At 69.9% G+C, this 55,110-nt stretch carries 61 protein-coding genes and 1 pseudogene (2 of these 62 only partly in view); 49 read left to right on the forward strand and 13 right to left on the reverse strand.

Features of this window, described 5'->3' with window-relative positions; translation table 11 throughout:
• The 5 genes from ACWCPY_RS01335 to tuf form a co-directional block, all read left to right on the forward strand.
• Positions 1-2,982 carry the 3' portion of a DNA-directed RNA polymerase subunit beta' gene (locus ACWCPY_RS01335; protein ID WP_362440686.1) on the forward strand. It extends 918 nt beyond the left edge of the window, so only the last 2,982 of its 3,900 coding nucleotides appear in the window; its start codon lies off the left edge, out of view; the stop codon is at positions 2,980-2,982.
• Positions 2,983-3,454: 472 nt separating this feature from the next.
• On the forward strand, positions 3,455-3,826 hold the full coding sequence (gene rpsL, locus ACWCPY_RS01340; RefSeq protein WP_003948652.1) for a 30S ribosomal protein S12: 372 nt from the start codon (positions 3,455-3,457) through the stop codon (positions 3,824-3,826).
• Between the two features lie 2 nt (positions 3,827-3,828).
• Positions 3,829-4,299: a 30S ribosomal protein S7 gene (gene rpsG / locus ACWCPY_RS01345; protein WP_072485550.1), complete on the forward strand. Its 471-nt coding sequence runs from the start codon at positions 3,829-3,831 to the stop codon at positions 4,297-4,299.
• 38 nt (positions 4,300-4,337) lie between these two features.
• Positions 4,338-6,464 carry an elongation factor G gene (gene fusA, locus ACWCPY_RS01350; protein WP_451262248.1) on the forward strand — a complete coding sequence of 709 codons (2,127 nt, stop codon included), beginning with the start codon at positions 4,338-4,340 and terminating at the stop codon, positions 6,462-6,464.
• A 160-nt stretch (positions 6,465-6,624) separates the two neighbouring features.
• Positions 6,625-7,818 (forward strand): elongation factor Tu, encoded by a 1,194-nt coding sequence (gene tuf / locus ACWCPY_RS01355; RefSeq protein WP_072485548.1) that lies wholly within the window; start codon positions 6,625-6,627, stop codon positions 7,816-7,818.
• Between the two features lie 124 nt (positions 7,819-7,942).
• Here tuf and ACWCPY_RS01360 read toward each other — a convergent pair whose 3' ends face one another.
• The 4 genes and pseudogenes from ACWCPY_RS01360 to ACWCPY_RS01375 all read right to left on the reverse strand — a co-directional run bounded on the left by ACWCPY_RS01360 (position 7,943) and on the right by ACWCPY_RS01375 (position 14,802).
• Complete coding sequence (locus ACWCPY_RS01360) at positions 7,943-10,009, reverse strand: PIG-L family deacetylase (protein WP_451262405.1); 2,067 nt, start codon at positions 10,007-10,009, stop codon at positions 7,943-7,945.
• Between the two features lie 205 nt (positions 10,010-10,214).
• Entirely contained in the window at positions 10,215-10,673 is a 459-nt protein-coding gene (locus ACWCPY_RS01365; RefSeq protein WP_451262249.1) for an N-acetyltransferase family protein, read from the reverse strand.
• A 23-nt stretch (positions 10,674-10,696) separates the two neighbouring features.
• A complete protein-coding gene (locus ACWCPY_RS01370) occupies positions 10,697-12,931 on the reverse strand; it encodes a poly(A) polymerase (RefSeq protein WP_451262250.1) in 2,235 nt (744 codons plus the stop codon).
• 200 nt (positions 12,932-13,131) lie between these two features.
• Positions 13,132-14,802: pseudogene (locus ACWCPY_RS01375) on the reverse strand (RNA ligase family protein).
• 510 nt (positions 14,803-15,312) lie between these two features.
• Here ACWCPY_RS01375 and rpsJ point away from each other — a divergent pair.
• The 31 genes from rpsJ to truA all read left to right on the forward strand — a co-directional run bounded on the left by rpsJ (position 15,313) and on the right by truA (position 32,644).
• The gene (gene rpsJ, locus ACWCPY_RS01380; protein WP_003948644.1) at positions 15,313-15,621 is read left to right on the forward strand and encodes a 30S ribosomal protein S10; all 309 of its coding nucleotides are present in this window, start codon (positions 15,313-15,315) and stop codon (positions 15,619-15,621) included.
• 13 nt (positions 15,622-15,634) lie between these two features.
• The gene (gene rplC / locus ACWCPY_RS01385) at positions 15,635-16,279 is read left to right on the forward strand and encodes a 50S ribosomal protein L3 (protein ID WP_072485542.1); all 645 of its coding nucleotides are present in this window, start codon (positions 15,635-15,637) and stop codon (positions 16,277-16,279) included.
• 7 nt (positions 16,280-16,286) lie between these two features.
• Entirely contained in the window at positions 16,287-16,937 is a 651-nt protein-coding gene (gene rplD, locus ACWCPY_RS01390; protein WP_451262251.1) for a 50S ribosomal protein L4, read from the forward strand.
• On the forward strand, positions 16,937-17,260 hold the full coding sequence (rplW, locus tag ACWCPY_RS01395; RefSeq protein ID WP_003966958.1) for a 50S ribosomal protein L23: 324 nt from the start codon (positions 16,937-16,939) through the stop codon (positions 17,258-17,260). Before rplD ends, rplW begins: the two co-directional genes overlap by 1 nt.
• A 39-nt stretch (positions 17,261-17,299) precedes the next feature.
• Positions 17,300-18,136: a 50S ribosomal protein L2 gene (gene rplB, locus ACWCPY_RS01400; protein WP_072485540.1), complete on the forward strand. Its 837-nt coding sequence runs from the start codon at positions 17,300-17,302 to the stop codon at positions 18,134-18,136.
• A gap of 12 nt (positions 18,137-18,148) precedes the next feature.
• The gene (rpsS, locus tag ACWCPY_RS01405) at positions 18,149-18,430 is read left to right on the forward strand and encodes a 30S ribosomal protein S19 (RefSeq protein ID WP_093540761.1); all 282 of its coding nucleotides are present in this window, start codon (positions 18,149-18,151) and stop codon (positions 18,428-18,430) included.
• 40 nt (positions 18,431-18,470) lie between these two features.
• The gene (gene rplV, locus ACWCPY_RS01410) at positions 18,471-18,818 is read left to right on the forward strand and encodes a 50S ribosomal protein L22 (protein ID WP_004571827.1); all 348 of its coding nucleotides are present in this window, start codon (positions 18,471-18,473) and stop codon (positions 18,816-18,818) included.
• The gene (gene rpsC, locus ACWCPY_RS01415; RefSeq protein ID WP_072485539.1) at positions 18,818-19,657 is read left to right on the forward strand and encodes a 30S ribosomal protein S3; all 840 of its coding nucleotides are present in this window, start codon (positions 18,818-18,820) and stop codon (positions 19,655-19,657) included. Before rplV ends, rpsC begins: the two co-directional genes overlap by 1 nt.
• Before the next feature lie 5 nt (positions 19,658-19,662).
• Entirely contained in the window at positions 19,663-20,082 is a 420-nt protein-coding gene (gene rplP, locus ACWCPY_RS01420) for a 50S ribosomal protein L16 (RefSeq protein ID WP_072485538.1), read from the forward strand.
• A complete protein-coding gene (gene rpmC, locus ACWCPY_RS01425) occupies positions 20,082-20,306 on the forward strand; it encodes a 50S ribosomal protein L29 (protein WP_014047786.1) in 225 nt (74 codons plus the stop codon). Before rplP ends, rpmC begins: the two co-directional genes overlap by 1 nt.
• Positions 20,306-20,590: a 30S ribosomal protein S17 gene (rpsQ, locus tag ACWCPY_RS01430; protein ID WP_030977953.1), complete on the forward strand. Its 285-nt coding sequence runs from the start codon at positions 20,306-20,308 to the stop codon at positions 20,588-20,590. The genes rpmC and rpsQ overlap by 1 nt, the downstream gene beginning before the upstream one ends.
• A gap of 107 nt (positions 20,591-20,697) precedes the next feature.
• A complete protein-coding gene (gene rplN, locus ACWCPY_RS01435) occupies positions 20,698-21,066 on the forward strand; it encodes a 50S ribosomal protein L14 (protein ID WP_003966950.1) in 369 nt (122 codons plus the stop codon).
• A gap of 2 nt (positions 21,067-21,068) precedes the next feature.
• Positions 21,069-21,392: a 50S ribosomal protein L24 gene (rplX, locus tag ACWCPY_RS01440; protein ID WP_003966949.1), complete on the forward strand. Its 324-nt coding sequence runs from the start codon at positions 21,069-21,071 to the stop codon at positions 21,390-21,392.
• Complete coding sequence (gene rplE / locus ACWCPY_RS01445; RefSeq protein WP_072485537.1) at positions 21,392-21,949, forward strand: 50S ribosomal protein L5; 558 nt, start codon at positions 21,392-21,394, stop codon at positions 21,947-21,949. Before rplX ends, rplE begins: the two co-directional genes overlap by 1 nt.
• A gap of 2 nt (positions 21,950-21,951) precedes the next feature.
• Positions 21,952-22,137 (forward strand): type Z 30S ribosomal protein S14, encoded by a 186-nt coding sequence (locus tag ACWCPY_RS01450; protein ID WP_003948630.1) that lies wholly within the window; start codon positions 21,952-21,954, stop codon positions 22,135-22,137.
• Positions 22,138-22,361: 224 nt separating this feature from the next.
• Complete coding sequence (gene rpsH, locus ACWCPY_RS01455) at positions 22,362-22,760, forward strand: 30S ribosomal protein S8 (RefSeq protein ID WP_037688013.1); 399 nt, start codon at positions 22,362-22,364, stop codon at positions 22,758-22,760.
• Between the two features lie 21 nt (positions 22,761-22,781).
• Positions 22,782-23,321 (forward strand): 50S ribosomal protein L6, encoded by a 540-nt coding sequence (gene rplF / locus ACWCPY_RS01460; protein ID WP_329818618.1) that lies wholly within the window; start codon positions 22,782-22,784, stop codon positions 23,319-23,321.
• Between the two features lie 2 nt (positions 23,322-23,323).
• Positions 23,324-23,707, forward strand: a complete 384-nt coding sequence (gene rplR, locus ACWCPY_RS01465; protein WP_072485534.1) for a 50S ribosomal protein L18 — start codon at positions 23,324-23,326, stop codon at positions 23,705-23,707.
• A 46-nt stretch (positions 23,708-23,753) separates the two neighbouring features.
• The gene (gene rpsE, locus ACWCPY_RS01470; RefSeq protein WP_072485533.1) at positions 23,754-24,359 is read left to right on the forward strand and encodes a 30S ribosomal protein S5; all 606 of its coding nucleotides are present in this window, start codon (positions 23,754-23,756) and stop codon (positions 24,357-24,359) included.
• Positions 24,359-24,541 carry a 50S ribosomal protein L30 gene (gene rpmD, locus ACWCPY_RS01475; RefSeq protein WP_018550611.1) on the forward strand — a complete coding sequence of 61 codons (183 nt, stop codon included), beginning with the start codon at positions 24,359-24,361 and terminating at the stop codon, positions 24,539-24,541. Before rpsE ends, rpmD begins: the two co-directional genes overlap by 1 nt.
• Before the next feature lies 1 nt (position 24,542).
• Positions 24,543-24,998, forward strand: a complete 456-nt coding sequence (gene rplO / locus ACWCPY_RS01480) for a 50S ribosomal protein L15 (RefSeq protein ID WP_329818619.1) — start codon at positions 24,543-24,545, stop codon at positions 24,996-24,998.
• 214 nt (positions 24,999-25,212) lie between these two features.
• Positions 25,213-26,532, forward strand: coding sequence for a preprotein translocase subunit SecY (secY, locus tag ACWCPY_RS01485; protein ID WP_329818620.1), 1,320 nt, complete (start codon positions 25,213-25,215; stop codon positions 26,530-26,532).
• Entirely contained in the window at positions 26,532-27,188 is a 657-nt protein-coding gene (locus ACWCPY_RS01490) for an adenylate kinase (protein WP_329818621.1), read from the forward strand. Before secY ends, ACWCPY_RS01490 begins: the two co-directional genes overlap by 1 nt.
• A gap of 137 nt (positions 27,189-27,325) precedes the next feature.
• A complete protein-coding gene (gene map, locus ACWCPY_RS01495) occupies positions 27,326-28,168 on the forward strand; it encodes a type I methionyl aminopeptidase (protein ID WP_451262254.1) in 843 nt (280 codons plus the stop codon).
• A gap of 204 nt (positions 28,169-28,372) precedes the next feature.
• Positions 28,373-28,594: a translation initiation factor IF-1 gene (infA, locus tag ACWCPY_RS01500; protein ID WP_003956442.1), complete on the forward strand. Its 222-nt coding sequence runs from the start codon at positions 28,373-28,375 to the stop codon at positions 28,592-28,594.
• A gap of 60 nt (positions 28,595-28,654) precedes the next feature.
• The gene (rpmJ, locus tag ACWCPY_RS01505; RefSeq protein WP_003956441.1) at positions 28,655-28,768 is read left to right on the forward strand and encodes a 50S ribosomal protein L36; all 114 of its coding nucleotides are present in this window, start codon (positions 28,655-28,657) and stop codon (positions 28,766-28,768) included.
• A 194-nt stretch (positions 28,769-28,962) separates the two neighbouring features.
• Positions 28,963-29,343: a 30S ribosomal protein S13 gene (gene rpsM / locus ACWCPY_RS01510; RefSeq protein WP_018519286.1), complete on the forward strand. Its 381-nt coding sequence runs from the start codon at positions 28,963-28,965 to the stop codon at positions 29,341-29,343.
• A gap of 105 nt (positions 29,344-29,448) precedes the next feature.
• Positions 29,449-29,853 (forward strand): 30S ribosomal protein S11, encoded by a 405-nt coding sequence (gene rpsK / locus ACWCPY_RS01515; RefSeq protein WP_003956432.1) that lies wholly within the window; start codon positions 29,449-29,451, stop codon positions 29,851-29,853.
• Positions 29,854-29,987: 134 nt separating this feature from the next.
• A complete protein-coding gene (locus tag ACWCPY_RS01520) occupies positions 29,988-31,010 on the forward strand; it encodes a DNA-directed RNA polymerase subunit alpha (protein ID WP_003966937.1) in 1,023 nt (340 codons plus the stop codon).
• Between the two features lie 181 nt (positions 31,011-31,191).
• On the forward strand, positions 31,192-31,692 hold the full coding sequence (rplQ, locus tag ACWCPY_RS01525) for a 50S ribosomal protein L17 (protein WP_072486706.1): 501 nt from the start codon (positions 31,192-31,194) through the stop codon (positions 31,690-31,692).
• Between the two features lie 97 nt (positions 31,693-31,789).
• Positions 31,790-32,644, forward strand: coding sequence for a tRNA pseudouridine(38-40) synthase TruA (gene truA, locus ACWCPY_RS01530; RefSeq protein WP_362440716.1), 855 nt, complete (start codon positions 31,790-31,792; stop codon positions 32,642-32,644).
• 5 nt (positions 32,645-32,649) lie between these two features.
• Here truA and ACWCPY_RS01535 read toward each other — a convergent pair whose 3' ends face one another.
• Both ACWCPY_RS01535 and ACWCPY_RS01540 read right to left on the reverse strand, forming a co-directional pair.
• Positions 32,650-34,530, reverse strand: a complete 1,881-nt coding sequence (locus ACWCPY_RS01535) for a hypothetical protein (protein WP_451262255.1) — start codon at positions 34,528-34,530, stop codon at positions 32,650-32,652.
• Positions 34,531-34,546: 16 nt separating this feature from the next.
• The gene (locus tag ACWCPY_RS01540) at positions 34,547-35,392 is read right to left on the reverse strand and encodes a hypothetical protein (protein ID WP_451262256.1); all 846 of its coding nucleotides are present in this window, start codon (positions 35,390-35,392) and stop codon (positions 34,547-34,549) included.
• A 66-nt stretch (positions 35,393-35,458) separates the two neighbouring features.
• Between ACWCPY_RS01540 and ACWCPY_RS01545 the strand changes: the two genes are divergently transcribed.
• The 4 genes from ACWCPY_RS01545 to glmM all read left to right on the forward strand — a co-directional run bounded on the left by ACWCPY_RS01545 (position 35,459) and on the right by glmM (position 39,874).
• Entirely contained in the window at positions 35,459-37,078 is a 1,620-nt protein-coding gene (locus tag ACWCPY_RS01545; protein ID WP_451262257.1) for an ABC-F family ATP-binding cassette domain-containing protein, read from the forward strand.
• Positions 37,079-37,327: 249 nt separating this feature from the next.
• Entirely contained in the window at positions 37,328-37,771 is a 444-nt protein-coding gene (gene rplM / locus ACWCPY_RS01550) for a 50S ribosomal protein L13 (RefSeq protein WP_072486702.1), read from the forward strand.
• Positions 37,772-37,815: 44 nt separating this feature from the next.
• Positions 37,816-38,343 carry a 30S ribosomal protein S9 gene (gene rpsI / locus ACWCPY_RS01555; protein WP_072486701.1) on the forward strand — a complete coding sequence of 176 codons (528 nt, stop codon included), beginning with the start codon at positions 37,816-37,818 and terminating at the stop codon, positions 38,341-38,343.
• A gap of 172 nt (positions 38,344-38,515) precedes the next feature.
• Complete coding sequence (gene glmM / locus ACWCPY_RS01560; RefSeq protein WP_451262258.1) at positions 38,516-39,874, forward strand: phosphoglucosamine mutase; 1,359 nt, start codon at positions 38,516-38,518, stop codon at positions 39,872-39,874.
• A gap of 10 nt (positions 39,875-39,884) precedes the next feature.
• On the opposite strand, the gene ACWCPY_RS01565 is transcribed toward glmM, so the two are convergent.
• The 6 genes from ACWCPY_RS01565 to ACWCPY_RS01590 all read right to left on the reverse strand — a co-directional run bounded on the left by ACWCPY_RS01565 (position 39,885) and on the right by ACWCPY_RS01590 (position 46,109).
• A complete protein-coding gene (locus tag ACWCPY_RS01565; RefSeq protein WP_451262259.1) occupies positions 39,885-40,841 on the reverse strand; it encodes a DUF389 domain-containing protein in 957 nt (318 codons plus the stop codon).
• Positions 40,842-40,878: 37 nt separating this feature from the next.
• On the reverse strand, positions 40,879-41,874 hold the full coding sequence (gene coaA / locus ACWCPY_RS01570) for a type I pantothenate kinase (RefSeq protein ID WP_362440732.1): 996 nt from the start codon (positions 41,872-41,874) through the stop codon (positions 40,879-40,881).
• An 86-nt stretch (positions 41,875-41,960) separates the two neighbouring features.
• On the reverse strand, positions 41,961-42,458 hold the full coding sequence (locus tag ACWCPY_RS01575) for a hypothetical protein (RefSeq protein ID WP_451262260.1): 498 nt from the start codon (positions 42,456-42,458) through the stop codon (positions 41,961-41,963).
• Positions 42,459-42,712: 254 nt separating this feature from the next.
• Complete coding sequence (locus ACWCPY_RS01580) at positions 42,713-43,696, reverse strand: CU044_5270 family protein (protein WP_451262261.1); 984 nt, start codon at positions 43,694-43,696, stop codon at positions 42,713-42,715.
• Complete coding sequence (locus tag ACWCPY_RS01585) at positions 43,684-44,289, reverse strand: RNA polymerase sigma factor (RefSeq protein WP_451262263.1); 606 nt, start codon at positions 44,287-44,289, stop codon at positions 43,684-43,686. The genes ACWCPY_RS01580 and ACWCPY_RS01585 overlap by 13 nt, the downstream gene beginning before the upstream one ends.
• Positions 44,290-44,381: 92 nt before the next feature.
• A complete protein-coding gene (locus ACWCPY_RS01590; protein WP_451262264.1) occupies positions 44,382-46,109 on the reverse strand; it encodes a hypothetical protein in 1,728 nt (575 codons plus the stop codon).
• Between the two features lie 207 nt (positions 46,110-46,316).
• On the opposite strand from ACWCPY_RS01590, the gene glmS reads away from it, so the two are divergent.
• The 8 genes from glmS to ACWCPY_RS01630 all read left to right on the forward strand — a co-directional run bounded on the left by glmS (position 46,317) and on the right by ACWCPY_RS01630 (position 53,886).
• Positions 46,317-48,164, forward strand: a complete 1,848-nt coding sequence (gene glmS / locus ACWCPY_RS01595; RefSeq protein ID WP_451262265.1) for a glutamine--fructose-6-phosphate transaminase (isomerizing) — start codon at positions 46,317-46,319, stop codon at positions 48,162-48,164.
• A 60-nt stretch (positions 48,165-48,224) separates the two neighbouring features.
• On the forward strand, positions 48,225-48,593 hold the full coding sequence (locus tag ACWCPY_RS01600) for a holo-ACP synthase (protein ID WP_403766405.1): 369 nt from the start codon (positions 48,225-48,227) through the stop codon (positions 48,591-48,593).
• A gap of 4 nt (positions 48,594-48,597) precedes the next feature.
• On the forward strand, positions 48,598-50,049 hold the full coding sequence (locus tag ACWCPY_RS01605) for an NAD(P)H-hydrate dehydratase (RefSeq protein WP_451262266.1): 1,452 nt from the start codon (positions 48,598-48,600) through the stop codon (positions 50,047-50,049).
• 50 nt (positions 50,050-50,099) lie between these two features.
• Complete coding sequence (locus ACWCPY_RS01610) at positions 50,100-50,486, forward strand: DUF488 domain-containing protein (protein WP_451262267.1); 387 nt, start codon at positions 50,100-50,102, stop codon at positions 50,484-50,486.
• A 62-nt stretch (positions 50,487-50,548) separates the two neighbouring features.
• Positions 50,549-51,703, forward strand: a complete 1,155-nt coding sequence (alr, locus tag ACWCPY_RS01615) for an alanine racemase (RefSeq protein WP_451262268.1) — start codon at positions 50,549-50,551, stop codon at positions 51,701-51,703.
• A gap of 93 nt (positions 51,704-51,796) precedes the next feature.
• Positions 51,797-53,053 carry an alpha/beta fold hydrolase gene (locus ACWCPY_RS01620; RefSeq protein WP_451262269.1) on the forward strand — a complete coding sequence of 419 codons (1,257 nt, stop codon included), beginning with the start codon at positions 51,797-51,799 and terminating at the stop codon, positions 53,051-53,053.
• Positions 53,022-53,552: a tRNA (adenosine(37)-N6)-threonylcarbamoyltransferase complex ATPase subunit type 1 TsaE gene (tsaE, locus tag ACWCPY_RS01625; protein WP_451262271.1), complete on the forward strand. Its 531-nt coding sequence runs from the start codon at positions 53,022-53,024 to the stop codon at positions 53,550-53,552. Before ACWCPY_RS01620 ends, tsaE begins: the two co-directional genes overlap by 32 nt.
• Before the next feature lie 130 nt (positions 53,553-53,682).
• A complete protein-coding gene (locus tag ACWCPY_RS01630; protein WP_451262272.1) occupies positions 53,683-53,886 on the forward strand; it encodes a hypothetical protein in 204 nt (67 codons plus the stop codon).
• A 27-nt stretch (positions 53,887-53,913) separates the two neighbouring features.
• Here the strand turns inward: ACWCPY_RS01630 and ACWCPY_RS01635 are convergent, their stop codons facing one another.
• A complete protein-coding gene (locus tag ACWCPY_RS01635; protein ID WP_451262273.1) occupies positions 53,914-54,471 on the reverse strand; it encodes a L,D-transpeptidase in 558 nt (185 codons plus the stop codon).
• A gap of 153 nt (positions 54,472-54,624) precedes the next feature.
• Between ACWCPY_RS01635 and tsaB the strand changes: the two genes are divergently transcribed.
• Positions 54,625-55,110, forward strand: partial view of a tRNA (adenosine(37)-N6)-threonylcarbamoyltransferase complex dimerization subunit type 1 TsaB gene (gene tsaB, locus ACWCPY_RS01640; RefSeq protein ID WP_451262274.1) — the 5' portion only. The gene runs 177 nt beyond the window's last position; the window shows 486 of its 663 coding nt (coding positions 1-486); the start codon lies at positions 54,625-54,627; its stop codon lies off the right edge, out of view.

Genomic DNA, 55,110 nt, shown 5'->3' on the forward strand with positions numbered 1-55,110 from the left:
AACAAGCCCAAGGGCATGGTGCTGGACTGCGTGCCGGTCATCCCGCCGGACCTGCGTCCGATGGTGCAGCTGGACGGTGGCCGCTTCGCGACCTCCGACCTGAACGACCTGTACCGCCGTGTGATCAACCGCAACAACCGCCTCAAGCGTCTCCTTGACCTCGGTGCCCCCGAGATCATCGTGAACAACGAGAAGCGGATGCTGCAGGAGGCCGTCGACGCGCTGTTCGACAACGGCCGCCGCGGTCGCCCGGTCACCGGTCCCGGCAACCGCCCGCTCAAGTCCCTCAGCGACATGCTGAAGGGCAAGCAGGGTCGATTCCGTCAGAACCTTCTCGGCAAGCGTGTGGACTACTCCGCGCGTTCCGTGATCGTCGTCGGCCCGCAGCTCAAGCTGCACCAGTGCGGTCTGCCGAAGGCCATGGCGCTGGAGCTCTTCAAGCCGTTCGTGATGAAGCGCCTGGTCGACCTGAACCACGCGCAGAACATCAAGTCGGCCAAGCGCATGGTCGAGCGCGGCCGCACCGTGGTGTACGACGTCCTCGAAGAGGTCATCGCCGAGCACCCGGTGCTGCTGAACCGTGCGCCGACCCTGCACCGCCTCGGCATCCAGGCCTTCGAGCCGCAGCTGGTCGAGGGCAAGGCCATCCAGATCCACCCGCTCGTCTGCACCGCGTTCAACGCGGACTTCGACGGTGACCAGATGGCCGTGCACCTGCCGCTCTCCGCGGAGGCGCAGGCCGAGGCCCGCATCCTGATGCTGTCCTCGAACAACATCCTGAAGCCGGCCGACGGTCGTCCCGTCACCATGCCGACCCAGGACATGGTGCTGGGCCTGTTCTTCCTCACCACGGACGAGGAGGAGCGCAAGGTCGTCGGCCAGGGCCGTTCCTTCGGCTCCACGGCCGAGGCGATCATGGCCTTCGACGCCCGCGAGCTGTCGCTCCAGGCGAAGGTCGACATCCGCTTCCCGGTGGGCACCATCCCGCCGCGTGGCTGGGTGCCGCCGGTCGCCGAGGAGGGCGAGCAGGAGTACCAGCAGGGCGACACGTTCCGGCTGCGTACGTCCCTGGGCCGCGCGCTCTTCAACGAGCTGCTGCCCGAGGACTACCCGTTCGTCGACTACTCGGTCGGCAAGAAGCAGCTCTCCGAGATCGTCAACGACCTCGCCGAGCGCTACCCCAAGGTCATCGTGGCGGCGACGCTCGACAACCTGAAGGCGGCGGGCTTCCACTGGGCGACCCGTTCCGGTGTCACCGTGGCCATCTCCGACGTCGTGGTCCCCGAGGCCAAGAAGGCGATCGTCGCGGGCTACGAGGCGCAGGACGAGAAGGTCCAGAAGCAGTACGAGCGCGGTCTGATCACCAAGGACGAGCGCACGCAGGAACTCATCGCGATCTGGACCAAGGCGACCAACGAGGTTGCCGAGGCGATGAACGCGAACTTCCCCAAGACGAACCCCATCTTCATGATGGTTGACTCGGGTGCCCGAGGAAACATGATGCAGATGCGTCAGATCGCCGGTATGCGTGGTCTGGTGTCCAACGCCAAGAACGAGACGATCCCGCGTCCCATCAAGGCGTCCTTCCGTGAGGGCCTCACCGTTCTGGAGTACTTCATCTCCACGCACGGTGCCCGTAAGGGTCTGGCGGACACCGCCCTGCGTACCGCCGACTCGGGTTACCTGACCCGTCGTCTGGTGGACGTCTCGCAGGACGTGATCATCCGCGAGGAGGACTGCGGCACCGACCGCGGCCTCAAGCTGAAGATCGCCGTCAAGGGTGCGGACGGTGTGCTCCGCAAGACGGAGGACGTCGAGACCTCGGTCTACGCCCGCATGCTCGCCGAGGACGTCGTCGTCGACGGCAAGGTCATCGCGCCTGCCAACGTCGACCTCGGTGACGTCCTGATCGACGCCCTGGTGGGCGCCGGCGTCGAGGAGGTCAAGACCCGTTCGGTCCTGACCTGTGAGTCCGCGGTCGGCACCTGTGCCTTCTGCTACGGACGCTCGCTCGCCACCGGCAAGCTGGTCGACATCGGTGAGGCGGTCGGCATCATCGCCGCCCAGTCCATCGGTGAGCCCGGTACCCAGCTGACGATGCGTACCTTCCACACCGGTGGTGTGGCCGGTGACGACATCACCCAGGGTCTGCCCCGAGTCGTCGAGCTCTTCGAAGCCCGTACGCCCAAGGGTGTCGCCCCGATCTCGGAGTCCGCCGGCCGGGTCCGGATCGAGGAGACCGAGAAGACCAAGAAGATCGTGGTCACGCCGGACGACGGCAGCGACGAGATCCCCTTCCCGATCTCGAAGCGCGCCCGTCTGCTCGTCGGCGAGGGCGACCACGTCGAGGTGGGCCAGAAGCTCACCGTGGGTGCCACCAACCCGCACGACGTGCTGCGCATCCTCGGCCAGCGCGCGGTCCAGGTCCACCTGGTCGGCGAGGTCCAGAAGGTCTACAACTCGCAGGGCGTGTCGATCCACGACAAGCACATCGAGATCATCATCCGGCAGATGCTGCGCCGCGTGACGATCATCGAGTCCGGCGACGCGGAGCTGCTGCCGGGCGAGCTCGTCGAGCGCTCGAAGTTCGAGACCGAGAACCGTCGTGTGGTCACCGAGGGCGGTCACCCCGCCTCCGGCCGTCCGCAGCTGATGGGTATCACCAAGGCCTCGCTGGCGACGGAGTCCTGGCTGTCGGCCGCCTCCTTCCAGGAGACGACCCGAGTCCTGACGGATGCGGCGATCAACGCCAAGTCCGACAGCCTCATCGGCCTCAAGGAGAACGTCATCATCGGTAAGCTCATCCCGGCCGGTACGGGTCTGTCCCGCTACCGCAACATCCGGGTCGAGCCGACCGAGGAGGCCAAGGCCGCGATGTACTCGGCCGTCGGCTACGACGACATCGACTACTCGCCGTTCGGCACGGGCTCCGGCCAGGCCGTTCCGCTGGAGGACTACGACTACGGTCCGTACAACCAGTAGGCGAGTCGTTCGACCGACCGGAGGGCGGTCACCCCGTTTCGTACGGGGTGGCCGCCCTCCGGCGTGTTTCGCGTCACTGCCGTGAGATGGTCCGTGGCCGGCCGACGGGGAGGCCCGGAGCCCGTCCCCGGACGGGCTCCGGGCCTCTGTGAGGGGCCGTACGGGCCCGTGCGGGGTGCGGAGGCTACGGGTACGGGTCGGGAGAAGCCGGACACTCGTCACGGCGTGTCGCGGTGGACCGCATTTGTTTTGACCGGAGTCGACGAGGTAGGTACGCTCAGACCTTGTGCCTGGGGTGTGCCTGGGCTCGTGTGCGTGTCCTCAACCGCACGGCGAGTCCGTCAGTGGTCACCGCAATCTGCGCTCCCTTCTGCCTTGCGGCAGAAGCCTGCAGTATTCGACACACCCGACCGCGTGGGTCGGTGACGTTCCAGGTTAGTTTCACGAACGGCACACAGAAACCGGAGAAGTAGTGCCTACGATCCAGCAGCTGGTCCGGAAGGGCCGGCAGGACAAGGTCGAGAAGAACAAGACGCCCGCGCTCGAGGGTTCGCCCCAGCGCCGCGGCGTCTGCACGCGTGTGTTCACGACCACCCCGAAGAAGCCGAACTCGGCACTCCGTAAGGTCGCGCGTGTGCGTCTGACCTCCGGTATCGAGGTCACGGCCTACATCCCGGGTGAGGGACACAACCTGCAGGAGCACTCCATCGTGCTCGTGCGTGGTGGCCGTGTGAAGGACCTGCCGGGTGTTCGTTACAAGATCATCCGCGGCTCGCTCGACACCCAGGGTGTCAAGAACCGCAAGCAGGCCCGCAGCCGCTACGGCGCCAAGAAGGAGAAGTAAGAATGCCTCGTAAGGGCCCCGCCCCGAAGCGCCCGGTCATCATCGACCCGGTCTACAACTCTCCTCTTGTCACCTCGCTGATCAACAAGATCCTGCTGGACGGCAAGCGTTCCACCGCCGAGCGGATCGTGTACGGCGCCATGGAGGGCCTCCGCGAGAAGACCGGCAACGACCCGGTCATCACGCTGAAGCGCGCGCTTGAGAACGTCAAGCCCTCGCTCGAGGTCAAGTCCCGCCGTGTCGGTGGCGCCACCTACCAGGTGCCGATCGAGGTCAAGCCCGGTCGCGCCTCCACCCTCGCGCTGCGCTGGCTCGTGGGTTACTCCCGCGCCCGCCGCGAGAAGACCATGACCGAGCGCCTCATGAACGAGCTGCTCGACGCCTCCAACGGTCTTGGCGCTGCCGTCAAGAAGCGCGAGGACACCCACAAGATGGCCGAGTCCAACAAGGCCTTCGCGCACTACCGCTGGTAGTCGCTACCCACATCGAGACCGAGAGAAGATTGAGCCTTATGGCCACCACTTCGCTTGACCTGGCCAAGGTCCGCAACATCGGGATCATGGCCCACATCGACGCGGGCAAGACGACCACCACTGAGCGGATCCTCTTCTACACCGGCGTTTCGTACAAGATCGGTGAAGTCCACGACGGCGCTGCCACGATGGACTGGATGGAGCAGGAGCAGGAGCGCGGCATCACGATCACGTCCGCCGCGACGACCTGCCACTGGCCGCTCAATGATGTTGACCACACCATCAACATCATCGACACCCCGGGTCACGTCGACTTCACCGTCGAGGTGGAGCGTTCGCTCCGCGTCCTCGACGGTGCCGTCACCGTGTTCGACGGTGTCGCCGGCGTCGAGCCGCAGTCCGAGACCGTCTGGCGTCAGGCGGACCGCTACGGCGTGCCGCGCATCTGCTTCGTCAACAAGCTCGACCGCACCGGTGCCGACTTCTTCCGCTGCGTCCAGATGATCACGGACCGCCTCGGCGCGACCCCGATCGTCATGCAGCTCCCGATCGGTGCCGAGGCCGACTTCACGGGTGTCGTCGACCTCGTGACGATGAAGGCGTTCGTCTACCCCGTGGAAGCCACCAAGGGCGAGGCGTACGACATCGTCGACATCCCCGCGAACCTCGCGGAGAAGGCCGAGGAGTACCGCGGCAAGCTCCTCGAAGCCGCCGCGGAGAACGACGAGGCGCTCATGGAGCTCTACCTGGAGGGCGAAGAGCCTTCCGTGGAGCAGCTCTACGAGGGCATCCGTCGCATCACCATCAACTCCGGCAAGGGCGGCGAGACGACCGTCACCCCGGTGTTCTGCGGCACCGCGTTCAAGAACAAGGGCGTTCAGCCCCTGCTCGACGCCGTTGTGCGCTACCTGCCCTCGCCCCTGGACGTCGAGGCCATCGAGGGCCAGGACGTCAAGGACCCCGAGGTCGTCGTCAAGCGCAAGCCGTCCGACGACGAGCCGCTCGCGGCGCTGGCGTTCAAGATCATGAGCGACCCGCACCTCGGCAAGCTCACCTTCGTCCGGGTCTACTCGGGCCGCCTGGAGTCCGGCACCTCGGTGCTGAACTCCGTCAAGGGCAAGAAGGAGCGCATCGGCAAGATCTACCGCATGCACGCGAACAAGCGTGAGGAGATCGAGTCGGTGGGCGCCGGCGACATCATCGCCGTCATGGGCCTGAAGCAGACCACCACCGGTGAGACGCTCTGTGACGACAAGGCGCCGGTGATCCTGGAGTCCATGGACTTCCCGGCACCGGTCATCCAGGTCGCCATCGAGCCCAAGTCCAAGGGCGACCAGGAGAAGCTGGGTGTCGCCATCCAGCGCCTCTCCGAAGAGGACCCGTCCTTCCAGGTGCACTCCGACGAGGAGACCGGCCAGACCATCATCGGTGGTATGGGCGAGCTGCACCTCGAAGTGCTCGTCGACCGCATGAAGCGCGAGTTCCGCGTCGAGGCGAACGTCGGCAAGCCGCAGGTCGCGTACCGCGAGACGATCCGCAAGGCCGTCGAGCGCGTCGACTACACCCACAAGAAGCAGACCGGTGGTACCGGTCAGTTCGCCAAGGTGCAGATCGCGATCGAGCCCATCGAGGGCGGCGAGGCCTCGTACGAGTTCGTCAACAAGGTCACCGGTGGCCGCATCCCCAGGGAGTACATCCCCTCGGTGGACGCGGGTGCTCAGGAAGCCATGCAGTTCGGCATCCTGGCCGGCTACGAGATGACCGGCGTCCGCGTCATTCTTCTCGACGGTGGCTACCACGAGGTCGACTCCTCCGAGCTGGCCTTCAAGATCGCCGGTTCGCAGGCCTTCAAGGAGGCCGCGCGGAAGGCGTCCCCGGTTCTCCTCGAGCCGATGATGGCCGTCGAGGTCACCACGCCCGAGGACTACATGGGCGATGTCATCGGCGACATCAACTCCCGCCGTGGCCAGATCCAGGCCATGGAGGAGCGCAGCGGCGCTCGCGTCGTGAAGGGCCTCGTGCCCCTCTCGGAGATGTTCGGCTACGTCGGAGACCTCCGCAGCAAGACCTCGGGTCGCGCAAGCTACTCGATGCAGTTCGACTCCTACGCCGAGGTTCCGCGGAACGTCGCCGAGGAGATCATCGCGAAGGCCAAGGGCGAGTAACTCTCCCGAGCTCACGCTTTAGGCTTGTCACCGGAGCCTGGTGGGGCATTCCTCGCAGAGCGAGAGCAATGCGTTGAATGCCCCCGGGCCCGGCATCCCAGCAAAGATCACCTGGCGCCGATGAAGCAAGGCGTACAGAACCACTCCACAGGAGGACCCAGTGGCGAAGGCGAAGTTCGAGCGGACTAAGCCGCACGTCAACATCGGCACCATCGGTCACATCGACCACGGTAAGACGACCCTCACGGCCGCCATTACCAAGGTGCTGCACGACGCGTACCCGGACCTGAACGAGGCCTCGGCCTTCGACCAGATCGACAAGGCTCCCGAGGAGCGCCAGCGCGGTATCACGATCTCGATCGCGCACGTCGAGTACCAGACGGAGTCGCGTCACTACGCGCACGTCGACTGCCCGGGTCACGCGGACTACATCAAGAACATGATCACGGGTGCCGCGCAGATGGACGGCGCCATCCTCGTGGTCGCCGCCACCGACGGCCCGATGCCGCAGACCAAGGAGCACGTGCTCCTGGCCCGCCAGGTCGGCGTTCCGTACATCGTCGTCGCCCTGAACAAGGCCGACATGGTGGACGACGAGGAGATCCTGGAGCTCGTCGAGCTCGAGGTCCGTGAGCTCCTCTCCGAGTACGAGTTCCCGGGCGACGACCTGCCGGTCGTCAAGGTCTCGGCGCTCAAGGCGCTCGAGGGCGACAAGGAGTGGGGCCAGACCGTCCTCGACCTGATGAAGGCCGTCGACGAGAACATCCCGCAGCCCGAGCGTGACGTCGACAAGCCGTTCCTGATGCCGATCGAGGACGTCTTCACGATCACCGGTCGTGGCACCGTCGTCACCGGTCGTATCGAGCGCGGTATCCTGAAGGTCAACGAGACCGTCGACATCGTCGGTATCAAGCAGGAGAAGACCACCACCACGGTCACCGGCATCGAGATGTTCCGCAAGCTGCTCGACGAGGGCCAGGCCGGTGAGAACGTCGGTCTGCTCCTCCGTGGCATCAAGCGCGAGGACGTCGAGCGCGGCCAGGTCATCATCAAGCCCGGTTCGGTCACGCCGCACACCGAGTTCGAGGCCCAGGCCTACATCCTGTCGAAGGACGAGGGTGGCCGTCACACCCCGTTCTTCAACAACTACCGCCCGCAGTTCTACTTCCGTACCACGGACGTGACGGGCGTTGTGACCCTTCCCGAGGGCACCGAGATGGTCATGCCGGGCGACAACACCGTCATGAGCGTCTCGCTGATCCAGCCCGTCGCCATGGAAGAGGGCCTGAAGTTCGCCATCCGTGAGGGTGGCCGGACCGTGGGCGCCGGCCAGGTCACCAAGATCGTCAAGTAATTACCTGACTGTCTGACCTGGTTGCTCCGCACAGAGCACCGAGAAGGGCCCCGGCCCGCCGCGTGAGCGGTGGACCGGGGCCCTTCTTCATGTCCCGGGCGGGATGCTCCGGGCGGGCTCTCGCTCAGGGGCGCCAGAGCCAGGGCAGGGCGTCGGGCCCCAGGGCCACCGCCGTCGGCCGCCCGTCCCTGCCGACGTGCAGGGACGGTCCGTCCAGCGCCACCGGCCCGCGCTCGCGTACGGAGATCCCCCGGGCGGTACGGAGCTGGATCAGGCCCTTCTCGGTGCGGCCGAGCAGCACCGGGGCGCCCGGCGACCCGGCGGCGGCCACCGGACCGTACCCGTCGAAGCCCGTCCGGTCCGGGATCCGGCGGCCGTAGCCGTCGATGCCGGTCTCGTCCGCCGTCTCCCCCGTCCGCAGGGTCGTCAGCGCGGCCTTCGCCGCCGCGCGGTAGAACAGATCGATGCTGCCGTCCGCCCCCGGCAGCGCGGCCGGGCCGTCCCCGGGCACCGGCATCCCGCTGATCTGGGTGCGCGCGGTGACCGGGTCGCCGGGCGCGTCCTGCGTCCAGTGGTGCACCGCGAACCGGCCCGCCGCGAAGACGTGGACGCACCCCTCGGCGTCCACCACGGCGCTCAGCCCGTCCTGGATCTCGCCGCCGCCCGTGTCCTGCCACCCGCTCCACCGGCCGTCCGTGTCCCGTACCCGGGTACTGACGCCCTTCTCCGCGTTCCGTACGAAGAGATGCACCCGCCCGTCGGGCGCGGCGACCGCGACCGGGATGCCGATCCGGCGCCCGCCGTCGTGGTCGTGCACCGGGTTGCCGAGCCCCTCCCAGGCACGGAAGGAGCCGCTGGGGGAGCGCTGCTCCAGCAGGACGATCTCGCGCTGGTTGTCCGCGCCGTGCCCGCCGAGCGCGGCGAAGCGAAGCCCGAAGAGCAACTGCCGCCCGTCCGGCAGGGTCGCGCAGCCCAGGACCGACGCGAGCGGGCCGCCGCCGAGGTCGTCCGGGGAGTCCCACGTCCCGCTGCCCGGCGCGCTCTCGCGCCAGCGCACCGCCCGCAGCCCCAGCACCCCGTACGCGACGAGCCGGCCGTCCGGATCGGTGGTGACGGTCGGGCGGGAGCCCGGGTAGCGGTAGTGGGTGGACCGTACCCAGCCCTTCCGGTTGGTCAGCGGCCGGTTGCCGCCGACGCCGTAGTCACCGCAGCCCGCGGAGTTGCCGCAGCGCCAGTCGGCCGACCCTCCGTACGCCACCAGGAGCGACGCCTTCTCCGCCAGCACCGCGGGCGGCAGATTCTTGGGCCAGTGCCGGTTGTAGTAGCCGCGGAACGCGGTGGTGGCGAAGCGCGGCACCCCGTCGCCGCTGCGGGTGGACATCGCCACCCAGCGGATCAGCGCCGTCCAGGTGAACTGCGCGGTCGCGGTGTGGTCGGGATGGTCGGAGTAGCCCTTCTGCTCGCTGTCCCGACGCCGGACGGGCTCACTGCTGTGCTGGATGTCGGGGTCCGGGTCCATGGTGTGCACGATGCTGGGCCGGTACCGGTCGAACAGCCCGACCAGGACGTCGATCAGCCCGTCGTACGTGTACGAGCCCGCCTGTTGCAGCGGCGAGTTGTCGGCGACGACGGTGGGCAGGACGAGGCGCCGGTCCTGCCAGAGGCTGGGCAGCCCGAGACGTCCGTACGTGGTGTGCATGGCGGTGTTGATGAAGATCAGCTCGACCTTGCGGCCGTCGTGGCCGAGGCGGTTGATCTCGGCCCGGTGGTTGCCGTTCAGGGTGATGACGGACTTCTGCCATTCCGTGAACCGGCCGAGTCCGAGCAGGGTCGCGTACGCCTGGCGGAGCCCCTGGTGACGGGAGGAGGAGTAGGCGGCCTTGTCGGGCGTGGGCAGGGGCCGGCCGGGCATGCGGTTGACGCCGGTGGCCTCGCCGCCGGTCAGATAGACGCAGACCAGCGGCGTCCCGCCGTGGAAGGCCTGCTGGGTGTCCGGGTTCATGAAGTACAGGTCGTCGTCGGGGTGGGCGAGGATCTGCATCATCAGGGCCGGGTGCGAGGTGCTGATCGGCAGTCCGGGCGTCGGGTCCGCGGCGGGGTCGCGGCGGCGGGGCGGCGAGGGCGCCGTGCAGGCGGTGAGGGCCGCCAGGCCGGTCGCACCGGCCGCCGTCAGCAGCGTGCGCCGCGGCACCCCGGGGCGGGATGCGCGCAGGGCGGGTCGATCCGTCACACCGTGGCTCCGTCCACTCCCCACGCGGCGGCGGGCGGCCGTGCGGCCCTGTGCCGCGTACCGAATCCATGCAGGTCGCGGCCAGGGCGAGCCGCTGCTGCGGGGGGATAGACGGAGATTCCCGGGGGCGGGTTGCCTGGATATCCGATGATGTGACCCGGGCGGCTCAAATCACGGGTGTACGCACCATGAACACATCGACCGGGTCCTGCCGCTCCTCGGTGAACCCGTGCCGTTCGTACAGCGCGCGGGCGGCGCTGCCCTGGAGCACATCCAGCCGTACGACCGCGCCCTCCTCGTCGGCCCGCGCGAGCAGCGACCGGAGCACCGCGGTGCCCGTGCCGCGCCCGTGGAGTGCGGGGGAGAGGTAGAAGTTCTCCAGCCGCAGTCCGTTGTCGACCGGGCGCAGGGTGACGCATCCGGCGAGCTCGCCGTCCACGACCACGACCGAGGTGTGCTCCGGTGCGTAGCCGTCCCGCAGCCGCTGTCGCACGCGGTGCTCGTCGTAACGCCCGAGCCGCTCCAGGTCGGGGCGCATCACGACGGCCCTGAGTTCGGCCAGCGCCTCGACGTCCTCGGGCAGGGCGGGGCGCAGGGTCCAGGTCGGGGTGGTGCTCGTTGTCATGGACGGATTCTCTCCGATCTTCGTCACCGCAGCTCGGGTGCCTCCCCGCGGTCCGCCCGGCGCAGTCCCGCCTCCGGGATGCCGCGCAGCAGCTCCGCGCCGATCTCCGCGAGCCGGGCACCGTCGGGCGGGGTGCGGCCCAGGCCGATGGCGTACTGGACGTGAGAGGTGTCGGCACCGTACGGACGGGGCCAGGCGTGCGCGTCCGGGGAGCCCGCTTCCGCGAGCGCGGCGAGCAGGGCCGGCAGCCGGCCACGGAAGCGCCCCTCGTCCGCGCCGGGCCGCACGGAGACGATCGCCCAGGCGGCGTGGCGCCGACGCAGCGGCGGCGGGGTGCGGAGCAGGGTGTGCGGTACGGGGCCGGAGTCGTCGGCGGACTCCAGGATCTCCCAGGCGCGGAAGAGTTCCTCGGTCAGGAGGTCGCGGCCGGCGGGGGAGACCTGCGTGGTGCAGGAGCGGACCGGGTGGGTCGGGGTCAGCACGGTGAGGGGATGTGTGCCGGTGCCGTCGGTGCCGACCGGGTGGTCCCAGTTCCAGGCGGCCCAGGTCGCGAAGAAGTGTCTGAGCAGGGGGAGCGGTGGCCGCTCGCCCGCCTCGTGGGCGGTACGGGCCGCGAGTACGGACCAGGCGAGGCCGGGCAGTCCGCCGCACGGGGCGGAGTCCAGACCGCGCGCCCGCGCCCAGGCCTTCACCTCGCGGGCGAGCCGGGTGAACGCCGCCCGGTGCGGGTCCGCCGCACCGAGCACGGCGTCCGCGTCGCTCACCGCGCTGAGCGCCGTGGCCGCCGCCTCGCCCAGCTCGGCGCGCCGGGCCACCGCCTCGGCCGGGGGGAGGGCGCCCGTCGCCACGGTCACCAGGTCCACCTTCAGCCCGCCGAGGGCGAAGCGCAGGCCCGGTACGCGGGCACCGGTCACCTCGCGCAGCCCCTCGGCGTCCGGCAGGGCCGCGGCCAGCCGCTCCCGTACCGCCGGCGGATCCACGGTGCCGGGCAGCGCCGCGACCAGGTCCAGGTCCGCGCCGGGCAGCGCGCAGCCCGTCCGCCGCGAGCCGGCCAGGTGGACGGCACCTCCGGGCAGGGCTGCGGCCACCCGGCGCACCGCGTCGGCGGCGAACGCCTCCTCCGCCGCGTCCGTACTGAGCTCCTCGGCCGCGTCGGCGGTCAGCTCGACCCGTACTCCGAAGTGGTCCGAGACGTACAGCCCGTCCGGCGCCGGGACATCGCCCAGCAGCACCGCCGAGACGGGCCGCAGCCGCTCCGAGCGGACCAGGACCCGGTCCAGCCGGGACGCCCGCCCGGACAGGGAGGAGACGGCGGCCAGCGGGTTGACCGACGGGTCGAAGGTGGGCGTCCGGTCGTCCGGGCCGTGCACCCGGTTCCAGGCGTCCGCCATCGCCAGCCGGTCCTGCGGGGTGTCCCCGCCGTCGTTGAAGTCGCCTAGCAGCGTCACATCACCCTGGACTGCCGCCAACCCCGTTGCCAGGTCGGTCAGTTCGGCGTCACGCCGGCCGGCACCGTTCGCCGAGTGGTCGCTGCTGAGATGGGTCGCGGCGACCGTGACCGGCCCTTCCGCGGTCTCCACGACGACGGCGGCGACCGCCTTGTGCGGGCCGAGGACATGCAGACCCGCTTCGCGCACCGGGACCCTGCTGAGCAGCAGCAGCCCGCAGTCGGCGACGTCCCGGCCGGCCGGATCGGCCCAGAGGGTGTAGCCGTCGCGAACCCAGGGCGCCACCAACAGCAGGGCGAGCAGGGCGGGTTCGGCCTCCTGGAGGGCGATGACATCGGCGTCCGCGCCACGCAGGGCGTCGAGCAGCAGCGGCCGGCGCCGGGCGGTGTCGATGCGGTCGCTGTCGTAGCGGTCCCAGAGGGTGTTCCAGGTCAGCAGTGTCAGGGGGCCGGGGGCCGGCGCGGGTGGCGGTGCGTCCTCGGGCACCGGCGTCCAGGCGGCCTGCGACGCGGAGTACGCGTGCGGGGTGCGGGAGACGAAGTACGGGGAGGGCAGCCGGCGCGGTGCGCGCACCCGCCCGGCCTCCGTCGCGTCGATCCGGTCCACGCCCGAGGACCGGTCCCACACCACCTCGCCGTCCGCCTCGAAGAACAGCACCCGGTGCCAGGGGATCTCCCCGCCCGGTGCGAAGCGGGGCAGCGGCACCCGCTTGGGCACCGTCCCGCGCTGCGCCACGCCCAGCACGAAGCGCGCCGGATCGAACCGGGAGTCCCAGCGGACCCGGTGGTATATCTCCTCGCTGGTACGCATTCAGGGCCTTCCGTCTGGATCATGCCGGGCTCGCGTGCCCCGGTGCCGCACCTCGCGGCGTTGTCGTCACTCGCGATGGCTCCTTCCCCGAGCTCTCGGCTGCGCTTGAGCAGGGGAGACCCCATCCGTTCCCTCCTCCGCCCTGCGATCCACGGCACCGGACCCCGCTCCCTGATCCGGCCTCATCCGGACGTAAGGCCCTACGCCCTGTCCTCCACGGTCCCGCTCGCGCCGATGTACCAGGTGCGGTGCGCCTGGCCCGGGTACGGGGGCACGAATCTGCGCAGCTGCGAGGTCAGCACCCCGTGCGGCACCGGATGGCTGCGGTGTTCGTTGCGGCGGATCAGCTCCGCCTCGTCGACCAGGGCCACGGCATGGGTGAGCAGCGCGTCCCTGCGCCGGGCGACCGCGTGCACCAGGGAGCGCTGGTGCGCGTTGAGCGAGGTGGCGTCCCAGACGACCGTGGAGCTGGCGGCGAGCGCGGCGTCCAGCCGGTCGAGCCCCTCGCGCAGCACCTCCCCGTTGTCCTTCTGGCCGGCGCGGGAGCCCCGGGCCAGGCGCAGGTCGTCGAGCGAGAGACGGGTGTCGACGCCGGGCAGGGTGCGCGCGAAGGTGCTCTTGCCGCTGCCGGAAGGGCCGACCAGCTGGACCAGGCGCGGGAAGTCCCCGGACCGCCAGCGCCAGGTCGCGGCGACGGCCTCCTCGGCGGTGGCGACCCGGCCCAGGGCGTACGCCTCCCGGGCCTACGCCCGGCAGCGGTCCGCGGCCTCGGGCTCCAGGGCGGCGAAGGCCTCCCGCAGCCCGGCCGGTTCCGCCAGGTCCTCCGCGTACAGCGCCGACCACTCCACCTGCTCGCGTGCCCCGGCGTTGTCCGCCACCGTGGCGGCCAGGGTGTGCAGCAGCGGGAGATCGGCGGCGAACGACATCCGGGCCAGTCCGGTGCGGCGCTCCTCGTCCGGGTACGGCCGGTGCAGCCCGGGGTACAGCCCGACGAGGTCCGCGACGCGGCGGGCGAGCGGCATCCCGAGCGCGGGGGCCAGCGCGGGCGCGAGCGCGGGGCGGCGGGATCGGTGCAGCAGCGCGGCCAGCACCCCGGTCAGCCGGTCCTCGCCCGTCCGGCCCAGCGCGTCGAGGGCGTCGCCCATCGCGCGGGCGGCCCCGGTGTCCCCCGCGTCCGTGCCCGCGGCGGCGGCCAGCGCCGCCGCGTCGACCGGTGCCCCGGACCGTACGGCCCACAGGGCGGCGGCCGGGCCGAGCCCGTTCTCCACGACGGCGGCGTGCATCCAGTGCGTATCGGTCCGTACGTGGCCGGGCCGCACCCACTTGGCCACCAGCCGCCCGAAGTCCGCCGCCCCGAAGGCGTCCGCGGGCCGTACGACGTACCCCTCCTGCCGCCCGGTGTCCGGCTTCAGCGCCCGCAGTGCCTTCTCGGCGCGGGCGTCGAGGATGCCGCGCCACAGCACGGGCGGCACCGGTATCCCCAGCCCCCGCAGGAACTCCACGGTCCGGTCCCAGTCCAGACAGCGCTCCCCGTCCCAGACGGAGAAGCCGTAGAAGAAGCTCTCCAGACCGTCGTACGGGATCGAGTGGCGGGCGAACATGTTCTCGCCGCAGACCCGCCACCCCTCGGGGATGCGCGCCCCGACCCGGCCCTGGAGCGCCTTCACCCAGCCCCGCGAGGGGTGGTGGGCGGAGTCGAGGGAGCGGGCGTGGAGCCCGTCGGCGTAGAGCGTGGTGTTCTCGCCGTCCAGCTTCTCGGTGACGACGACCTCGCGGCCGGCCAGCGCGGCGAGACCGGCGATCCGCACGTCGTCCGAGGTGGCGCCGGGGGACCAGGGCAGATGGGCGGTGCGTGGATAGTGCGTACGCATGATCGATGCCCCTGGTGACGACGGCCGGTCCGGCCGGTCACTGTAGGCACGGCGGTGCGCACCGCTCGACCCGATTTACGATGGGGGACGCCTGGCACTGCTCCCACTGCGCGCCCGCGTTTGACCGAGCGACCGCGGGGGGTAAGATCCTCCGCCCGATTGGCCAGGCTCACGCCCCGTATGGCACACTGACCAGGTTGCTCGGTTGAGTGTCAATGCTGCGCGCCTCCCGCCGGGAGGACCGGAAGCGAGTCCCACAGTACTCGTCGACCCCTCGCGGGTCGGACGTACGGGAATCTTCCGGGAAGCGTCAGTGGGGCACCGGCCAGGCACCCGGTGGGTGTTCCGCCCCCGGTCCTGCGGTCCTCGGGCCCGCACCCCCTTGGTTGGGAAATCCTTCGGGAGATCTGCGTAGAGGGGATGCGACACGCCCGACCGCGTGGGTCGGAGGGGGAGTCGTCAGAGCCCCCGGGTTCCAGAGCGTTACGAGAGACAGGACTACTAGTAGCCATGGCGGGACAGAAGATCCGCATCCGGCTCAAGGCCTACGACCACGAGGTCATCGACTCCTCGGCGAAGAAGATCGTCGAGACGGTGACCCGCACTGGTGCGTCGGTCGCGGGCCCGGTGCCGCTGCCCACTGAGAAGAACGTGTACTGCGTCATCAAGTCGCCGCACAAGTACAAGGACTCGCGCGAGCACTTCGAGATGCGCACGCACAAGCGCCTCATCGACATCCTCGACCCCACGCCGAAGACGGTTGACTCGCTGATGCGTCTCGACCTGCCGGCGGGCGTCGACATCGAGATCAAGCTCTGAGGTGACGCGCGAGATGGCTAAGAACATTAAGGGCGTCCTGGGCGAGAAGCTCGGCATGACCCAGGTCTGGGACGAGAACAACCGGGTCGTCCCGGTGACCGTCGTCAAGGCCGGGCCCTGCGTCGTCACCCAGGTCCGCACCAACGACAACGACGGCTACGAGGCAGTCCAGATCGCCTTCGGCGAGATCGACCCCCGCAAGGTGAACAAGCCCCTCAAGGGCCACTTCGCCAAGGCCGACGTGACCCCGCGCCGCCACCTGGTGGAGCTCCGCACCCCTGACGCCAGCGAGTACACGCTGGGCCAGGAAGTCACTGCCGAGGTGTTCGAGTCCGGCGTCAAGGTCGACGTCACGGGCAAGAGCAAGGGCAAGGGCTTCGCCGGTGTGATGAAGCGTCACAACTTCAAGGGTGGCAAGGCGTCCCACGGTGCCCACCGTGTGCACCGTATGCCCGGCTCCATCGGTGGCTGTGCCACCCCCGGCCGTGTCTTCAAGGGCATGCGCATGGCGGGTCGTATGGGCAACGAGCGGGTCACCACCCAGAACCTGACCATCCACGCGGTTGACGCGGAGAAGGGTCTGCTCCTCATCAAGGGCGCGGTCCCGGGTCCGAACGGCGGCCTCGTCCTGGTCCGCACCGCGGCCAAGGGGGCTTGAGGAACCGATGAGCACCATTGACATCCTTTCGCCGGCAGGCGACAAGGCCGGGACCGTCGAGCTCCCCGCGGAGATCTTCGACGCCAAGACCAGCGTTCCGCTGATCCACCAGGTCGTCGTCGCACAGCTGGCAGCTGCCCGTCAGGGCACGCACAAGACCAAGACCCGCGGCGAGGTCCGTGGTGGTGGGCGCAAGCCGTACCGCCAGAAGGGCACCGGCCGCGCGCGCCAGGGTTCGACCCGTGCGCCGCAGTTCGCCGGCGGTGGCGTCGTCCACGGCCCGCAGCCGCGTGACTACTCGCAGCGGACCCCGAAGAAGATGAAGGCCGCCGCCCTGCGCGGTGCCCTCTCGGACCGGGCCCGTCACTCCCGCATCCACGTCGTCACCGGCGTGGTCGAGGGTGCCGTCTCCACCAAGGCCGCCAAGACGCTGTTCGGCAAGATCTCGGAGCGCAAGAACCTGCTCCTGGTCGTCGACCGCTCCGACGAGGCCGCGTGGCTGTCCGCCCGCAACCTGCCCCAGGTGCACATCCTGGAGCCGGGCCAGCTGAACACGTACGACGTGATCGTCTCTGACGACGTGGTCTTCACCCAGGCCGCCCTCGAGTCCTTCGTGTCTGGCCCCCAGACCGCTGAGACCGAAGGGAGCGACGCCTGATGAGCGAGGCGACCGTTACCAGCAAGACCTACTCGGACCCGCGCGACGTTCTCGTCAAGCCGGTCGTGTCCGAGAAGAGCTACGCGCTGCTCGACGAGAACAAGTACACGTTCATCGTCGCGCCCGGCTCCAACAAGACCCAGATCAAGCAGGCCGTGGAAGCGGTCTTCTCGGTCAAGGTCACCGGGGTCAACACGATCAACCGGCAGGGCAAGCGCAAGCGCACCCGCACCGGTTTCGGCAAGCGCGCCGACACGAAGCGCGCCATCGTGACCCTCGCCGAGGGCGACCGTATCGACATCTTCGGCGGCCCGACCTCCTGACGGAGGTCGAGTCGTCCGGAATCGGACGAGGACTGAGAAATGGGTATCCGCAAGTACAAGCCGACGACCCCGGGCCGTCGTGGCTCCAGCGTCGCCGACTTTGTCGAGATCACGCGGTCCACGCCGGAGAAGTCGCTGGTCCGCCCCCTGCACAGCAAGGGCGGCCGTAACAACGCCGGTCGTGTGACCGTTCGCCACCAGGGCGGTGGCCACAAGCGCGCCTACCGAGTGATCGACTTCCGTCGTCACGACAAGGACGGCGTGCCGGCCAAGGTCGCGCACATCGAGTACGACCCCAACCGCACCGCGCGCATCGCGCTCCTGCACTACGCGGACGGCGAGAAGCGCTACATCATCGCGCCGCGTGGCCTGTCGCAGGGCGACCGTGTCGAGAACGGCCCCGCCGCCGACATCAAGCCCGGCAACAACCTGGCGCTGCGCAACATCCCGGTCGGTACGACCATCCACGCCATCGAGCTGCGGCCCGGCGGCGGCGCGAAGTTCGCCCGTTCCGCGGGTGCCTCCGTGCAGCTGCTGGCGAAGGAGGGCACCATGGCCCACCTTCGTATGCCGTCGGGTGAGATCCGCCTGGTCGACGCCCGCTGCCGCGCCACCATCGGCGAGGTCGGCAACGCCGAGCAGTCGAACATCAACTGGGGCAAGGCCGGCCGCATGCGCTGGAAGGGCGTTCGCCCGACCGTCCGCGGTGTCGCGATGAACCCGGTTGACCACCCGCACGGTGGTGGTGAGGGCAAGACCTCCGGTGGTCGCCACCCGGTCTCGCCGTGGGGTCAGAAGGAGGGTCGTACTCGTTCGCCGAAGAAGGCATCGAACAAGTACATCGTCCGCCGCCGCAAGACGAACAAGAAGCGCTAGGAGCGGGTTTAGATGCCGCGCAGTCTCAAGAAGGGGCCCTTCGTCGACGGCCACCTCATCAAGAAGGTGGAAGTTCAGAACGAGGCAGGCACCAAGAACGTCATCAAGACCTGGTCCCGTCGCTCGATGATCGTCCCGGCCATGCTGGGTCACACCATCGCGGTGCACAACGGCAAGATCCACGTCCCGGTGTTCGTCACCGAGTCGATGGTCGGCCACAAGCTCGGCGAGTTCTCGCCGACTCGCACCTTCCGCGGCCACGTCAAGGACGACCGGAAGTCGAAGCGCCGCTAACGCGGGGTGACTGACTATGACTTACACCGAAGGGACAACCATGGAAGCCAGGGCCCAGGCGCGGTACATCCGCGTCACGCCCATGAAGGCCCGCCGCGTGGTGGACCTCATCCGTGGCATGGATGCCACGGAGGCTCAGGCGGTCCTGCGTTTCGCCCCGCAGGCCGCGAGCGTGCCGGTTGGCAAGGTGCTGGACAGCGCCATTGCCAACGCCGCACACAACTACGACCACACCGACGCCTCTTCGCTGGTCATCAGCGAGGCGTACGTGGACGAGGGCCCGACCCTGAAGCGGTTCCGTCCGCGTGCTCAGGGCCGTGCCTACCGGATCCGTAAGCGGACCAGCCACATCACCGTGGTCGTCAGCAGCAAGGAAGGAACCCGGTAATGGGCCAGAAGGTAAACCCGCACGGGTTCCGGCTCGGCATCACCACGGACTTCAAGTCCCGTTGGTACGCCGACAAGCTGTACAAGGACTACGTCAAGGAAGACGTCGCCATTCGTCGCATGATGACGAAGGGCATGGAGCGGGCCGGCATCTCGAAGGTCGAGATCGAGCGCACCCGCGACCGCGTCCGCGTTGACATCCACACCGCCCGCCCGGGCATCGTCATCGGCCGCCGCGGCGCCGAGGCCGACCGCATCCGTGGCGAGCTGGAGAAGCTGACCGGCAAGCAGGTCCAGCTGAACATCCTCGAGGTCAAGAACCCCGAGGTGGACGCTCAGCTGGTGGCCCAGGCCGTCGCCGAGCAGCTCTCCTCCCGCGTCTCCTTCCGTCGGGCCATGCGCAAGAGCATGCAGAGCTCGATGAAGGCCGGCGCCAAGGGCATCAAGATCCAGTGCGGTGGCCGCCTCGGCGGCGCCGAGATGTCCCGCTCGGAGTTCTACCGCGAGGGCCGTGTGCCCCTGCACACGCTCCGCGCGAACGTCGACTACGGCTTCTTCGAGGCCAAGACGACCTTCGGCCGCATCGGCGTGAAGGTCTGGATCTACAAGGGCGACGTCAAGAACATCGCCGAGGTCCGCGCCGAGAACGCCGCTGCCCGCGCCGGCAACCGCCCGGCCCGTGGCGGCGCTGACCGCCCGGCCGGCCGTGGTGGCCGCGGTGGCGAGCGTGGCGGTCGCGGTCGCAAGCCGCAGCAGCAGTCGGCTCAGACCGAGGCCCCCAAGGCCGAGGCTCCCGCCGCTGCCGCTCCGGCTGCCGAGAGCACCGGAACGGAGGCCTGACCGAAATGCTGATCCCCCGTAGGGTCAAGCACCGCAAGCAGCACCACCCGAAGCGCAGCGGTATGTCCAAGGGTGGCACGCAGGTTGCGTTCGGCGAGTACGGCATCCAGGCGCTGACCCCGGCATACGTGACGAACCGTCAGATCGAGGCAGCTCGTATCGCGATGACCCGTCACATCAAGCGTGGCGGCAAGGTCTGGATCAACATCTACCCGGACCGTCCCCTGACGAAGAAGCCGGCCGAGACCCGCATGGGTTCCGGTAAGGGTTCTCCCGAGTGGTGGATCGCGAACGTCAAGCCGGGTCGCGTGATGTTCGAGCTGTCCTACCCGAACGAGAAGATTGCTCGTGAGGCGCTCACCCGCGCTGCTCACAAGCTTCCGATGAAGTGCCGCATCGTTCGGCGCGAGGCAGGTGAGGCGTGATGTCGGCCGGAACCAAGGCGTCCGAGCTGCGCGAGCTGGGCAACGAGGAGCTGCTCAACAAGCTCCGCGAGGCCAAGGAAGAGCTGTTCAACCTCCGCTTCCAGGCGGCGACCGGGCAGCTCGAGAACCACGGTCGGCTCAAGTCCGTCCGTAAGGACATCGCCCGGATCTACACCCTGATGCGCGAGCGCGAGCTGGGCATCGAGACGGTGGAGAGCGTCTGATGAGCGAGAAGACTGTGACTGAGACGAACACCGACCGCGGTTTCCGCAAGACCCGTGAGGGTCTGGTCGTCAGCGACAAGATGGACAAGACCGTCGTCGTCGCTGTCGAGGACCGTGTCAAGCACGCGCTGTACGGCAAGGTCATCCGCCGTACGAACAAGCTCAAGGCGCACGACGAGCAGAACGCCGCCGGCGTCGGCGACCGCGTCCTCCTGATGGAGACCCGGCCGCTGTCCGCCACGAAGCGGTGGCGCGTCGTCGAGATCCTCGAGAAGGCCAAGTAATTCCTGAGGGGCATTCCCCTCAGGCAAGTTCCGCCAGGCTCGGCGGGGGCCCGCTCCGGTGACGGAGCGGCCCCCGCCGGGAACCGGCAGACGATCAGGAGATAGACGTGATCCAGCAGGAGTCGCGACTTCGCGTCGCCGACAACACGGGTGCGAAGGAAATCCTCACCATCCGTGTTCTCGGTGGTTCGGGTCGCCGCTACGCGGGCATCGGTGACGTCATCGTCGCCACCGTCAAGGACGCGATCCCCGGTGGCAACGTGAAGAAGGGTGACGTCGTCAAGGCCGTCATCGTTCGCACCGTCAAGGAGCGTCGCCGTCAGGATGGCTCGTACATCCGCTTCGACGAGAACGCCGCCGTCATTCTGAAGAACGACGGTGACCCCCGCGGCACCCGCATCTTCGGCCCGGTGGGCCGGGAACTGCGCGAGAAGAAGTTCATGAAGATCATCTCGCTCGCGCCGGAGGTGCTGTAAGCATGAAGATCAAGAAGGGCGACCTGGTTCAGGTCATCACCGGTAAGGACAAGGGCAAGCAGGGCAAGGTCATCGTGGCCTACCCCGCTCAGGACCGCGTCCTCGTCGAGGGTGTCAACCGGGTCAAGAAGCACACCAAGGCCGGTCAGACCGCTCGCGGTTCGCAGACCGGTGGCATCGTCACGACCGAGGCCCCCATCCACGTGAGCAACGTTCAGCTCGTCGTGGAGAAGGACGGCAACAAGGTCGTCACGCGCGTCGGTTACCGCTTCGACGACGAAGGCAACAAGATCCGCGTTGCCAAGCGGACGGGTGAGGACATCTGATGGCTACCACCACCACTCCGCGTCTGAAGACGAAGTACCGCGAGGAAATCTCCGGCAAGCTGCGTGAGGAGTTCTCGTACGAGAACGTCATGCAGATCCCCGGTCTGGTCAAGATCGTGGTCAACATGGGTGTGGGCGACGCCGCCCGCGACTCCAAGCTGATCGACGGCGCCGTGCGCGACCTCACCACGATCACCGGTCAGAAGCCGGCCGTGACCAAGGCCCGCAAGTCCATCGCGCAGTTCAAGCTGCGCGAGGGTCAGCCGATCGGCTGCCACGTCACCCTCCGTGGTGACCGCATGTGGGAGTTCCTGGACCGTACGCTGTCGCTCGCGCTGCCGCGTATCCGTGACTTCCGTGGTCTGTCGCCGAAGCAGTTCGACGGCCGTGGCAACTACACGTTCGGTCTCACGGAGCAGGTCATGTTCCACGAGATCGACCAGGACAAGATCGACCGGGTCCGGGGCATGGACATCACCGTGGTCACCACGGCGACCAACGACGACGAGGGTCGTGCCCTGCTTCGTCACCTCGGCTTCCCGTTCAAGGAGAACTGACCGTGGCGAAGAAGGCTCTGATCGCTAAGGCCGCCCGTAAGCCGAAGTTCGGCGTTCGCGGGTACACCCGCTGCCAGCGCTGCGGCCGGCCCCACTCCGTCTACCGCAAGTTCGGCCTGTGCCGCGTGTGCCTTCGTGAGATGGCTCACCGTGGCGAGCTGCCGGGCGTGACCAAGAGCTCCTGGTAATTCTCCTTCGCCCTCTGGGCGTTGGGAATTGACGGAAGCTCTCGGTAAGCATCTGGTCGGCAGGAGCCCGCCCTCACATGCCGTAGGCTTGTGGGGTTGGGCGCCTGCCGCCCAAGACCGACTTACTACGCCGTAGGTCCCCGCACCGCACCCGTCCTGCCTCTGAGTGGGGAGAGGGATGGCGCATACAGGAAACCCCGGCGAGAGAGGCCGAAGGCCAATTCATGACCATGACTGATCCCATCGCAGACATGCTCACGCGTCTGCGTAACGCGAACTCGGCATACCACGACTCCGTCGTGATGCCGCACAGCAAGATCAAGTCGCACATCGCGGAGATCCTCCAGCAGGAGGGCTTCATCACCGGCTGGAAGGTCGAGGACGCCGAGGTCGGCAAGAACCTCGTCCTCGAGCTGAAGTTCGGCCCGAACCGCGAGCGTTCGATCGCCGGCATCAAGCGCATCTCGAAGCCGGGTCTGCGTGTTTACGCAAAGTCCACCAACCTGCCGAAGGTCCTCGGCGGCCTGGGCGTGGCGATCATCTCCACGTCCCACGGTCTCCTGACCGGCCAGCAGGCCAGCAAGAAGGGCGTAGGTGGGGAAGTCCTCGCCTACGTCTGGTAGTCGGGAACGGAGGAATAGCTCATGTCGCGAATCGGCAAGCTCCCCATCCAGGTTCCCGCCGGTGTGGACGTCACCATCGATGGCCGCACGGTCGCGGTGAAGGGGCCCAAGGGCACCCTCACGCACACCGTCGCGTCGCCGATCGAGGTCACCAAGGGTGAGGACGGCTTCCTCAGCGTCACCCGCCCGAACGACGAGCGTCAGAACAAGGCCCTTCACGGCCTGTCCCGCACGCTGGTGGCGAACATGATCACCGGTGTGACCCAGGGATACACCAAGGCGCTCGAGATCAGCGGTGTCGGTTACCGCGTCCAGGCGAAGGGCTCCAACCTGGAGTTCGCCCTGGGCTACAGCCACCCGATCGTCGTCGAGGCGCCGGAAGGCATCACCTTCAAGGTCGAGTCCCCGACCAAGCTGTCTGTCGAGGGAATCGACAAGCAGAAGGTCGGCGAAGTGGCGGCCAACATCCGCAAGCTGCGGAAGCCCGACCCGTACAAGGCGAAGGGCGTCAAGTACGCCGGCGAGGTCATCCGCCGCAAGGTCGGAAAGGCTGGTAAGTAGCCATGGCATACGGCGTGAAGATCGCCAAGGGCGACGCCTACAAGCGTGCCGCCCTCAAGCGTCGCCACATCCGCGTCCGCAAGCACATCTCCGGTTCGCCGGAGCGTCCGCGCTTGGTCGTGACGCGGTCCAACCGCCACATGGTCGCTCAGGTCATCGACGACATCGCGGGCCACACGCTCGCGTCGGCGTCGACCCTGGACGCCTCCATCCGTGGTGGCGAGGGCGACAAGAGCACCCAGGCCAAGCAGGTCGGCGCCCTGGTCGCTGAGCGTGCCAAGGCCGCAGGCGTCGAGGCCGTCGTGTTTGACCGCGGTGGTAACCAGTACGCCGGGCGGATTGCCGCTCTGGCTGACGCCGCCCGTGAAGCCGGTCTGAAGTTCTGAGCCCGGTTCCTACGCACAGCGGACGTAACAGAGAGAGGTAAATCCAATGGCTGGACCCCAGCGCCGCGGAAGCGGTGCCGGTGGCGGCGAGCGGCGGGACCGGAAGGGCCGTGACGGCGGCGCAGCTGCCGCCGAGAAGACCGCGTACGTTGAGCGCGTTGTCGCGATCAACCGCGTCGCCAAGGTTGTGAAGGGTGGTCGTCGCTTCAGCTTCACCGCGCTGGTCGTGGTGGGCGATGGTGACGGCACCGTCGGTGTCGGCTACGGCAAGGCCAAGGAAGTTCCCGCGGCCATCGCCAAGGGCGTGGAAGAGGCCAAGAAGAACTTCTTCAAGGTCCCGCGCATCCAGGGCACCATTCCTCACCCGATCCAGGGCGAGAAGGCTGCGGGCGTCGTCCTGCTGAAGCCTGCTTCCCCCGGTACCGGTGTTATCGCCGGTGGCCCGGTGCGCGCCGTTCTGGAGTGCGCCGGCGTTCACGACATCCTGTCGAAGTCGCTCGGCTCCGACAACGCGATCAACATCGTGCACGCGACCGTGGAGGCCCTCAAGGGCCTGCAGCGTCCCGAGGAGATCGCGGCCCGCCGCGGTCTGCCGCTCGAGGACGTCGCCCCCGCGGCCCTGCTTCGTGCGCGTGCGGGAGCGGGTGCGTAATGGCTCGCCTCAAGATCACGCAGACGAAGTCGTACATCGGCAGCAAGCAGAACCACCGCGACACCCTTCGTTCGCTCGGGCTCAAGCGCCTGCACGACGTGGTTGTCAAGGAGGACCGCCCCGAGTTCCGCGGAATGGTGCACACCGTCCGCCACCTCGTGACGGTCGAGGAGGTCGACTGACATGGCGGAGAACAAGCCGCTGAAGGCCCATGACCTCCGGCCCGCCCCGGGCGCCAAGACCGCCAAGACCCGTGTGGGTCGTGGTGAGGCGTCCAAGGGTAAGACCGCCGGTCGTGGCACCAAGGGCACCAAGGCCCGTTACCAGGTTCCGGAGCGCTTCGAGGGTGGGCAGATGCCCCTCCACATGCGTCTCCCGAAGCTCAAGGGCTTCAAGAACCCGTTCCGCACCGAGTACCAGGTCGTGAACCTGGACAAGCTCGCGACGCTCTACCCCGAGGGTGGAGAGGTCACGGTGGCCGACCTGGTCGCCAAGGGTGCGGTGCGCAACAACCACCTCGTCAAGGTCCTCGGACAGGGCGAGATCTCCGTGGCGCTGCAGGTTTCGGTTGACGCCGTCTCCGCCTCCGCCAAGGAGAAGATTGCCGCCGCCGGCGGCACCGTCACCGAGCTCGTCTGAGACAACTCGATGGCTTGAACATCCGACCGGGGATGCCTCTCATTTGGGGCATCCCCGGTTGGTCGTTCCTAGGGGGGCATGGTCGCCGGTAAGGTGGCGTGCGTCGTTGTGTGGTAACCCCTGGGCGCCTGCCCGGGGACTTTGACTGTTTACGTATTCGTCGATCCTCAAGACCGTCACCTCTACGCTCTGCGCGGGGGTCGCAGGAGGCACCGTGCTCACCGCGTTCGCCCGGGCGTTCAAGACGCCCGACCTGCGCAAGAAGCTGCTCTTCACGCTCGGCATCATCGTGCTCTACCGGCTCGGGGCACACATCCCCGTACCGGGAGTGAGCTACGAGAACGTCCAGACCTGTGTTGATCAGGCCAGCAAGGGCAACAACAGCCTCTTCGGCCTGGTGAACATGTTCAGCGGTGGTGCACTGCTGCAGATCACGATCTTCGCGCTCGGCATCATGCCGTACATCACGGCCAGCATCATTCTTCAGCTGCTGACCGTGGTCATCCCCCGACTCGAGGCGCTCAAGAAGGAGGGGCAGTCCGGCCAGGCCAAGATCACGCAGTACACGCGTTATCTGACCGTCGCGCTCGCCATCCTCCAGGGCACCGGCCTGGTGGCCACCGCCACCAGCGGCGCCCTCTTCAGCGGCTGCCCGGTCGCCGACCAGATCGTCCCGAACCAGTCGATCTTCACGACCATCGTGATGGTCATCACGATGACCGCGGGCACCGCGGCCGTCATGTGGCTCGGTGAGCTCATCACCGACCGCGGCATCGGCAACGGTATGTCGATCCTGATGTTCATCTCGATCGCCGCCAGCTTCCCCGGCGCCCTGTGGGCCATCAAGACCAGCGGCAAGCTGGCCGACGGCTGGATCGAGTTCGGCACCGTCATCCTGATCGGTTTCGTGATGGTGGGCCTCGTCGTCTTCGTCGAGCAGGCCCAGCGCCGAATTCCGGTGCAGTACGCGAAGCGCATGATCGGCCGCAGGTCGTACGGCGGTACGTCGACGTACATTCCGCTGAAGGTCAATCAGGCGGGTGTGATTCCCGTCATCTTCGCTTCTTCGCTGCTCTACATTCCCGCCCTGATCGTCCAGTTCTCCAACTCCACCGCGGGCTGGGCGACCTGGATCAAGGACAACTTCGTCAAGGGCGACCACCCGTACTACATCACGGCGTACTTCCTGTTGATCGTCTTCTTCGCCTTCTTCTATGTGGCGATTTCGTTCAACCCCGAGGAAGTCGCCGACAACATGAAGAAGTATGGTGGCTTCATCCCGGGTATCCGGGCTGGTCGACCTACTGCCGAGTATCTGAGCTACGTGCTCAACAGGATCACTTGGCCGGGCTCGCTGTACCTGGGTCTGATCGCTCTTGTGCCGACGATGGCGTTGGCAGGCTTCGGTGGCGCAAACCAGAACTTCCCGTTCGGCGGGACGAGCATCCTCATCATCGTGGGTGTGGGTCTGGAGACCGTGAAGCAGATCGAGAGTCAGCTCCAGCAGCGCAATTACGAAGGGTTCCTCCGCTGATGCGAATCGTCCTCGTCGGGCCGCCCGGTGCCGGCAAGGGAACGCAGGCTGCGTACCTTGCCAAGAACCTGTCGATTCCGCAGATCTCCACGGGCGATCTCTTCCGCGCCAACATCAGCCAGGGCACCGACCTTGGCAAGCAGGCCCGCTCCTTCATGGACGCAGGCAAGTTGGTCCCGGACGAGGTCACCATCGGGATGGCCAAGGACCGCATGTCCCAGCCGGACGCCGAGAACGGCTTCCTGCTGGACGGCTTCCCGCGCAATGTGGGTCAGGCCGAGGCCCTTGACGAGATGCTCAAGAGCGAGGGCACCAAGCTCGACGCGGTCCTGGACCTGGAGGTCCCCGAGGACGAGGTGGTCAAGCGGATCGCCGGCCGCCGGATCTGCCGGAACGACGGCTCGCACGTCTTCCACGTGACGTACAACCCGCCGAAGGCCGAGGGCGTCTGCGACGTCTGCGGCGGCGAGCTGTACCAGCGCGACGACGACACCGAGGACACGGTCCGCACCCGGCTGGAGGTCTACCACTCGCAGACCGAGCCGATCATCGACTACTACCGGGCCCAGAACCTGGTGGTCACCATCTCCGCGCTCGGCAAGGTCAACGATGTGACCGAGCGCGCGATGGAGGCTCTCAAGTCCGACCAGGGCTGAGCGAAACACCCGCAGTACCTGTGCATTCGGCCGCGGCGTCCATGGGCGCCGCGGCCGACTGTTTGCGCCGTATCGTTGTGTGAGTACGCCGCAGACGTCACCGTTCGACGCAGTCCGATGCAGAGAGGCGCCACGCAATGGTGCAGATCAAGACCCCCGAGCAGATCGCGAAGATGCGCGAGGCGGGGCTGGTGGTCGCTGCCATTCACGCGGCCACCCGCGAGGCGGCGGTGCCCGGCGCCACCACGCTCGACCTGGACCGGGTGGCCCGCAAGGTGATCGCCGATCACGGTGCGAAGTCGAACTTCCTCGGGTACGGCGGTTTCCCCGCGACCATCTGCACCTCGGTCAACGAGGTCGTCGTCCACGGCATCCCGGACGACAAGACCGTCCTCAAGGACGGCGACATCATCTCCATCGACGCCGGCGCGATCGTCGACGGCTGGCACGGCGACGCCGCCTACACGGCCTTCGTGGGCACCGGTCACGCTCCGGAGCTGGTCGAGCTCTCCCGGGTGACCGAGGAGTCCATGTGGGCCGGTATCGCCGCGATGAAGGTGAACAACCGCCTGGTCGACATCTCGAAGGCGATCGAGTCGTACATCCGCCGCCAGCCCCGCCCCGCCACCGGCAAGTACGGGATCATCGAGGACTACGGCGGCCACGGCATCGGCACCGAGATGCACATGGACCCGCATCTGCTGAACTACGTCGCCCGCAAGCGCGGCAAGGGCATCAAGCTCGTTCCCGGCGTCTGCCTGGCGATCGAGCCGATGGTCTCGCTCGGTACCGCGCGGACCGAGGTGCTCCAGGACGACTGGACCGTCATCACCACCGACGGCACCTGGTCCTCCCACTGGGAGCACTCGATCGCCCTCACCGAGCAGGGCCCCCTGGTCCTGACCGCCCCCGACTGCGGCAAGGCGAAGCTGGCGGAGTACGGCATCGAGACGGCACCGGATCCTTCCTCAGGGTCTTGAGGGCCGGGGGATACCCCATCGGCTGACGACCCCCGGGGGATTTGACCTGCTTGTGGAGGTCTAAGGATCTCCCCGGGTGGGCAAACTTGACGGATTCGTCTTTTGGGGTCCGCTGACGTAGACTGACTCGTCGGCTGTCGTGCATCAGTGTGTCCGCATGCGATGTCGAGAGCCGATCAAGGTAGCCGATTCGAAAGGCGAAGCGTGGCCAAGAAGCAAGGTGCCATCGAAATTGAGGGCACCGTGATCGAGTCCCTCCCGAACGCCATGTTCAAGGTGGAACTCCAGAACGGTCACAAGGTCCTCGCGCACATCAGCGGCAAGATGCGGATGCACTACATCCGAATCCTTCCGGATGACCGGGTCGTCGTGGAGCTCTCCCCGTACGACCTGACGCGTGGCCGGATCGTCTACCGCTACAAGTAGATCTTGCCTCCACCTCGCTTCCGCGTGGTGACGGCACTGACCCGGAGAACCTGACATCCCATGAAGGTCAAGCCGAGCGTCAAGAAGATCTGCGACAAGTGCAAGGTGATCCGCCGTCACGGTCGGGTCATGGTCATCTGCGACAACCTGCGCCACAAGCAGCGCCAGGGCTGACGCACGACCCCCTGCATCTCGCAGCACTTCGCGCGACGCACGTAATACGTACATACGCAGAGTCCGTCCAAGCTTCGGCTGACGACACCTCCGGTGGGGGCCGGGGACCCGGGCGTACCACCTCTCCTCGTGAGGGGTCGGCGATCGGGAGCGGCACTGCGGAAGACCCCCGAATTAACAACTGGAGCCATTGAATGGCACGCGTTTCAGGTGTTGACATCCCGCGCGAAAAGCGCGTGGAGGTTGCCCTCACCTACGTCTTCGGTATCGGGCGCACCCGGTCCAAGGAGATTCTCGCCACCACTGGTGTGAACCCCAACACCCGCGTTCGCGACCTGGCCGAAGAGGACCTGGTCAAGATCCGCGAGTACGTGGACGCCAACCTCCGCACCGAGGGTGACCTTCGTCGCGAGATCCAGGCCGACATCCGCCGCAAGGTCGAGATCGGCTGCTACCAGGGTCTGCGTCACCGCCGCGGCCTGCCGGTCCACGGCCAGCGCACCAGCACGAACGCTCGTACCCGCAAGGGCCCGCGTCGCGCGATCGCCGGCAAGAAGAAGCCGGGCAAGAAGTAGTCCTCAGCGGACGCACTGCGGGCGTCCGGGCCACCGGTCATCCGCAGCAACCAGCGGTCTTCGCTGTAGGACCGATCACCTCCCCTCTCCATCTGGAGTCAAGACATGCCCCCCAAGGGTCGTCAGGGCGCAGCCAAGAAGGTGCGTCGCAAGGAAAAGAAGAACGTCGCTCACGGCCACGCGCACATCAAGAGCACGTTCAACAACACCATCGTCTCGATCACGGACCCCTCGGGCAACGTGATCTCCTGGGCCTCCGCCGGCCACGTCGGCTTCAAGGGCTCGCGCAAGTCCACCCCCTTCGCCGCGCAGATGGCCGCCGAGTCGGCCGCCCGCCGCGCGCAGGAGCACGGCATGCGCAAGGTCGACGTCTTCGTGAAGGGTCCGGGCTCCGGCCGCGAGACCGCGATCCGTTCGCTCCAGGCCACCGGCCTGGAGGTCGGTTCGATCCAGGACGTCACCCCCACCCCGCACAACGGATGCCGCCCGCCCAAGCGTCGCCGCGTCTGATTTTTTTCGGGCTCTGCTCCAGGCAGTAGCCCGTGGGTCCGGGCGGTACGGCCCCTTCGGGGTCGTGCCGCCCGTACCCTTGTCAGTATCTGGGGGCGTCAAATAGTGGGCGCCCACGACTGAAGGAACGCAACATGCTTATCGCTCAGCGTCCGTCGCTGACCGAAGAGGTCGTTGACGAGTTCCGCTCCCGGTTCGTCATCGAGCCGCTGGAGCCGGGCTTCGGCTACACCCTCGGCAACTCTCTCCGCCGTACGCTCCTCTCCTCGATCCCCGGTGCCGCTGTCACCAGCATCCGGATCGACGGTGTCCTGCACGAGTTCACCACCGTGCCGGGCGTCAAGGAGGACGTCACCGACCTCATCCTCAACATCAAGCAGCTGGTCGTCTCCTCGGAGCACGACGAGCCGGTCGTGATGTACCTGCGCAAGCAGGGTCCCGGCCTGGTCACCGCTGCCGACATCGCCCCGCCGGCCGGTGTCGAGGTGCACAACCCGGACCTGGTCCTGGCCACGCTCAACGGCAAGGGCAAGCTGGAGATGGAGCTGACCGTCGAGCGCGGTCGCGGCTACGTCTCCGCCGTCCAGAACAAGCAGGTGGGCCAGGAGATCGGCCGTATCCCGGTCGACTCCATCTACTCGCCGGTGCTCAAGGTCACGTACAAGGTCGAGGCGACCCGTGTCGAGCAGCGCACCGACTTCGACAAGCTGATCGTCGACGTCGAGACCAAGCAGGCCATGCGTCCGCGTGACGCCATGGCTTCGGCCGGCAAGACCCTGGTCGAGCTGTTCGGTCTGGCGCGCGAGCTCAACATCGACGCCGAGGGCATCGACATGGGCCCGTCCCCGACGGACGCCGCGCTCGCCGCCGATCTGGCGCTGCCGATCGAGGAGCTGGAGCTCACGGTCCGTTCGTACAACTGCCTCAAGCGCGAGGGCATCCACTCCGTGGGTGAGCTCGTGGCTCGTTCCGAGGCCGACCTGCTCGACATCCGCAACTTCGGTGCGAAGTCGATCGACGAGGTCAAGGCGAAGCTGGCCGGTATGGGCCTCGCGCTGAAGGACTCGCCTCCCGGCTTCGACCCGACCGCCGCCGCCGACGCCTTCGGCGCCGACGACGACGCGGACGCCGGTTTCGTGGAGACCGAGCAGTACTGATCCGCCTCCGGTCGGGGTGCCCGGGTTTTCCGGGTGCCCCTGACCGGGCGAGGGCTCTGTCCTCGATCGCCGGACGGGCTCGATCCTGCCCGTCGGCTCTTGAACTTCCGTGCGGCGGCCGCCGCGCGGGAACTGACACCGGTACCTGATACGGCCGGTGCAGCACACAAGGAGAAACACCATGCCGAAGCCCGCCAAGGGTGCCCGTCTGGGCGGCAGCGCCGCGCACGAGAAGCTGCTTCTCAACAACCTCGCGAAGTCGCTGTTCGAGCACGGCCGCATCACCACGACCGAGGCCAAGGCCCGTCGCCTGCGTCCGGTCGCCGAGCGTTTCATCACCAAGGCGAAGAAGGGCGACATCCACAACCGTCGCCTGGTGCTGCAGTCGATCACGGACAAGGGCGTCGTGCACACGCTCTTCACCGAGATCGCCCCGCGGTACGAGAACCGCCCCGGTGGTTACACCCGCATCACCAAGATCGGCAACCGTCGTGGCGACAACGCCCCGATGGCGGTCATCGAGCTGGTCGAGGCGCTGACCGTGGCCCAGCAGGCCACCGGTGAGGCCGAGGCCGCCACGAAGCGTGCGGTCAAGGAAGACGCCCTCAAGAAGGACGAGGCTCCGGCCGAGGCCGTCGAGGACGCCAAGCCGGCCGACGACGCCGAGTCCAAGGACGCCTGAGCGTTCTGAGACCACTGGACGGGCCCGCATCACCCTTCGGGGCGGTGCGGGCCCGTTCCGTATGTACCTGTGAGCAGCTGCGGAAAAGGACCCTTGGGTGAGTGACGACGTGGAGCCCGGCTTCGTACGGGTGCGGCTGGACCTGGCCTACGACGGCAAGGACTTCTCGGGCTGGGCGAAGCAGACCGCCAGGCGGACCGTCCAGGGGGAGATCGAGGACGCGCTGCGGACCGTGACGCGGTCCTCGCGGACGTACGACCTGACCGTGGCGGGGCGGACCGATGCCGGGGTGCACGCGCGGGGGCAGGTCGCGCATGTGGATCTGCCGGACGAGGTGTGGGCCGAGCACGGGGAGAAGCTGCTGCGGCGGATGGCCGGGCGGATGGCGCCCGATGTGCGGATCTGGCGGATCGCGCCGGCGCCCGACGGTTTCAACGCGCGGTTCTCGGCGCTGTGGCGCCGTTACGCCTACCGCGTCGCCGACCGGCCCGGCGGGGTGGATCCGCTGGTGCGCGGTCATGTGCTGTGGCACGACCGGCCGTTGGACCTGGCGGCCATGAACGAGGCGGCCGCCCGGATGGTCGGGGAGCACGACTTCGCCGCGTACTGCAAGAAGCGCGAGGGCGCGACGACCATCCGTACGCTGCAGAAGCTGAGCTGGGAACGGGACGGGGCGACCGGGATCCTGACGGCGACCGTGCAGGCGGACGCGTTCTGCCACAACATGGTCCGCGCGCTGATCGGGGCGGCGCTCTTCGTCGGGGACGGGCGCCGCCCGGCCGAGTGGCCGGCCCAGGTGCTCGCGGCCCGGGTCCGGGACCCCGGAGTGCACGTGGTGCGTCCGCACGGGCTGACGCTGGAGGAAGTCGCCTACCCGGCCGACGAGTTGCTGGCCGCCCGGGCGGTGGAGGCGCGCAATGTGCGCACGCTCCCCGGGGGCGGCTGCTGCTGACGGGTCTACTCCGGGGCCGCTGCCGCGTGTGCCCGCCGTTCGCGCCAGGCGCGTGTCAGCGCGGTGGCCAGGTACAGGGCCACGAGTGTGTACGCACTCGCGTGCACCGGCGTGACGCCGGGCGCCGTCCAGCCGTGCACCGCGGCCGCCGTGAACAGCAACAGGCCCAGCGTGCGCAGCAGCCACCAGCGCGGTCTGCGGGGCCGGAACGCGCCCGGGGGCGCCGGGTGTTCGCCGTCCCGGGTGGTCAGCGCGGAGCGCATGCCGGACAGCAGGCCCCGGCGGGTGAGCACCCGGGCACCCGGCAGAGTGTCCAGGACGTCCGGGCGCTCACCGAAGCCCGGGGGAAGCGGGGGCAGGGACAGCGCGGCCAGGAGGTCCGTCTGGTGGCGGGGCGGGTTGCCGGTGGAGCGCAGGACGTGCGTCAGCGGGCGGGGGTCCGGGAGCGCGAAGGCGCGGGCCAGGGCCTCGGCCGTGGCGGTGACCGCGGCGTGGTCGGGTGCCGGGGAGGTGGCGTCCCACTCGTGGGCGGCCAGCGGCCGGCCCTTGAGGAACAGTGTGAGCCCGCAGCGCTCGGGGGTGCGGCGCAGGACCAGCGTGGGCCACTTCTCGCCGGTGGTGAAGTTGTCCGCCGCCGTGGTCAGCGGGTCCTCGGTGGACAGGACCGAGCGCTTGGCGGGGCGGGCGTCGGCGACGGCCTCGACATAGGTGTGGGTGTCGGTCGCGGGGGCGGTACGGAGCGAGACGCCGCACATCAGCGCCGCCTGCGCCACGTCCGCCGGGCGGGCCGCCGCTATCGCGACCGCGCAGGGGGCGCCGGGCGCCCGGCCGGCGGCGGGGGCCGGTGCGGTGCGGGGCTGCGGGGGACGGCCGAAGAAGGGCGTCCGGGACGCGAGCTGGACACGGGTGCCGGAGCGGGTTTCGAGGAACTCCTGGCGCGGGTCGTCGCCGAAGTACGCCCAGGGGTACTTGGTGGCGCGGGTGCCGATGCTGCGGAAGGCGTCGAGCGCCTCGTCCCAGCGCTCCGTGCGCAGCAGCATCAGGGCCAGGCAGTTGCGGAAGCCGGCCGCCTCCCGGCTGTCCGGCGCGTACGCCGCGGAGAGGTCCAGGGCGCGGGCGACCGCGGCCGCGACGCGCGGCGCGTACGGGTCGGGGCCGGGCGGTGCGCCGGGGGAGAGCACCGTGTACTCCAGCGCCGCGAACAGGGGCAGCGCGTGCAGCTTCGAACCGGGCGGGGCCGTGTCCGCCGCGCGCTCGGCGAAGTCGAACATCTCGGTGTGCGAGCCGTGCCACTTCGCGCAGAGGTAGGTGAGGGCGGCGGTGTGGCATCCGTGGTGGTGCGGGTCGAGGGCCAGGGCCCGCGCCCAGTACTCGTCGAAGACCTCGCGGGGGGCCTGGCTGCCCAGCGCGTGGGTCAGGGCGATGCGCCAGGGCACCGGGTCGGCGGGGTTGAGTTCGGCCGCCCTGCCGATCACCGGTGCGGCGTCCTCCAGCAGCGCGAAGAAGGCCCGGTACTGGTCGGGCGCGCCCTCCCCGGTGCGTACCTCCCACGCCCGGTGGACGCTGAGGTCCGCCCCGACCAGGGCCGCGTCCGGGTCCTCGGGGTGCTCGGCCCGCCAGGCGTCCAGCCAGCCGGGGTTGTGCAGGGCGGCCTCCGCGAGCCGCGAGACGTAACTGTCCCTCAGCTCCCACTGCCGGTGCTCGCGGGTCTGGGCGAGCAGCTCCCGGGCGGGGCCGTGGTCCCCGTCGGCGGCCGAGGCCAGGGCCGCCCGGAGCGCGGGGTCCGGGGCGTCGACGGACACCGCCTCGTCGGGCGGCAGATCGGCGCCGACGGTCGCGCTGTGGCGCAGTACGCGGGGGAGGGCGAGCAGGAACGGAAGGCGCACGTGACCCCGGTGCCCGTCAGCCGGTCTGCGCGGTGGCCGCGGCCGAGGCCTGGAGTTCGCCGCGGCGGTGGATCTGACGGAACGTGAAGTTCGTCAGGTCGTCACCGGTGGCGTAGACGTTCTTGTCGGCCGTGGTGACGCTCTTGCCGCTGGTGAACCCGCTGATCGCGAAGTAGGCGTACCGGCCGTAGGAGTTGGCGGTACGGCGGCAGACCGATCCCGGCGGGCAGAAGGCCGGCACGCCCGCGCCGCTCAGCGTGGCGATGCTGCCGGTGGCCTGCTGGGCCGCCTTCTTGGCCTGTGCCTCCGTGGGGAAGACCGCGAGGCCGACGGTGACGGCGACGCCGTCCTTGCTGTACGTGGCCCGCACGACCTGGTCGCAGCCGTTGTTCACCAGGATCGAGCCGAGCGCGCCCTTCGTGGTGGCGGCGCAGCTCTTCGTCTGCTGCGTCGCGCCCTTGATGTAGACCCGGTCGCCCATCGTCAGCTTCTTGCCGGGGAAGAACGCGTCGACGGTGATCGGTGCCCGGTCCTTCTTCGCGCTGGAGATGTAGTCCTTCGGGTTCGGCGGGGGCGGCGGGGCCACCGAGGAGAAGGACGGCTCGGGCTCGGCGGTCTCGGTCGGCAGTTCGCTCGCCGCGGGCAGTTCGCTCGCGTGCTTGCCGGAGGTGTTGTTCTTGTTGGTCGAGATGACCGCCGTGGCCACGATCGCGCCGATCGCCGCGGTGGCGAGCACGCCGCCGCCGATCAGCAGCCACTTCTTGCGCCGCTTGCGCGCGGCGGACTCGTCGGCCAGCGCTGCCCAGTCCGGAGTCTGTGTGCCCCCGGGCCCCCAGGAGGGCCCCCCTTGCCCAAAGCTCATGCCGCGAATCCTAGAGGAGACGTAAACCGGTTGGGCCAGGGCTTCGCGGGCCGTGACAATGCTGTCATGGGACATCTCGAAGCGGGCCATCTGGAGTACTACCTACCGGACGGGCGGGTGCTGCTCGGCGACGCTTCCTTCCGGGTCGCGGACGGGGCCGTGGTCGCCCTCGTGGGAGCCAACGGGGCCGGCAAGACGACGCTGCTCAGGCTGCTCGCCGGGGAGCTCCAGCCGCACGGCGGTTCCGTCTCGGTGAGCGGCGGGCTCGGGGTGATGCAGCAGTTCGTGGGCTCCGTGCGGGACGAACGCACGGTCCGGGACCTGCTCGTCTCGGTCTCCCAGCCGCGCATCCGGGAGGCGGCCCTGGCGGTCGACCGGGCCGAGGAGCTGATCCTCGCCGTCGACGACGAGGCGGCGCAGATGAAGTACGCGCAGGCCCTGAGCGACTGGGCGGAGGCCCGGGGGTACGAGGCCGAGACCGTCTGGGACATGTGCACCACGGCCGCGCTCGGCGTCCCGTACGAGAAGGCGCAGTGGCGCGAGGTGCGCACGCTGTCCGGCGGTGAGCAGAAGCGGCTGGTGCTGGAGGCGCTGCTGCGCGGTCCCGACGAGGTGCTGCTGCTCGACGAGCCGGACAACTATCTCGACGTGCCCGGCAAGCGGTGGCTGGAGGAGAAGCTCAAGGAGACCCGTAAGACGGTCCTGTTCGTCTCGCACGACCGCGAGCTGCTGTCCAGGGCCGCCGAGAAGATCGTCAGCGTGGAGCCGAGCCCGGCGGGCAGCGACGTGTGGGTGCACGGCGCCGGCTTCGACACGTACCACCAGGCCCGCAAGGACCGGTTCGCCCGGTTCGAGGAGCTGCTGCGGCGCTGGGAGGAGGAGCACGCCCGGCTGAAGGCGCTGGTCCACCGGCTGCGGCAGCAGGCGGCGATCAGCCCCGACATGGCGTCCCGCTACCGGGCGATGCAGACCCGCTTCAAGAAGTTCGAGGACGCGGGCCCGCCGCCGGAGCCGCCGCGCGAGCAGGACATCAAGATGCGGCTGCGCGGCGGCCGGACCGGGGTACGAGCGGTGACCTGCAAGAACCTTGAGCTGACCGGGCTGATGAAGCCGTTCGACCTGGAGATCTTCTACGGGGAACGGGTCGCCGTGCTCGGCTCGAACGGTTCGGGGAAGTCGCACTTCCTGCGGCTCCTGGCGGGCGAGCCGGTCGCGCACACGGGGGAGTGGAAGCTCGGGGCCCGGGTCGTGCCGGGGCACTTCGCGCAGACCCACGCCCATCCGGAGCTGCTGGGCAAGACGCTCGTCGAGATCCTGTGGACGGAGCACGCCAAGGACCGCGGCGGGGCGATGTCCGTGCTGCGCCGCTACGAGCTGGAGCGCCAGGGCGACCAGCCCTTCGAGAAGCTGTCCGGCGGGCAGCAGGCACGGTTCCAGATCCTGCTCCTGGAGCTGGCCGGTACCACCGCGCTGCTGCTGGACGAGCCGACGGACAACCTGGACCTGGAGTCGGCGGAGGCGCTGCAGGACGGCCTGGAGGCGTACGAGGGAACGGTGATGGCCGTCACGCACGACCGGTGGTTCGCGAAGTCCTTCGACCGCTATCTGGTGTTCGGCTCGGACGGCGTCGTGCGCGAGTCGGCGGAGCCGGTGTGGGACGAGCGCAGGGTCGAGCGGGCGCGGTAGCGGGGTTCCCCGGCCGGGCCGGGGGCCACGCGTTTTGACCCGTCCGGGGCGGGGCGGGTAGTCTCGTCGATTGTTATGCGTATTGGCTTCGTCGTTCTCACGCGTAGGGCCCTTACGTAGGTTCTCTGGAGCAGTCACCAGTGGCTCGCATACGGGCAGCGTCCCCGGCATTGTGAGCCTCAGCTGCATGATCGCTTCAGAGGTGCCATGTGTCTGGACCCCATCCACTGAAGAAGCGAAGGCTACGAAGTGCGTACGTACAGCCCCAAGCCCGGCGATGTGACGCGCCAGTGGCACATCATTGACGCGCAGGACATCGTCCTGGGTCGTCTGGCCACCACGGCTGCGAACCTCCTCCGCGGCAAGCACAAGGCGATCTACGCCCCCCACATGGACATGGGCGACTTCGTCATCATCATCAACGCCGAGAAGGTTCACCTCTCCGGCAACAAGAAGACCCAGAAGATGGCGTACCGCCACTCCGGGTTCCCGGGTGGTCTGCGCTCCGTCCGTTACGACGAGCTGCTCGCCAAGAGCCCCGAGAAGGCCGTCGAGAAGGCCATCAAGGGCATGATCCCCAAGAACAGCCTGGGCCGTCAGATGCTCTCGAAGCTCAAGGTCTACGCGGGCGACCAGCACCCGCACGCTGCTCAGCAGCCGGTCCCGTTCGAGATCACCCAGGTCGCGCAGTAGTTCCGGCCTCCCCCTAAGACCAAAAGAAAGATCTGAGGAGAATCGTGGCCGAGACCACTGTTGAGAACCCCGTCGAGGGCACCGAGGGCGAAGAGGTCTTCGCCGAGGTGACCACCTTCGAGTCCGAGGTTCCCGTCGAGGGCGAGTACACCAGCGAGTCGCTGGCCTCCCGCTTCGGCGACCCGCAGCCTGCCGCCGGCCTTGGCCGTCGGAAGAACGCCATCGCCCGCGTCCGGATCGTTCCGGGCACCGGCAAGTGGAAGATCAACGGTCGCACCCTTGAGGACTACTTCCCCAACAAGGTGCACCAGCAGGAAGTCAACGAGCCCTTCAAGGTGCTCGAGCTCGACAACCGCTACGACGTCATCGCCCGCATCTCGGGTGGCGGCGTCTCGGGTCAGGCCGGCGCCCTGCGTCTCGGCGTGGCCCGTGCGCTGAACGAGGCCGACGTGGACAACAACCGTCCCACGCTGAAGAAGGCCGGCTTCCTCTCCCGCGACGACCGTGCGGTCGAGCGCAAGAAGGCCGGTCTCAAGAAGGCCCGCAAGGCCCCGCAGTACAGCAAGCGCTAATCCGCCTGCTCATCCTGCTGTACACGTTCGCCCCGGCGGCACACCTCGTGCTGCCGGGGCGTTCGTTTATCGGCACCCTCGGGCGTATAACGGCATAAGGCGTTCATATGCTTGTTGCGTTGCTTTGGTTGTTTTTGGTTTTGCGGTTTCGGAGCATCTTCGGAGGACACCAGTGGGACGACTCTTCGGCACGGACGGTGTGCGCGGTGTCGCCAATGCGGATCTGACGGCCGAGCTGGCGCTCGGTCTCTCGGTCGCTGCGGCGCATGTTCTCGCCGAGGGGAGCACCTCCGACGGAACCAGGCCGACAGCCGTGGTGGGCCGCGACCCACGCGCGTCCGGAGAGTTCCTGGAGGCCGCCGTGGTGGCCGGCCTCGCCAGCGCCGGCGTGGACGTCCTGCGTGTCGGTGTGCTGCCCACCCCGGCGGTGGCGTACCTCACCGGCGCGCTCGGTGCCGACCTCGGCGTGATGCTCTCCGCGAGCCACAACTCCATGCCGGACAACGGTGTCAAGTTCATCGCCCGCGGCGGTCACAAGCTCTCCGACGAGCTGGAGGACCGGATCGAGACGATCTACCGGCAGCACCGCACCGGTGAGCCGTGGGAGCGCCCCACCGGCGCCGGTGTGGGACGCGTCACCGAGTACGCGGAGGGCTTCGACCGTTACGTGGCCCACCTCGTCGCGGTCCTGCCGAACCGGCTCGACGGGCTGAAGGTCGTGCTCGACGAGGCGCACGGCGCCGCCTCCCGGGTCTCGCCCGAGGCCTTCGCGCGGGCCGGCGCCGAGGTGATCACGATCGGTGCCGACCCGAACGGCCTGAACATCAACGACGGCTGCGGATCCACCCACCTGGAGCCGCTGAAGGCCGCCGTCGTCGAGCACGGCGCCGACTTCGGCATCGCGCACGACGGCGACGCCGACCGCTGCCTGGCCGTGGACGCCTCGGGCGAGGAGGTCGACGGCGACCAGATCCTGGCGGTCCTCGCCCTCGCCATGCGCGAGGCCGGACAGCTGCGCAAGGACACCGTGGTCGGCACCGTCATGTCCAACCTCGGCTTCAAGATCGCGATGGAGCGGGAGGGCATCCAGCTCGTCCAGACCGCCGTCGGCGACCGCTACGTACTGGAGTCGATGAAGGCCGAGGGCTACGCGCTGGGCGGCGAGCAGTCCGGCCATGTCATCGTCCTGGACCACGCCACGACCGGCGACGGCACCCTGACCGGCCTGCTGCTGGCGGCCCGGGTCGCCGCCACCGGCCGCACCCTCGCCGACCTGGCCGGGGTCATGCAGCGGCTGCCGCAGCTCCTGATCAACGTCCGCGACGTCGACAAGTCCCGCGTCGGGACCTCCCCCGAGATCGCCGAGGCCGTGGCCGAGGCCGAGGCCGAGCTGGGCTCCACCGGACGCGTGCTGCTGCGCCAGTCGGGCACGGAGCCGCTGGTGCGGGTCATGGTCGAGGCGGCCGACATCGAGCAGGCACGGGCGGTCGCCGAGCGGCTGGCCGACGTGGTGAAGTCCGCGCTGGGATAGTGCCCGGCGGTCAGTCGCCGGACGGGTTCGCGACGAGGCCCGTCCGGCGGCGGTGTGCCCGCCACAGGGCCTTCTGGACCAACAGGGTCAGCGTCCCCGCGACCACGATCCCGCCGAGGTTCGCCAGCAGCTGCGTCGCGGAGCCCGTCATCTGGTGGTAGTCGCTGTAGCTGAACGCCACCGCAGCGTTGGACGCGGCCGGCACGGTCGTCACCGAGATGGCGACCCCGATCAGCGCCCCGGACTTCGCCGAGGTCAGCGAGAGCGTGCCGGCGATCCCGGCCAGGAACGCCACCACGAACGACATCGCGTCGGGCTTCCAGATGAACGCCGTGTTGGGACGGTCGCCCTCGATCATCGAGCGGGTGAACAGCCCCAGGCCGTCCATCAGCCAGGCGAAGCCGACCGTCAGCGCCATCGCCAGGGCGAAGCCGCCGATCAGCGCGTACAGCGAACGCAGCGCCAGCCGCGGAGCGCGCTGCACCAGGGCCGTCGAGATCCCGGCCAGCGGCCCGAACTCCGGCCCGACCGCCATCGCGCCCACGATCAGGATCGCGTTGTCGAGCATCACACCGCAGGCGGCGAGCATCACCGCGACGGTGAGGAACGCCACGTACGTGACGCTGAACGTCGACTCCTCGTGGGTCGCCTCCGTCAGCTCCTCCCACAGCACCGCGTCCGCGCCCTCGCCCGGCGCGTCCTCCTCGGCCCTGTCGGCGTGGGCGGAGAGCGTCAGATCCATGTTCTCGACGGTGATCGAACCGGACTTGTCGATACCGAGGCGGCGCAGCGCGGAGATCAGCTCGTCACCCGCCTCACGCGCCACGTCGCACATCACCAGATCCCCCGCCGGGTTGCGGGCGGCCCCGGCCATCACGACGAGATGCGTCGTGCCCAGGGTGCGCTCCAGCAGGTGCAGCACCTCGTCCGTACGGTCGGCGGGGACGATCAGGCGCAGATGCAGCACGTGGCCACTCCCAGGAGGCTCGCGGACTCGGAGGTTGTCAGAGCTTGCGCAGCGACAGCCGCTGGACCTTGTGGTCCGGGCCCTTGCGCAGCACCAGGGTGGCACGGCCCCGGGTGGGCGCCACATTCTCCACCAGATTGGGCTTGTTGATGGTCCGCCACATCGTCGCCGCGTACTCCATGGCCTCCTCCTCGGAGACCTGGGTGTACTTGCGGAAGTACGAGAAGGGGTTCTGGAACGCCGTCTCCCGCAGCTTCCGGAACCGGTCGAGATACCAGCTCTCGATGTCCTCGGTGCGCGCGTCCACGTACACGCTGAAGTCGAAGTAGTCGGCGAGGCCGACCCTGGTCCGGCCGTCCTTGCCGGGCATCGCGGGCTGAAGCACGTTCAGCCCCTCGACGATCAGGATGTCCGGGCGGCGTACGGTGAGCCGCTCGTCGGGCACGATGTCGTAGATCAGATGCGAGTAGACGGGCGCCGTCACCTCGTCCTTGCCGGCCTTGATGTCGGCGACGAACCGGGTCAGGGCGCGCCGGTCGTACGACTCGGGGAACCCCTTGCGCGACATCAGGCCGCGGGCCCGGAGCTCCTTCATCGGCAGCAGGAACCCGTCCGTGGTCACCAGCTCCACGCGCGGATGCTCGGGCCAGCGGGCCAGCAGCGCCTGGAGGATGCGCGCGGTGGTGGACTTGCCGACCGCGACACTGCCCGCGACGCCTATGACGAACGGGGTGCCGCGCTGCGCGCCGTGGCCGCCGCCGGCGTCCCCGAGGAAGGTGTTCAGGGCGCCGCGCAGACCCGAGGTGGCCTGGACGTAGAGGTTCAGGAGCCGGGAGAGCGGCAGATAGACGTCCCGGACCTCGTCGAGGTCGATGACGTCGCCGAGTCCGCGCAGCTGCTCCACCTCGTCGGCGGTCAGCGGGAGCGGCGTCTTGTCGCGCAGGGCGCTCCACTCGGCGCGGGACAGGTCGACGTACGGCGTCGCCGCATGCTCGGCGCGTCGGTGGGTGCTCCGTGGCGGCGAAGTGATCACGGGTTCATTGTCGCGGGAGTTCCGACGCGGTGGAGGGTGGGCTCGGTCACGTGGGGGAGAGGGGACGGGGATGGCGCCGCCGTCGCTCATGGCCGTGCGCCCGCCTTCTTCAGCACACAGAGCTCTCCGCTGTCGGGGTCACCGATGAAGGTCCACAGGAGAGGGGAATCGGCTTTCCCCCTGGCGGTGAGCTGGCCGCTGACATGGCCGGGGGCGAACGCGGTGGACAGCTCCGTCGCACGGTCCCGGGTCGTGTACACGCCGGACTCCCAGGTGCCGGTCCCGGTCATGGTGGAGGGGAAGCCGAATCCGGAGCTGTCGCCGGTGCGGGAGTCCGTGTAGTCGCCGCAGACGTGCGTGGCGCCGAAGGTGCCGTCCTCGGCGAGGACGAGCCGGCCGCCCTGTTCGTCCTGCCAGGTGCCCAGCAGCTGACTGTGCGTCAGCACGAGTGGCGGGCCGTCCGGTTCCGGGGGGATGTTCACGAAGCGCAGCAGGAGTACCAGGACGAACAGGCCCACGGGGACGAGCACCACGAGGACCGCCCCGATGCCCAGCCCCAGTGCGACGGCGGTCCTGTTCGACATCCCGCGCCGGGGCGGCGGCGGGCCCGGGAGCGGCCGGGAGGGCCGGAGGTCCCAGGGCGGGCGCTGCGACGGTGCGACCGGTCCTTCGGCGCCCGGCATGCGCCCCACCCCCCGAATTCCTGTCCGTCCGGCCGGAATCGGTGCCGGCCGGCGGCGACGCCATGATGCACCCGGGGCCACCCGCCGCCGACGGCGGGGCCCGGTGTCCGCTTCCCCGCGGCGGACACCGGACCCGGCTCACGGCCTCCGCGGGATCAGGGCTTCTCGCCCTTGGCGTCGACGACGGCGGCCTCGACCCGGGCGTCGCTGGTCAGGATCTGTCCCGCCCTGAAAGCGAACGTCGGGCCCTGCGCCTTGCCGTTGGAGAGCTTGTACGTGTAGTCCTCGGCGACCACGAAGCGCTGACCGGCATAGCCGAAGTCGTGCGGGTCGAGCAGGATCTCCCGCTGTTCGTGGCCGCTGTCCTCCTTCCGGGTGATGGCGATGGCCTCGCGCCCGGCCGCGTCCTTCACCAGGTGATCGGTGACGTGCACGCCGGGGACGGTGGCCATGGCGCGGTAGATCCGGGCGAGGGCGGCCGGGGGGACCGGGTAGGCCTCGGCCATCCGCCCGATCGCGCGGAAGCTGTGCTGTGCCTTGCCCTCGGGCGGGCTCTCGGCCGTGTGGCCGCTCGGATAGAACGAGCGGATCTCCGCCAGCAGCAGCGCCGGGTCGTCGGGCAGCGCGCTCGCGGCCCGGTAGGCCTCACGTGCCGTGCGGTAGTCGTCGTCCTTGCCGTTCCCGGCCGCGGCGGAGTTGTCGTACGGCACCCAGCCGGGCTCGTACGTGACGGGGCCGAGGGAGGAGCCGTTCCCGTCGCCCTGCGAGGCCACCCGCGCGGTTCTGGTGTAGATCCACTGGTCGTCGCGCGGCTCCGGCCCGGCCGGCCGCTTCTCCAGCGCGTCGGCGGCCAGGTTCAGCACCTCGGCCGGGCTGTCCAGCCGCAGCGTCCCGGCGGTCGAGGCGGGCCCGGGGCGTGCGGGCGCGGCCGCGTCCCCGAGCCGGGTGCCGAGCACCGCCGCCACGGTGATCGCCGCGGCCGCGCCGATCGCGGCGAACCGCCAGTCCGCCCGCAGGCGGCGGGCGCGGCCGCCCGATGCCGCGGTCTCGGTGAGCCGCTGCCGGCCCGGGGCGAGCGCCCCGCGGTCGGGAACGGGTGCGTCCGCGCGCAGCTCGCGCAGCTGGGTCATTTCGTCCATGACGGGCTCAGCTCCATGGCGTCGGGCGTGAACGAGGGGTCCGTGCAGAGGGCGTCGCGGACCTTGCGGCGGGCGCGATGGAGCCGGGACCGTACGGTGCCGAGCGGGATGCCCAGCGCCTCGGAGACCTCCTGGTACCCGAGGTCGGCCCAGGCGACGAGCAGCAGTACGTGGCGGTCGCCCGGCGAGAGCGCGGCGAGCGCCGCCGCCAGGGGCGCCCGGGCGGTGATCCGGTCGTCGCAGCGGTCGCTCCAGGAGGCGGCCACCGGGTCCTGACCGGTACGGGCCAGGGCCCGCAGCCCGCGCTCCTCGCTGCGCCGGTGCTTGCCGATGAGGTTCGCGGCGATGCCGTACAGCCAGGGGCGGGCGCTGCGCCGGGAGCCGTCGTAGCGGCGCCGGGAGCGGAAGGCGATGAGGAAGGTCTCCGCCGTGATGTCGTCCGCCGCGCCCTCCCCGAGGCGGCGGGCGGCATAGCGGTGGATGTCCGGTGCGTGACGGTCGTAGAGACCGGCGAACATCTCGGGCTCCTCCAGCGACTGCGCGATGACCTCGGCGTCGTCGTGCGGGCTGGCACTGGCCGGTGGTCCGGTCACATCGGCTCCTGGGGCTCGGTGGGAGAGCGTGTCACCCCTTGTTCCCCACCGGGGCCGGAAAGGTTCACAGGGTACGCGGGCGGCTCGCCCCGTCAGCTGTCCACCGGCTTCACGTCCGTGCACCTGGTGAACGGCTTCCAGGGGCGGGTGCCGTCCTCCTCCGGCTCTCCGGCGTACGCCGGATTCCCGGTGAGCGTCTGCTCGGTCTCCTCATGCTCCACCGACAGGCCGAACAGCTTGAAACCGAGGTTCACCGAGCCTGCGGCGACACCGATGCCGATCGCGAGCGAGGCGTCCCACCAGTCCTTGTTGACGTCGTAGTCGAGGCTGGTGACCTCGGCGTTGTCGTGGAGCAGCTGCCGCACCGGGCTCGCGTCCCCGGCGAGCGGATCCGTGGCGTCGCGCGGTGCGGGGAGCGTGCCCTTCGCGGGCTGCTCGCCGCGACCGCGCAGCCAGTCCTCGACGGCGGTGCTCTTCTCGTCCGTGTCCAGGTCCACCGAGGCCGACTCGGTGTGCAGGGTGGACGTCGAACTGCCCGCGCCGCCCTCCACGCTGATGGTCAGTCCGCTCCCGCCCGACACCTCGACCTCCGTGCCGCCGTCGCCCTCGGCGGCGACGCCGCCCGCCCGGCTGGTGGTGATCTCCAGGTTCTCCGGGTGGTGCGGCTTGCCGTCGTCCTCCTCCTTGTCGTACGTCTCGGCGTCGTAGGTGACGGCGACCTGCTGCATGTGGGTGCCCTCGCCGGACGCGCCCGCCTCGCCCGCCGCGTCCGCCCCCAGCTTTCCGCTCATCGTGAAGGTGTAGACGAAGGTGATCTTTCCGGCGTCCTCGCCCGATCGGGAGCGGAGCACGGTCACGTCGTCGCTCATCGACCCGGAGGCGCCCACGTCGGCAACGCTGTCGTCCTCGTCGGAGCCCTTGTGGGTGGAGAGGCCGAAGCCCACCTCGCCCGAGGCCTCCGTCGTGGTCCTGCTGATGTCCACGTCCGGGGCCTTCTCCGGGTCCTGGTCCGGTACGAACCAGCTCGCCGCGGCCGAGCAGGCGATCTGTCCCTCGGGGTCGGGGTCGGAGGCGCACTCGTCGTTCTTGGCGAGGAGCTTGGCGTACTTCTTGGCGTTCTCGACGTTGTGCTCCAGGTCCTCCTGGGCCGAGGCGCCCTCCTCGTGGCCGTCGAAGATCCACTGGCCGCCGCTGCCGGAACTCCAGTTGTAGCCGGCGCTGAGCCGGGCCTCGCCGGTCCAGTTCCCGAGCTTGCCGATGCCGGCGCTGACGCCGCCCTCGACGCCGGCGCCGACGTCCACGTTCCGGGAGAGGGTGACCGAACCGTCCGACCACTGCTCGATCGTCACCTGCTCCGAGCTGGAGATCTTGAAGAACAGGATCTGGATCCGGGTGGTCGTCTTCCGGTCGTCCGAGGACAGCAGGCACTTGTCCGGCTCGAAGGGGTCCTCCTCGTCGTCCCCGGCGTCGTCGCCGGACATGCCGCTCGCCGTCAGGGTCGGCTCGTCCGTATCGACGACATCGTTGTCAGGAGAGCCGTCGCCGCCCTCGCCGCCCGACGCGCCGTCATCCGTACCGGACTCGGCGCAGTCACCCGCGTCACCCGCGTCACCCGCGCCGATCGTGGCGACCGCCTCGCAGAGCCGTCCGCCGATGGCCGCGCCCACCCCGGACGCGCGGCCCGCCATCAGCATCGCCAGGATCAGGGCGAGGGCGACGGCGCCGACGCCCGTGTACTCGATCGCGGTCTGGCCCTCGCACCTCCCGCCCCTCCCGTGCCGCCTTGTCCGCCACCGCGTCCGGCCGCCGCTTCCCGTCATGCCGCCCCGCCCTTCGGTCAGCCCCCGTGCTTCTCCCGCGAGCTGTCGAGCGTAGGAACGGGCACGGGCCGAGGACAGGGCCTGCGGACCCAGCCGGGCGGCTGGGTCCGGGGCCCGGCCGCCGGCGCCACGCCGTTCTCCCTGCCGCCCCGTTCACCTTCTGCGACGATGCGAAGAAGAGGGGCAGATGGACAGGAAAGGAACGGTATGTGCGGAATCGTGGGTTACGTCGGAGGGCAGTCGGCGCAGGACGTCGTCGTAGCGGGTCTCAAACGCCTCGAGTACCGGGGCTACGACTCGGCGGGCCTCGCCGTGCTCGCGGACGGCGGCCTGGCCGCCGCCAAGAAGGCCGGCAAGCTCGTCAATCTGGAGAAGGCGCTGGCCGAGGCGCCGCTCCCGGCCGGGACCACCGGGATCGGACACACCCGCTGGGCCACCCACGGCGCCCCCACCGACACCAACGCCCACCCGCACCTCGACAACGCGGGCCGCGTCGCCGTCGTGCACAACGGGATCATCGAGAACTTCGCCGCCCTGCGCGCCGAACTCGCCGAACGCGGCCACGAGCTGGCCTCCGAGACCGACACCGAGGTCGTCGCCCATCTGCTGGCCGAGGCGTTCTCCTCCTGCGCCGACCCGGCGGAGGCGATGCGACAGGTCTGCCGCCGGCTGGAGGGCGCCTTCACCCTCGTCGCCGTGCACGCGGACGCGCCCGGCACGGTGGTCGGGGCCCGGCGCAACTCGCCGCTCGTGGTGGGGGTGGGGGAGGGTGAAGCCTTCCTGGCCTCCGACGTCGCCGCGTTCATCGCGCACACCCGCTCCGCGATCGAGCTGGGCCAGGACCAGGTGGTCGAGCTGCGCCGCGAGGGGGTCACCGTCACCGACTTCGACGGGCGGCCCGCCGAGGTCCGCGAGTACCACGTGGACTGGGACGTCTCCGCCGCCGAGAAGGGCGGCCACGACTACTTCATGCTCAAGGAGATCGCCGAACAGCCCAGGGCCGTCGCCGACACGCTCCTCGGCCGGATCGACGGCTCGGGCTCGCTCCGCCTCGACGAGGTGCGCATCCCGCCGCACGAGCTGCGCGAGGTCGACAAGGTCGTCATCGTGGCCTGCGGCACCGCCTACCACTCCGGGATGATCGCCAAGTACGCCATCGAGCACTGGACCCGCATCCCCTGCGAGACCGAGCTGGCCAGCGAGTTCCGCTACCGCGACCCGATCCTCGACCAGCGCACCCTGGTCGTCGCGATCTCGCAGTCCGGCGAGACGATGGACACCCTGATGGCCCTGCGGCACGCCCGGGAACAGGGCGCCAAGGTCCTCGCCATCTGCAACACGAACGGCTCCACCATCCCCCGGGAGTCCGACGCCGTGCTCTACACGCACGCCGGACCCGAGGTCGCCGTCGCCTCCACCAAGGCCTTCCTCACCCAGCTGGTCGCCTGCTACCTCGTCGCCCTGTACCTCGGACAGATCCGGGGGACGAAGTGGGGCGACGAGATCCGCACCGTCATCCGCCAGCTCTCCGAGATCTCCGGCGCCGTCGAGAAGGTCCTGGGGACCATGGAGCCGGTGCGCGAACTCGCCCGCTCCCTCGCCGGTCACGACACCGTGCTCTTCCTGGGCCGCCACGTCGGCTATCCGGTCGCCCTGGAAGGCGCGTTGAAGCTCAAGGAGCTCGCGTACATGCACGCCGAGGGCTTCGCCGCCGGTGAGCTCAAGCACGGCCCGATCGCACTCATCGAGGACGGCCTCCCGGTCGTCGTGGTGGTGCCGTCGCCGCGCGGCCGGTCGCTGCTGCACGACAAGGTCGTGTCGAACATCCAGGAGATCAGGGCCCGCGGCGCCCGCACCGTCGTCATCGCCGAGGAGGGCGACGAGGCGGTCGTCCCGTACGCCGACCACCTGATCCGGATTCCCATGACGCCCACGCTGCTCCAGCCGCTGGTGTCGACCGTGCCGTTGCAGGTCTTCGCCTGCGAACTGGCGACGGCACGCGGCAACGACGTGGACCAGCCGCGCAATCTGGCGAAGTCCGTGACCGTGGAGTGATCCGTGGTCCGGCTAGCTTGCTTGCAAGCAAGCAAGCCGGCGAGGGATGAGGGAACACGCGTGATCATCGGGGTCGGGATCGACGTGGCAGAGATCGAACGGTTCGACGCGGCGCTGGAACGTACGCCGCAGATGGCCGAACGGCTCTTCCTGGAAAGGGAGTTGCTGCTGCCCAGCGGCGAGCGGCGCGGCATCGCCTCGCTCGCCGCCCGGTTCGCGGCGAAGGAGGCCCTCGCGAAGGCGCTCGGCGCGCCCGCCGGGCTGCTCTGGACGGACGCCGAGGTGTACGTCGAGGACAGCGGGCAGCCCCGGCTGCGGGTCCGCGGCACCGTCGCCGCACGCGCCGCCGAGCTGGGCGTACGGCACTGGCACGTCTCGCTCAGCCATGACGCGGGGGTGGCGTCGGCCGTCGTGATCGCGGAGGGTTGAGCACATGCGTACCGCCTACAGCGTCGATACCGTACGGGCCGCCGAGCGGGCCCTGATGTCCCGGCTGCCCGAGGGCGCGCTGATGCAGCGCGCCGCCGCCGGACTGGCCGCGGCCTGCGCCGATGTGCTGCGGCGGCGCGGCCGGGTGTACGGGGCCCGGGTCGTCCTCCTCGTCGGCAGCGGCGACAACGGGGGCGACGCACTGTACGCGGGCGCCCGGCTCGCCCGCCGGGGCGCCGGGGTGCGCGCGGTGCTCACGGCGCCGGACCGTGTCCACGGCGGCGGCCTCGCGGCCCTGCTCGCGGCGGGCGGGCGGATCGCGGAGGGCGCGGACGCCTGGGGCGGCCACATCGATCTCGTGGTGGACGGGATCACCGGCATCGGCGGGCGGGGCGGGCTGCGGCCGGACGCCGCCGAGCTGGTGCGGGCCCTCGCGGCGACCGGCGCGCCTCTCGTCGCCGTCGACCTGCCCAGCGGGGTCGAGGCCGGCACCGGCGAGGTGCTCGGCGAGGCGGTGCGCGCCGACGTGACCGTCACCTTCGGCACGTACAAGCCGGGCCTGCTCGTCGACCCGGCCGCCGAACGGGCCGGGGCGCTGCACCTCGTCGACATCGGGCTCGGGCCCGAACTGCCGGAGGTGCCCGAGCTGGAGGCGCTCCAGTACGCGGATGTCGCAGCCCTGCTGCCCGTCCCGGGGGCCGAGAGCGACAAGTACCGGCGCGGGGTCGTCGGAGTCGTCGCCGGTTCCGCGCGCTACCCGGGCGCGGCGGTGCTGGCCGTCTCCGGGGCGCTGCGGGGCGGCGCGGGGGCCGTGCGGTACGTCGGCCCGGGCGCGGCCGCGGTGATCGCCCGTCACCCGGAGACGCTGGTCCACGCGGGGCCGCCGTCGAAGGCGGGGCGGGTGCAGGCCTGGGTCGTCGGGCCCGGGCTCGGCGACGGCGCGGAGGCCGCCGAGGCGGTCCGGGACGTGCTGGCGGCGGACGTCGCGGTGCTGGTGGACGCGGACGGGCTGCGGCTGCTGGACGCCGGTGCCGTGCGCGCGCGCACCGCGCCGACCGTCCTCACCCCGCACGCCGGCGAGGCCGCCGCGCTGCTCGGCGTCCCGCGCGAGGAGGTCGAGGCGGGGCGGCTCGCCGCGGTACGGGAACTGGCCGCCCGGTACCGCGCCACGGTCCTGCTCAAGGGCTCGACGACCCTGGTCGCCGGCGAGGACCCGGACACCCCCGTACGGGTCAATCCGACCGGCACCTCCTGGCTGGCCACGGCCGGCAGCGGCGACGTCCTCTCCGGGCTGACCGGCTCCCTGCTCGCCGCGGGCCTCGCCCCGCGCGACGCCGCGTCGGCCGGCGCCCATCTGCACGGACTCGCCGCCCGCCACGCCTCCGACGGCTCGCCCGTCGCCGCGCAGGACGTCGCGGAGGCGATCCCGGTGGCGTGGCGGGACGTGCGGGCCTGAGTGATCATGGGCCCGGCGGGGACCGACCGCAGTCGACAGGAGGGCCGACCGTGGACAGCAGCAGCGACGTACGCGTACGCCGGGTGTACGAGCCGAAGGAGGACGGCGACGGCACCCGCGTCCTCGTCGACCGGCTCTGGCCGCGCGGCGAGTCCAAGGAGAAGGCCGCGATCGACAAGTGGCTCAAGGACATCACCCCGTCGAACGAGCTCCGCGACTGGTACCACCAGGACCGCACCGAGATCCGCTACGACGAGTTCGTCGAGCGCTACCGCACCGAGCTGGCCGACCCCGCCCACACGGCGGCCGTCCATGAACTGGTCGAACTGGTCCGCGCGGGCGGCCCGGTGACCCTGGTCACCGCCGTCAAGGACGTACCGCACAGCCATGTCCCGGTCATCGTCGACCAGCTGGAACACGAGCTGCGCCGTCGCTGAGGGGCCCTCGGGCGACCTGCCGCCCGGGGGCGCCGGCGTACGCCTCTGAGAGACTGGGCGCGATGAACGAGACAGCGTCCTTGAGAGCCCGTGCCGAGATCGACCTCGACGCACTGCGCGCCAACGTGCGTGTGCTGCGCGCGCGGGCGGGCGGCGCGCAACTCATGGCCGTCGTCAAGTCCGACGCGTACGGGCACGGCGCGGTGCCCTGCGCCCGCGCCGCGCTGGAGGCCGGGGCGACCTGGCTGGGCACCGCGACGCCGCAGGAGGCGCTCGCCCTGCGGGCGGCCGGACTCGGCGGCCGGGTGATGTGCTGGCTGTGGACCCCGGGCGGCCCCTGGCGCGAGGCGATCGAGGCCGACATCGATGTGTCGGTGAGCGGGATGTGGGCCCTGCGCGAGGTCGTCGCCGCCGCCACGGAGGCGGGCGTCCCGGCCCGGATCCAGCTCAAGGCCGACACCGGCCTCGGGCGCAACGGCTGCCAGCCCGCCGACTGGCCGGAGCTGGTCGCCGCCGCCCGTGCCGCGGAGGACGCGGGCACCGTCCGGATCACCGGCCTCTGGTCCCACTTCGCCTGCGCCGACGAGCCCGGCCACCCCTCCATCGCCGCCCAGCTGGCCGTGTTCCGGGACATGGTGGCGCACGCGGAGAAGGAGGGCGTGGACCCCGAGGTGCGCCACATGGCCAACTCCCCGGCGACGCTGACGATCCCCGAGGCGCACTTCGACCTCGTCCGGACCGGGATCGCGATGTACGGCATCTCGCCCAGCCCCGAGCTGGGCACCCCGGCCGACTTCGGGCTGCGCCCCGTCATGACGCTCGTCGCCTCGATCGCCCTGGTCAAGCAGGTGCCGGCCGGCCACGGGATCAGCTACGGCCACCACTACACGACCTCCGCCGAGACCACCCTGGGCCTGGTGCCGGTCGGCTACGCGGACGGCATCCCGCGCCACGCCTCCGGCCGCGCCCCGGTCCTGGTCGGCGGTGTCACCCGGCGGATCGCCGGCCGGGTGGCCATGGACCAGTTCGTCGTCGACCTCGACGGGGACGAGGTCGAGGTCGGCAGCGAGGCGGTGCTCTTCGGCCCGGGGGACCAAGGCGAGCCGAGCGCCGAGGACTGGGCGCAGGCCGCCGACACGATCGCGTACGAGATCGTCACCCGGATCGGCACCCGCGTACCGCGTGTGCATCTGCACGCGGCCCCGGCCGAGTCCTGACCGATCGTCCACCGCTGACCGGGCACGATCTGATCACGACCGGAACACACCGGCCCTGACCTGACGGACACGAGCGACGAGGAGCGCGGCACGGTGAGCGAGATCAGCGCGGGGGACGCGGCGACGACGGCTGCCGCTGCGGCGGTCGGCTGGCGCCGGGCGGGTGTCGCCGGAGCCGCCATAGGCGTGATCGCGGCGGGCGCGGCGGCCGGTGTCGCGGTCGAGCGGCTCACCGTCGGCCGGGGCATGCGCAGGAGGGCCAGGCTGGCCCTGGACGCCACCGGGCCGTACGGCTCGCTGCGCGGACTGCCGGGCCGGGCCACCGCCGACGACGGCACCGAGCTGTACTACGAGGTCGACGAGGTCGAACCGGACGGCGCCACCAGGACCGCCGCGGGCGGGGGCGAGCCGGCCGGCTCCGGCACACGCCGCCGCAGGCTCTTCGGCCGCAAGGATCCCGCGCCGGTCACCGTGGTCTTCAGCCACGGCTACTGCCTCAGCCAGGACTCCTGGCACTTCCAGCGGGCGGCGCTGCGCGGGCTGGTGCGTACCGTCCACTGGGACCAGCGCAGCCACGGCCGCTCCGAGCGGGGCCGGGCCCAGGCGGACGGGGTGACGGTCGGCATCGACCAGCTCGGCCGCGACCTGAAGGCGGTGATCGACGCGGCGGCCCCCGAGGGCAGGCTGGTGCTGGTCGGGCACTCGATGGGCGGCATGACGATGATGGCGCTCGCCGACCAGTTCCCCGCGCTGGTCCGGGACCGGGTCGCCGCCGTCGCCCTCGTCGGGACGTCGAGCGGGAAGCTCGGCGAGGTCAGTTTCGGGCTGCCGGTCGCGGGCGTGAACGCGGTGCGGCGGGTGCTGCCCGGGGTGCTGCGGGCGCTCGGTTCCCAGGCCGAGCTCGTGGAACGGGGCCGCCGGGCGACCGCCGACCTCTTCGCCGGGCTGATCAAGCGGTACTCGTTCGGTTCGCGGGACGTCGACCCGGCGGTGGAGCGGTTCGCCGAGCGGCTCATCGAGTCCACCCCGATCGATGTGGTCGCCGAGTTCTATCCGGCCTTCACCGAACACGACAAGAGCGGCGCGCTGCCCGCCTTCCGCGACATGCCGGTGCTGATCCTGGCGGGCGACAAGGACCTGGTGACGCCCAGCTCGCACAGCGAGACCATCGCCGACCAGCTCCCGGACGCGGAGCTGGTCATCGTCCCGGACGCGGGCCACCTGGTGATGCTGGAGCACCCCGAGACGGTCACGGACCGGATGGCGGACCTGCTGGTACGCGTCGGAGCCGTGCCGGCAACGGCTAACGTTGGCGGACATGGAAGCACCGCACAACAGCCTGGCGACTGAGGCCACCGAGGGTGCCGCGCCGGGCACCGTCACCATCCCCCTGGCCGTCGACTCCCCCGAACAGATGCAGGCGCTCGGCCGCCGGATCGCCGCGATCCTGAGGCCCGGCGACCTCGTGATGCTCACCGGCGAGCTCGGCGCCGGGAAGACGACGCTGACCCGGGGCCTCGGCGAGGGCCTGGGAGTGCGCGGCGCGGTCACGTCCCCCACCTTCGTGATCGCCCGCGTCCACCCGTCGCTGACCGGCGGCCCGGCACTGGTCCACGTCGACGCGTACCGCCTGGGCGGCGGGCTGGACGAGATGGAGGACCTGGATCTCGATGTGTCGCTGCCGGAGTCGGTGGTGGTCGTGGAGTGGGGCGACGGCAAGGTCGAGGAGCTCTCGGACGACCGGCTGCAGGTGGTGATCGACCGCGCGGTCGGCGACACGGACGACGAGCGGCGCGTGGTGACCCTGGTGGGGATCGGTGCGCGCTGGGCGGGACTGCGCGAGGTCTGAGCGCGGGGCCGGATTCCGACAGGCTGTCGGCAAATTGTTGCGCCGGGCGGTCCGGGCGTGGTCACATGGATGACGAGAGCTGGTTAGGTCTGCCTAACCACGCCTTCCGCCGGAGCCTCAGGAGGCATCCATGACGACGTCCGCCGAACGCGAAGTGCCGCCGCCGCCATCGATGAAGGACCTGCTTGCGGCCTGCGCCGCGGCCTCGGCGGTCTCCACGCCGCCCCCGTCCGCGGACGAGGGCGAGAGGGAGGGCGAGGGCGACGGAACTCCGGCCGACCCCGGGCCCCGCTCCGGATCCGAGTCCGAGCTTCCCGGGCCCAGGGAGGCCTGAGCCGGCCCGGGGAGGCGCGGGGAGGTCCTAGGGGACGACGACGACCTTCGTGTCCACCATCGCGAAGTCCCACATGGCGTCCCCGTCGGCCCGCGGCATCCGCACACCACCCGTCTTCAGCGTCGGGTCCGGGCTCTCCATCGAGCCGTCCACCGCCGCGCTGAACCCGACGGACACGTCGTCCGCCATCGCGAACCGCACCACGTGCTCGATCATCACGCCGTCGGAGCCCTTGGTGGGACTGCCCTGACGGCTGCTCACCCGGTAGGTCCCGGGCTGCGGGCTCAGCGCACTCGGCATGACCTCGAAGGTGCGGTCCACCTTCCCGTCCGCGTCGACGAGCCACACGCGGCGGTCTTCCAGGGCGTACACGACCCGCTTCCCGGTGCCGGAGTGCGCGGGGAGCGCGGCCGGGCGCGACTTCTCCTTCGGCTTCGCGTGCTCGGTGGCGGTGGCGGAAGCCTTCGGTTTGGGGGCCGCGAGGTTGTCGGGGGCGTTCGCCGATGCCTGGAAGGCCAGGACGCCGACGGCGACGAGCGCCGCCGCAGTGAGCCCGGCCACGATTCCCGAGCTGCCCCTAGACACCGTGCGCGCCCCTTTCGCTTCCGTATGTCGTACAAGCGTTTAGCGTTTACGTCGTACCCACGTGTGCACGGTGACGGTAGCAGCCGGGGCCGGTCGTGCCGGGACGCCGTACGGGGCGCCGTGCCCCCGTCGGCGGAGCCGTAGGCTGTTTGCGTGCTCTTGCTCGCCGTGGATACCGCCACCCCCGCCGTCACCGTCGCCCTTCACGACGGGACCTCCGTCGTCGCCGAGTCCGGACAGGTCGACGCCCGAAGGCACGGGGAGCTGCTGCTGCCCGCCGTCGACCGGGTGCTCGCCGAGGCCGGCGTGGGACTCGACGCCGTGACGGACGTGGTCGTCGGCGTCGGCCCCGGACCGTACACCGGGCTCCGGGTCGGTCTGGTCACCGCCGCGACCTTCGGCTCCGCCCTCTCCGTCCCCGTGCACGGGCTGTGCACCCTGGACGGTCTCGCGTACGCCGCGGGCCGGGCCGGGCTGGAGGGACCGTTCGCCGTCGCGACGGACGCCCGCCGCAAGGAGGTCTACTGGGCGAGATACGACGACCCGCGCACCCGGGTCACCGGGCCCGCCGTCGACCGGCCCGCCGACATCGCCGAACAGCTCGCCGGGCTTCCGGTCGTCGGAGCGGGCGCGGTGCTC

Source organism: Streptomyces sp. NPDC002403 (assembly GCF_053593015.1).

Coding starts and splice junctions, on each gene's coding strand:
- rplB (WP_072485540.1), top strand. CDS start 17,300: ATGGGTATCCGCAAGTACAAGCCGACGACCCCGGGCCGTCGTGGCTCC.
- tsaE (WP_451262271.1), top strand. CDS start 53,022: ATGGAAGCACCGCACAACAGCCTGGCGACTGAGGCCACCGAGGGTGCC.
- ACWCPY_RS01580 (WP_451262261.1), bottom strand. CDS start 43,696: ATGGACGAAATGACCCAGCTGCGCGAGCTGCGCGCGGACGCACCCGTT.
- ACWCPY_RS01540 (WP_451262256.1), bottom strand. CDS start 35,392: ATGAGCTTTGGGCAAGGGGGGCCCTCCTGGGGGCCCGGGGGCACACAG.
- rpsS (WP_093540761.1), top strand. CDS start 18,149: ATGCCGCGCAGTCTCAAGAAGGGGCCCTTCGTCGACGGCCACCTCATC.
- rplX (WP_003966949.1), top strand. CDS start 21,069: ATGAAGATCAAGAAGGGCGACCTGGTTCAGGTCATCACCGGTAAGGAC.
- rplP (WP_072485538.1), top strand. CDS start 19,663: ATGCTGATCCCCCGTAGGGTCAAGCACCGCAAGCAGCACCACCCGAAG.
- rpmJ (WP_003956441.1), top strand. CDS start 28,655: ATGAAGGTCAAGCCGAGCGTCAAGAAGATCTGCGACAAGTGCAAGGTG.
- ACWCPY_RS01520 (WP_003966937.1), top strand. CDS start 29,988: ATGCTTATCGCTCAGCGTCCGTCGCTGACCGAAGAGGTCGTTGACGAG.
- rplV (WP_004571827.1), top strand. CDS start 18,471: ATGGAAGCCAGGGCCCAGGCGCGGTACATCCGCGTCACGCCCATGAAG.
- rplW (WP_003966958.1), top strand. CDS start 16,937: ATGAGCGAGGCGACCGTTACCAGCAAGACCTACTCGGACCCGCGCGAC.
- rplF (WP_329818618.1), top strand. CDS start 22,782: ATGTCGCGAATCGGCAAGCTCCCCATCCAGGTTCCCGCCGGTGTGGAC.
- ACWCPY_RS01545 (WP_451262257.1), top strand. CDS start 35,459: ATGGGACATCTCGAAGCGGGCCATCTGGAGTACTACCTACCGGACGGG.
- ACWCPY_RS01490 (WP_329818621.1), top strand. CDS start 26,532: ATGCGAATCGTCCTCGTCGGGCCGCCCGGTGCCGGCAAGGGAACGCAG.
- rplO (WP_329818619.1), top strand. CDS start 24,543: ATGGCGGAGAACAAGCCGCTGAAGGCCCATGACCTCCGGCCCGCCCCG.
- rplC (WP_072485542.1), top strand. CDS start 15,635: ATGGCTAAGAACATTAAGGGCGTCCTGGGCGAGAAGCTCGGCATGACC.
- map (WP_451262254.1), top strand. CDS start 27,326: ATGGTGCAGATCAAGACCCCCGAGCAGATCGCGAAGATGCGCGAGGCG.
- rpsM (WP_018519286.1), top strand. CDS start 28,963: ATGGCACGCGTTTCAGGTGTTGACATCCCGCGCGAAAAGCGCGTGGAG.
- rpmC (WP_014047786.1), top strand. CDS start 20,082: ATGTCGGCCGGAACCAAGGCGTCCGAGCTGCGCGAGCTGGGCAACGAG.
- ACWCPY_RS01630 (WP_451262272.1), top strand. CDS start 53,683: ATGACGACGTCCGCCGAACGCGAAGTGCCGCCGCCGCCATCGATGAAG.
- rplE (WP_072485537.1), top strand. CDS start 21,392: ATGGCTACCACCACCACTCCGCGTCTGAAGACGAAGTACCGCGAGGAA.
- rpsQ (WP_030977953.1), top strand. CDS start 20,306: ATGAGCGAGAAGACTGTGACTGAGACGAACACCGACCGCGGTTTCCGC.
- rpmD (WP_018550611.1), top strand. CDS start 24,359: ATGGCTCGCCTCAAGATCACGCAGACGAAGTCGTACATCGGCAGCAAG.
- rplQ (WP_072486706.1), top strand. CDS start 31,192: ATGCCGAAGCCCGCCAAGGGTGCCCGTCTGGGCGGCAGCGCCGCGCAC.
- rpsH (WP_037688013.1), top strand. CDS start 22,362: ATGACCATGACTGATCCCATCGCAGACATGCTCACGCGTCTGCGTAAC.
- rplD (WP_451262251.1), top strand. CDS start 16,287: ATGAGCACCATTGACATCCTTTCGCCGGCAGGCGACAAGGCCGGGACC.
- ACWCPY_RS01575 (WP_451262260.1), bottom strand. CDS start 42,458: ATGTCGAACAGGACCGCCGTCGCACTGGGGCTGGGCATCGGGGCGGTC.
- rpsC (WP_072485539.1), top strand. CDS start 18,818: ATGGGCCAGAAGGTAAACCCGCACGGGTTCCGGCTCGGCATCACCACG.
- glmS (WP_451262265.1), top strand. CDS start 46,317: ATGTGCGGAATCGTGGGTTACGTCGGAGGGCAGTCGGCGCAGGACGTC.
- ACWCPY_RS01365 (WP_451262249.1), bottom strand. CDS start 10,673: ATGACAACGAGCACCACCCCGACCTGGACCCTGCGCCCCGCCCTGCCC.
- rpsJ (WP_003948644.1), top strand. CDS start 15,313: ATGGCGGGACAGAAGATCCGCATCCGGCTCAAGGCCTACGACCACGAG.
- rpsG (WP_072485550.1), top strand. CDS start 3,829: ATGCCTCGTAAGGGCCCCGCCCCGAAGCGCCCGGTCATCATCGACCCG.
- rpsK (WP_003956432.1), top strand. CDS start 29,449: ATGCCCCCCAAGGGTCGTCAGGGCGCAGCCAAGAAGGTGCGTCGCAAG.
- rplR (WP_072485534.1), top strand. CDS start 23,324: ATGGCATACGGCGTGAAGATCGCCAAGGGCGACGCCTACAAGCGTGCC.
- fusA (WP_451262248.1), top strand. CDS start 4,338: ATGGCCACCACTTCGCTTGACCTGGCCAAGGTCCGCAACATCGGGATC.
- rpsE (WP_072485533.1), top strand. CDS start 23,754: ATGGCTGGACCCCAGCGCCGCGGAAGCGGTGCCGGTGGCGGCGAGCGG.
- ACWCPY_RS01370 (WP_451262250.1), bottom strand. CDS start 12,931: ATGCGTACCAGCGAGGAGATATACCACCGGGTCCGCTGGGACTCCCGG.
- ACWCPY_RS01605 (WP_451262266.1), top strand. CDS start 48,598: ATGCGTACCGCCTACAGCGTCGATACCGTACGGGCCGCCGAGCGGGCC.
- alr (WP_451262268.1), top strand. CDS start 50,549: ATGAACGAGACAGCGTCCTTGAGAGCCCGTGCCGAGATCGACCTCGAC.
- ACWCPY_RS01590 (WP_451262264.1), bottom strand. CDS start 46,109: ATGACGGGAAGCGGCGGCCGGACGCGGTGGCGGACAAGGCGGCACGGG.